At 50.2% G+C, this 57,671-nt stretch carries 54 protein-coding genes and 1 riboswitch (1 of these 55 running past the window's edge); of the genes, 42 read left to right on the top strand and 12 right to left on the bottom strand.

From position 1 onward, the window contains the following. The 16 genes from dapB to ACTRXF_RS09690 form a co-directional block, all read left to right on the top strand. Nucleotides 1-157: the end of a 4-hydroxy-tetrahydrodipicolinate reductase gene (dapB, locus tag ACTRXF_RS09765; RefSeq protein ID WP_474278941.1), read on the top strand. It extends 647 nt beyond the left edge of the window; 157 of the gene's 804 nt are visible here — the last part of the coding sequence; its start codon lies beyond the left edge, outside the window; it ends in the stop codon at nt 155-157. A 12-nt stretch (nt 158-169) separates the two neighbouring features. Further along, nucleotides 170-577: a methylglyoxal synthase gene (gene mgsA / locus ACTRXF_RS09760; protein WP_322525126.1), complete on the top strand. Its 408-nt coding sequence runs from the start codon at nt 170-172 to the stop codon at nt 575-577. Between the two features lies 1 nt (nt 578). Then, complete coding sequence (gene bshB1 / locus ACTRXF_RS09755; RefSeq protein ID WP_474278938.1) at nt 579-1,289, top strand: bacillithiol biosynthesis deacetylase BshB1; 711 nt, start codon at nt 579-581, stop codon at nt 1,287-1,289. A gap of 2 nt (nt 1,290-1,291) precedes the next feature. Then, complete coding sequence (gene bshA / locus ACTRXF_RS09750) at nt 1,292-2,419, top strand: N-acetyl-alpha-D-glucosaminyl L-malate synthase BshA (protein WP_474278936.1); 1,128 nt, start codon at nt 1,292-1,294, stop codon at nt 2,417-2,419. After that, the gene (locus ACTRXF_RS09745) at nt 2,419-3,576 is read left to right on the top strand and encodes a tRNA nucleotidyltransferase/poly(A) polymerase-related protein (RefSeq protein WP_474278934.1); all 1,158 of its coding nucleotides are present in this window, start codon (nt 2,419-2,421) and stop codon (nt 3,574-3,576) included. Before bshA ends, ACTRXF_RS09745 begins: the two co-directional genes overlap by 1 nt. After that, nucleotides 3,569-4,552 carry a biotin--[acetyl-CoA-carboxylase] ligase gene (locus tag ACTRXF_RS09740; protein WP_474262121.1) on the top strand — a complete coding sequence of 328 codons (984 nt, stop codon included), beginning with the start codon at nt 3,569-3,571 and terminating at the stop codon, nt 4,550-4,552. Before ACTRXF_RS09745 ends, ACTRXF_RS09740 begins: the two co-directional genes overlap by 8 nt. Before the next feature lie 21 nt (nt 4,553-4,573). Next, nucleotides 4,574-7,378 carry an ATP-dependent DNA helicase DinG gene (gene dinG, locus ACTRXF_RS09735; RefSeq protein WP_474278932.1) on the top strand — a complete coding sequence of 935 codons (2,805 nt, stop codon included), beginning with the start codon at nt 4,574-4,576 and terminating at the stop codon, nt 7,376-7,378. 14 nt (nt 7,379-7,392) lie between these two features. After that, nucleotides 7,393-8,700: an amidohydrolase gene (locus tag ACTRXF_RS09730; protein WP_474278930.1), complete on the top strand. Its 1,308-nt coding sequence runs from the start codon at nt 7,393-7,395 to the stop codon at nt 8,698-8,700. A gap of 21 nt (nt 8,701-8,721) precedes the next feature. Then, nucleotides 8,722-8,895, top strand: coding sequence for a YpmA family protein (locus ACTRXF_RS09725; protein ID WP_474262118.1), 174 nt, complete (start codon nt 8,722-8,724; stop codon nt 8,893-8,895). Nucleotides 8,896-8,906: 11 nt separating this feature from the next. Further along, nucleotides 8,907-9,383, top strand: a complete 477-nt coding sequence (locus ACTRXF_RS09720) for a PepSY domain-containing protein (protein WP_474278928.1) — start codon at nt 8,907-8,909, stop codon at nt 9,381-9,383. A 90-nt stretch (nt 9,384-9,473) separates the two neighbouring features. Continuing rightward, nucleotides 9,474-10,643, top strand: a complete 1,170-nt coding sequence (locus ACTRXF_RS09715; RefSeq protein ID WP_474278926.1) for a pyridoxal phosphate-dependent aminotransferase — start codon at nt 9,474-9,476, stop codon at nt 10,641-10,643. Nucleotides 10,644-10,681: 38 nt separating this feature from the next. Next, nucleotides 10,682-11,971: an asparagine--tRNA ligase gene (gene asnS, locus ACTRXF_RS09710; protein WP_474278924.1), complete on the top strand. Its 1,290-nt coding sequence runs from the start codon at nt 10,682-10,684 to the stop codon at nt 11,969-11,971. Between the two features lie 78 nt (nt 11,972-12,049). Beyond that, the gene (locus ACTRXF_RS09705) at nt 12,050-12,742 is read left to right on the top strand and encodes a DnaD domain-containing protein (RefSeq protein WP_474278922.1); all 693 of its coding nucleotides are present in this window, start codon (nt 12,050-12,052) and stop codon (nt 12,740-12,742) included. Nucleotides 12,743-12,753: 11 nt separating this feature from the next. Then, entirely contained in the window at nt 12,754-13,416 is a 663-nt protein-coding gene (nth, locus tag ACTRXF_RS09700; protein WP_474278920.1) for an endonuclease III, read from the top strand. Further along, the gene (locus tag ACTRXF_RS09695) at nt 13,410-13,934 is read left to right on the top strand and encodes a YpoC family protein (protein WP_474262112.1); all 525 of its coding nucleotides are present in this window, start codon (nt 13,410-13,412) and stop codon (nt 13,932-13,934) included. Before nth ends, ACTRXF_RS09695 begins: the two co-directional genes overlap by 7 nt. A 14-nt stretch (nt 13,935-13,948) precedes the next feature. Then, the gene (locus ACTRXF_RS09690; protein ID WP_474278918.1) at nt 13,949-17,491 is read left to right on the top strand and encodes a dynamin family protein; all 3,543 of its coding nucleotides are present in this window, start codon (nt 13,949-13,951) and stop codon (nt 17,489-17,491) included. 36 nt (nt 17,492-17,527) lie between these two features. Here ACTRXF_RS09690 and ACTRXF_RS09685 read toward each other — a convergent pair whose 3' ends face one another. Together ACTRXF_RS09685 and recU are read right to left on the bottom strand one after the other, a co-directional pair. Further along, nucleotides 17,528-20,068, bottom strand: coding sequence for a transglycosylase domain-containing protein (locus ACTRXF_RS09685; RefSeq protein WP_474278916.1), 2,541 nt, complete (start codon nt 20,066-20,068; stop codon nt 17,528-17,530). Between the two features lie 87 nt (nt 20,069-20,155). Continuing rightward, nucleotides 20,156-20,758 (bottom strand): Holliday junction resolvase RecU, encoded by a 603-nt coding sequence (recU, locus tag ACTRXF_RS09680; protein ID WP_474278914.1) that lies wholly within the window; start codon nt 20,756-20,758, stop codon nt 20,156-20,158. Between the two features lie 146 nt (nt 20,759-20,904). Here recU and ACTRXF_RS09675 point away from each other — a divergent pair, with 146 nt between their 5' ends. The 3 genes from ACTRXF_RS09675 to ACTRXF_RS09665 are packed head-to-tail and all read left to right on the top strand — an operon-like array spanning nt 20,905 to nt 22,443. Next, entirely contained in the window at nt 20,905-21,171 is a 267-nt protein-coding gene (locus ACTRXF_RS09675; protein WP_022792233.1) for a DUF370 domain-containing protein, read from the top strand. A 54-nt stretch (nt 21,172-21,225) separates the two neighbouring features. Further along, on the top strand, nt 21,226-21,585 hold the full coding sequence (locus tag ACTRXF_RS09670) for a DUF1798 family protein (RefSeq protein ID WP_322525110.1): 360 nt from the start codon (nt 21,226-21,228) through the stop codon (nt 21,583-21,585). Nucleotides 21,586-21,600: 15 nt separating this feature from the next. Beyond that, nucleotides 21,601-22,443: a sulfurtransferase gene (locus tag ACTRXF_RS09665; protein ID WP_474262107.1), complete on the top strand. Its 843-nt coding sequence runs from the start codon at nt 21,601-21,603 to the stop codon at nt 22,441-22,443. Between the two features lie 54 nt (nt 22,444-22,497). Here ACTRXF_RS09665 and ACTRXF_RS09660 read toward each other — a convergent pair whose 3' ends face one another. Then, nucleotides 22,498-24,174, bottom strand: a complete 1,677-nt coding sequence (locus ACTRXF_RS09660) for an ABC1 kinase family protein (RefSeq protein WP_474262106.1) — start codon at nt 24,172-24,174, stop codon at nt 22,498-22,500. A gap of 32 nt (nt 24,175-24,206) precedes the next feature. Further along, the gene (locus ACTRXF_RS09655; protein WP_474262105.1) at nt 24,207-24,515 is read right to left on the bottom strand and encodes a phasin family protein; all 309 of its coding nucleotides are present in this window, start codon (nt 24,513-24,515) and stop codon (nt 24,207-24,209) included. Between the two features lie 287 nt (nt 24,516-24,802). Here ACTRXF_RS09655 and ilvA point away from each other — a divergent pair, with 287 nt between their 5' ends. The 5 genes from ilvA to ACTRXF_RS09630 all read left to right on the top strand — a co-directional run bounded on the left by ilvA (nt 24,803) and on the right by ACTRXF_RS09630 (nt 28,240). After that, nucleotides 24,803-26,050, top strand: coding sequence for a threonine ammonia-lyase IlvA (gene ilvA, locus ACTRXF_RS09650; protein ID WP_474262104.1), 1,248 nt, complete (start codon nt 24,803-24,805; stop codon nt 26,048-26,050). Nucleotides 26,051-26,088: 38 nt separating this feature from the next. After that, nucleotides 26,089-26,835 (top strand): DUF3891 family protein, encoded by a 747-nt coding sequence (locus tag ACTRXF_RS09645; protein ID WP_474262102.1) that lies wholly within the window; start codon nt 26,089-26,091, stop codon nt 26,833-26,835. Between the two features lie 31 nt (nt 26,836-26,866). Next, nucleotides 26,867-27,391 (top strand): type 1 glutamine amidotransferase domain-containing protein, encoded by a 525-nt coding sequence (locus ACTRXF_RS09640; protein ID WP_474262101.1) that lies wholly within the window; start codon nt 26,867-26,869, stop codon nt 27,389-27,391. A gap of 80 nt (nt 27,392-27,471) precedes the next feature. Beyond that, a complete protein-coding gene (locus ACTRXF_RS09635) occupies nt 27,472-27,861 on the top strand; it encodes a thioredoxin family protein (protein WP_474262100.1) in 390 nt (129 codons plus the stop codon). After that, nucleotides 27,815-28,240, top strand: a complete 426-nt coding sequence (locus ACTRXF_RS09630; RefSeq protein WP_474262099.1) for a TlpA family protein disulfide reductase — start codon at nt 27,815-27,817, stop codon at nt 28,238-28,240. Before ACTRXF_RS09635 ends, ACTRXF_RS09630 begins: the two co-directional genes overlap by 47 nt. A 47-nt stretch (nt 28,241-28,287) precedes the next feature. Here ACTRXF_RS09630 and ACTRXF_RS09625 read toward each other — a convergent pair whose 3' ends face one another. Continuing rightward, a complete protein-coding gene (locus ACTRXF_RS09625; protein WP_474262098.1) occupies nt 28,288-29,013 on the bottom strand; it encodes a metallophosphoesterase family protein in 726 nt (241 codons plus the stop codon). A 165-nt stretch (nt 29,014-29,178) separates the two neighbouring features. On the opposite strand from ACTRXF_RS09625, the gene ACTRXF_RS09620 reads away from it, so the two are divergent. Genes ACTRXF_RS09620 through ACTRXF_RS09605 form a run of 4 tightly spaced genes read left to right on the top strand, consistent with a single transcriptional unit; the run spans nt 29,179 to nt 32,538 of the window. After that, nucleotides 29,179-30,318 (top strand): conserved virulence factor C family protein, encoded by a 1,140-nt coding sequence (locus tag ACTRXF_RS09620; RefSeq protein ID WP_474262097.1) that lies wholly within the window; start codon nt 29,179-29,181, stop codon nt 30,316-30,318. Nucleotides 30,319-30,342: 24 nt separating this feature from the next. Next, a complete protein-coding gene (locus tag ACTRXF_RS09615) occupies nt 30,343-30,552 on the top strand; it encodes a hypothetical protein (RefSeq protein WP_322525099.1) in 210 nt (69 codons plus the stop codon). After that, nucleotides 30,549-31,070 carry a PH domain-containing protein gene (locus tag ACTRXF_RS09610; protein WP_474262096.1) on the top strand — a complete coding sequence of 174 codons (522 nt, stop codon included), beginning with the start codon at nt 30,549-30,551 and terminating at the stop codon, nt 31,068-31,070. The genes ACTRXF_RS09615 and ACTRXF_RS09610 overlap by 4 nt, the downstream gene beginning before the upstream one ends. Further along, nucleotides 31,063-32,538, top strand: coding sequence for a PH domain-containing protein (locus tag ACTRXF_RS09605; protein ID WP_474278912.1), 1,476 nt, complete (start codon nt 31,063-31,065; stop codon nt 32,536-32,538). The genes ACTRXF_RS09610 and ACTRXF_RS09605 overlap by 8 nt, the downstream gene beginning before the upstream one ends. 35 nt (nt 32,539-32,573) lie before the next feature. Here ACTRXF_RS09605 and ACTRXF_RS09600 read toward each other — a convergent pair whose 3' ends face one another. The 3 genes from ACTRXF_RS09600 to ACTRXF_RS09590 are packed head-to-tail and all read right to left on the bottom strand — an operon-like array spanning nt 32,574 to nt 35,555. After that, on the bottom strand, nt 32,574-33,536 hold the full coding sequence (locus ACTRXF_RS09600; protein ID WP_474262094.1) for a DUF2777 family protein: 963 nt from the start codon (nt 33,534-33,536) through the stop codon (nt 32,574-32,576). Nucleotides 33,537-33,557: 21 nt separating this feature from the next. Then, the gene (locus ACTRXF_RS09595) at nt 33,558-34,469 is read right to left on the bottom strand and encodes a hypothetical protein (protein WP_474262093.1); all 912 of its coding nucleotides are present in this window, start codon (nt 34,467-34,469) and stop codon (nt 33,558-33,560) included. A gap of 30 nt (nt 34,470-34,499) precedes the next feature. After that, complete coding sequence (locus ACTRXF_RS09590) at nt 34,500-35,555, bottom strand: toxic anion resistance protein (protein ID WP_474262092.1); 1,056 nt, start codon at nt 35,553-35,555, stop codon at nt 34,500-34,502. A gap of 392 nt (nt 35,556-35,947) precedes the next feature. On the opposite strand from ACTRXF_RS09590, the gene ACTRXF_RS09585 reads away from it, so the two are divergent. From ACTRXF_RS09585 to kapB, 5 genes are all read left to right on the top strand, one after another. After that, a complete protein-coding gene (locus ACTRXF_RS09585) occupies nt 35,948-36,700 on the top strand; it encodes an NRDE family protein (RefSeq protein ID WP_474262091.1) in 753 nt (250 codons plus the stop codon). A 191-nt stretch (nt 36,701-36,891) separates the two neighbouring features. Further along, the gene (gene gltB / locus ACTRXF_RS09580; RefSeq protein WP_474262090.1) at nt 36,892-41,499 is read left to right on the top strand and encodes a glutamate synthase large subunit; all 4,608 of its coding nucleotides are present in this window, start codon (nt 36,892-36,894) and stop codon (nt 41,497-41,499) included. Nucleotides 41,500-41,592: 93 nt separating this feature from the next. After that, nucleotides 41,593-43,077: a glutamate synthase subunit beta gene (locus ACTRXF_RS09575; protein WP_474262089.1), complete on the top strand. Its 1,485-nt coding sequence runs from the start codon at nt 41,593-41,595 to the stop codon at nt 43,075-43,077. Nucleotides 43,078-43,200: 123 nt separating this feature from the next. Further along, nucleotides 43,201-43,425: a hypothetical protein gene (locus ACTRXF_RS09570; protein ID WP_474262088.1), complete on the top strand. Its 225-nt coding sequence runs from the start codon at nt 43,201-43,203 to the stop codon at nt 43,423-43,425. Nucleotides 43,426-43,444: 19 nt separating this feature from the next. Then, nucleotides 43,445-43,822 (top strand): sporulation phosphorelay system protein KapB, encoded by a 378-nt coding sequence (gene kapB, locus ACTRXF_RS09565; protein WP_474262087.1) that lies wholly within the window; start codon nt 43,445-43,447, stop codon nt 43,820-43,822. A 39-nt stretch (nt 43,823-43,861) separates the two neighbouring features. Here kapB and ACTRXF_RS09560 read toward each other — a convergent pair whose 3' ends face one another. Continuing rightward, on the bottom strand, nt 43,862-45,571 hold the full coding sequence (locus tag ACTRXF_RS09560; RefSeq protein WP_474262086.1) for a PucR family transcriptional regulator: 1,710 nt from the start codon (nt 45,569-45,571) through the stop codon (nt 43,862-43,864). A 203-nt stretch (nt 45,572-45,774) separates the two neighbouring features. Between ACTRXF_RS09560 and ACTRXF_RS09555 the strand changes: the two genes are divergently transcribed. The 7 genes from ACTRXF_RS09555 (at nt 45,775) to ACTRXF_RS09525 (ending at nt 54,447) form a co-directional block, all read left to right on the top strand. Beyond that, nucleotides 45,775-46,980: a cystathionine gamma-synthase family protein gene (locus ACTRXF_RS09555; protein ID WP_474262085.1), complete on the top strand. Its 1,206-nt coding sequence runs from the start codon at nt 45,775-45,777 to the stop codon at nt 46,978-46,980. A 15-nt stretch (nt 46,981-46,995) separates the two neighbouring features. After that, on the top strand, nt 46,996-48,210 hold the full coding sequence (locus tag ACTRXF_RS09550) for a M20 metallopeptidase family protein (RefSeq protein WP_474262084.1): 1,215 nt from the start codon (nt 46,996-46,998) through the stop codon (nt 48,208-48,210). A gap of 16 nt (nt 48,211-48,226) precedes the next feature. Continuing rightward, a complete protein-coding gene (locus ACTRXF_RS09545) occupies nt 48,227-49,267 on the top strand; it encodes a homoserine dehydrogenase (protein ID WP_474278910.1) in 1,041 nt (346 codons plus the stop codon). A gap of 12 nt (nt 49,268-49,279) precedes the next feature. Then, nucleotides 49,280-50,719, top strand: a complete 1,440-nt coding sequence (locus ACTRXF_RS09540) for an aldehyde dehydrogenase family protein (protein WP_474262082.1) — start codon at nt 49,280-49,282, stop codon at nt 50,717-50,719. A gap of 35 nt (nt 50,720-50,754) precedes the next feature. After that, entirely contained in the window at nt 50,755-51,978 is a 1,224-nt protein-coding gene (locus ACTRXF_RS09535; RefSeq protein ID WP_474262081.1) for a M24 family metallopeptidase, read from the top strand. Between the two features lie 132 nt (nt 51,979-52,110). After that, nucleotides 52,111-53,484, top strand: coding sequence for a hypothetical protein (locus ACTRXF_RS09530; protein ID WP_474262080.1), 1,374 nt, complete (start codon nt 52,111-52,113; stop codon nt 53,482-53,484). Nucleotides 53,485-53,505: 21 nt separating this feature from the next. Then, a complete protein-coding gene (locus ACTRXF_RS09525; RefSeq protein ID WP_474262079.1) occupies nt 53,506-54,447 on the top strand; it encodes a DMT family transporter in 942 nt (313 codons plus the stop codon). Here ACTRXF_RS09525 and yidD read toward each other — a convergent pair. Then, the gene (gene yidD / locus ACTRXF_RS09520) at nt 54,431-54,673 is read right to left on the bottom strand and encodes a membrane protein insertion efficiency factor YidD (protein ID WP_322525080.1); all 243 of its coding nucleotides are present in this window, start codon (nt 54,671-54,673) and stop codon (nt 54,431-54,433) included. The two genes, ACTRXF_RS09525 and yidD, sit on opposite strands and share 17 nt — an antisense overlap. 105 nt (nt 54,674-54,778) lie before the next feature. After that, on the bottom strand, nt 54,779-55,666 hold the full coding sequence (gene dapA / locus ACTRXF_RS09515) for a 4-hydroxy-tetrahydrodipicolinate synthase (RefSeq protein WP_298785836.1): 888 nt from the start codon (nt 55,664-55,666) through the stop codon (nt 54,779-54,781). A gap of 149 nt (nt 55,667-55,815) precedes the next feature. After that, nucleotides 55,816-55,995, bottom strand: a riboswitch (Lysine riboswitch). Nucleotides 55,996-56,275: 280 nt separating this feature from the next. Between dapA and ACTRXF_RS09510 the strand changes: the two genes are divergently transcribed. Both ACTRXF_RS09510 and ACTRXF_RS09505 read left to right on the top strand, forming a co-directional pair. Then, on the top strand, nt 56,276-56,542 hold the full coding sequence (locus tag ACTRXF_RS09510; protein ID WP_322525078.1) for a hypothetical protein: 267 nt from the start codon (nt 56,276-56,278) through the stop codon (nt 56,540-56,542). Between the two features lie 58 nt (nt 56,543-56,600). Beyond that, nucleotides 56,601-56,990 carry a type II toxin-antitoxin system PemK/MazF family toxin gene (locus ACTRXF_RS09505; RefSeq protein ID WP_022792199.1) on the top strand — a complete coding sequence of 130 codons (390 nt, stop codon included), beginning with the start codon at nt 56,601-56,603 and terminating at the stop codon, nt 56,988-56,990. Nucleotides 56,991-57,062: 72 nt separating this feature from the next. Here the strand turns inward: ACTRXF_RS09505 and ACTRXF_RS09500 are convergent. After that, a partial coding sequence (locus tag ACTRXF_RS09500) for a transposase (RefSeq protein WP_474278908.1) occupies nt 57,063-57,671 on the bottom strand: 609 nt, incomplete at its 5' end.

Here is a 57,671-nt window from a genome sequence, read left to right as displayed (position 1 = left end):
ACATCAGCAGGTAATGTTTGGCGGCGAAGGCCAGACGCTTACGATCCGGCACGATTCGATCAACCGGGCGTCATTTATGCCAGGGGTCAAATTTGCGATTGAGCAGGTAGTCACGATGAAGGAACTCGTGTACGGCCTCGAAAACATTCTGGAGTAAAGGGGAACTTTTATGAATATCGCACTGATTGCCCATGATAAGAAAAAAGACGATCTGATCCGGTTTGCCGAAGCGTATAGGCATATCCTCGAGCGTCACACCCTTTCAGCAACAGGAACGACCGGGGGGAGACTGAATGAAGAGGTCGGCCTGAACGTCAAACAGTACCAGTCCGGGCCGCTGGGCGGCGATCAGCAGATTGGGGCAAAGATTGCAGAACAGCAGGTGGATTTGGTGCTTTTTTTCCGGGACCCATTGACCGCGCAGCCGCATGAGCCTGATATCACTGCGCTTATGAGGCTCGCCGACGTGCACGGGGTGCCGCTTGCAACGAATATGGCCGCAGCTGAAGTGCTGATTAAAGGCCTTGAACACGGATTGTTTGCCTTCCGGGATATTTTAAAGGAGTCCACAGATTAATATGACACATAAACGAACGCTGTTAACCGTCGGGGCCCACCCTGATGATATCGAAATCGGAATGGGCGGGACGGTAGCGCTGCACAGTAAAACCGACAATGTCTATATGCTTTCCCTGACAGAGGGAGATCTTTCCTCCAACGGTACCGTGGAAACCAGACAGCAGGAAGCAGAGCAGGCAGCAGAGATCCTCGGTGCAGGACGGCTCCAGCTTACCTGGAGGGACCGTATGCTTACTGCAGTAACCCAGGAAGAGTACACCCAGCTTGTGCAGCTGATCCGCCGCATCCAGCCTGACACGATTTTTGCCCCGTACTACATCGACCGGCATCCGGATCACGGTGATGCCGGAAGTATTGTTAAGCGGGCCGTCTTTGATGCCGGGGTCAAGCTGTACCCTGGTGTGGACGAAAATGCCCACAAAGTGCCAAACATCTACTACTATATGATCAACGGCTACCACCGGCCTTCCTTTTATGTGGACATCACCCCGGCCGCCGGCGATAAAGAAGCGGCATTAAAGGCGTATAAAAGCCAGTTTAACCCAGGGGAAGAGGCCGTAAGCACACCGCTTACAGACGGGTACCTCGAAACAATAAAGGCAAGAGATCGACTATTCGGCAAAGAAACGGGAGTGACTTACGCGGAAGGGTTTATCGCCGAAACTCCGATGCTTTTTCAACAGGTGCCCAAAAGACAAGGAAGTGACTAAGCGTGAAAATTGGAATAACGTGCTACCCGACGGTGGGAGGATCAGGAGTGATCGCGACTGAGCTCGGCAAGCTGCTTGCTGAGCGGGGCCATGAAATTCATTTCATCACCTCGGCGATCCCTTATCGTTTAACCGAAACCTCACCGAATATTTATTACCATGAAGTCTCAGTAAACCAATACGAAGTATTCCAGTACCCGCCGTACTCATTAACACTTGCAAGCAAAATGGCGGAAGTTGTCAACCGGGAGGAACTCGATGTCCTGCACGTGCATTACGCCGTGCCTCACGCTGTCTGTGCGATTTTAGCGAGGGACATGACCGATCATCCTGTAAAAGTAGTAACAACGCTTCACGGCACAGATATCACTGTGCTTGGCCATGACTCCTCGCTTCGTGATATTATCCGCTACGCCATTCAGCGCTCGGATGAAGTGACAGCAGTATCAGACGCTCTGGTGGAGCAGACCAGGCAGATGCTTGAAGTCGACCGCGATATTCATACGATTTACAATTTCGTGGACGAACGGGTGTATGGGCCGAAAGTCGACAAAAAGGATTTAAAAAAAGCATACAACATCGACGAAGACGAAAAGGTGCTTCTGCACGTCTCCAATTTCCGGCCGGTGAAACGGGTCGTAGACGTCGTGCGGACATTTGCTGCAGTGCAGGCAGAGGTTTCCTGTAAGCTGGTCATGCTTGGGGATGGACCGGACCGGGAAAAGGCTTGGGCGGAGGCGAAAAGGCTCGGCGTCGATCAGGATGTGCTGTTTTTAGGCAACCAGCGGGAGGTAGCCGACTATTTGCACGTTGCCGATCTGATGCTGCTGCTTTCGGAAAAAGAAAGCTTCGGCCTGGCTGCGCTTGAAGCGATGGCCTGCGGTGTGCCGGTCATTGGTACAGATGTCGGAGGTATTCCTGAGGTGGTCTTTCATAATGAAACCGGCTATGTTGTCCCGCTTGGAGCAGTGGAACTGGCTGCCCAGCAGGCGGTCGGGCTACTGACGGATCCGGATAGAATGAAAAGGTTTAAACAGCGCTCGCTCGACGTGGTGGAAGAATATTTCTCCTCCGCCCGCATCGTAGCCCAGTACGAAGAAGTATACCGACGGACCGTGGAGGGCAAGTAATGAACGAGCAGCAGACGTGGCAAGAGGCGCTGCTTGTTATTAAGAGGTTACAGCAAAACGGCATTACTGCCTATATTGTAGGCGGAGCTGTACGCGACCGCCTGATGAAACGGGCGCCGAGCGATATAGATATAGCAGCGGCTGCGACCGTTGAAGAGCTTTCGTTTGTTTTTCCGAACGCTGTGAAGCCGTCGGAAAAATTCGGGACGCTTCTTGTGAAGAGCGGAAATAGTATCGTGGAAGTGACTCCGTTCCGGGAAGGGGCGGAAACAATCGAAGAGGATCTGCAGCAGCGGGATTTCACATGCAACGCGATGGCAGCAGATACAGACGGCAAGGTGATCGACCCGTTTAACGGGAAGAAGGATATCCAGAGGCAGGTGCTTCGCACCCCGGCCTCAGCTGAACGCGCCTTTTCCGACGACCCGCTCCGGGTGATACGGGCGTTCCGTTTTAGGGCGGTTCTCGGTTTTTCACTGGATCTGGAAGCTGAGCGGGCAGCGGAGGCAGCTGCAGCAGGGCTTGCGTATACCGCCGTGGAACGAATACGCGATGAAATAACCAAGCTGCTTGAAGGGCAGAAACGGCTGAGCGCCCTCGAAGGCATGCGAGAGCTGCGTTTGTTTTCACATTTTCCGGAACCGGTTCGGACGGCCTCTCCATTTTTTCACCACTCCACGCTTGTACAGTTTCCAGCGGGCACGAAAGCTTCATGGGCGGCTCTGCTGTATGCCCTGTACGGTCAAAAAAGTCTGGATATGCTGAATGGATGGCGGTTTTCCAATCAGGTACGGAAGCAGTGCCGCTGGCTGCTGGAACGAGTCGATGTCCGGGCTTCTCCCGATACGTGGCTGCAGTGGCTGTATTATTTTGGTCCAACGCAGGTGGCAGATCTGGAGAAGCTCAAAAAATGGAAAAATTTTACTTACCAGGGGCTTTCCTGCACAGAATGGAGAAAGAAATGGGAAGCTCTTCCGATTCATTCCAGGCAGGATCTGGCCCTTCCGCCGAAGTCAATCGCCTCGATGCCGGGTTATAAGGACACGGCGAGAATCGGAAAGACGATCGCCTTTTTAGAGCAGGCAGTCGTGAATGAAAAGGTAGAAAATAGTGAACAAAAGCTGTTAGCCTATTTGGAGGAAATGAACGATGAATAAAAATCGATTGCTGCAGCTGTTGATGGCCCACCGGGACCGTCCGGTATCCGGTCAGGAAATCAGCGATGAACTGCAGGTGTCCCGTACCGCTGTGTGGAAGCAGATCGAAGAGCTGCGGAAAAATGGATATGAAATTGAAGCGGCATCCCGGCGCGGTTACCGGCTGGTGCGTTTTCCCGACCGGGTTGGTACAGAAGAAATTATGCTTCATCTTACAACTGAACGTCTCGGCCGTACGATTATTTATAACGATACTGTCACCTCCACCCAGGAAATTGTGAGGGAGCAGGCTGAAAAAGGAGCCGGGGAAGGACTTATTGCCGTCGCGAATGAACAGGTGCAGGGACGGGGGAGGCTTGGACGCACGTGGCAGAGTAGTCCGGAACAGGGCATCTGGATGAGTCTTCTGCTCCGCCCGCAGGTGCCTCCCCGCTACGCTCCGCAGCTCACGCTGCTGTCGGCGGTAGCTCTTGCCGAGGCGCTTGATAGCTATCTTCCGGCTCCGACTGCGATTAAATGGCCGAACGATATCCGCATTCATAAAAAGAAGCTGGCAGGTATACTGACGGAGATGCAGGCAGACATGGATGAGGTACAGACAGTAATTGTCGGCATGGGTATTAATATAAACCAGGCGGACGGGGATTTTACCGGAGAGCTTGCGGATAAAGCCGCTTCCATCCGGCAGTATGCAGGAGTCCGGCAGAGTCGTCCGCAGATTATTGCATCTATCTTAAAAAGCTATGAGTCCTGGTATAATGAATACTTAACGAATGGATTCGGTGCAGTCAAAGCTGCCTGGTCCCAAAAAACAGATACGCTGGGGAGCTTTATTCAGGTGGAAACGTCCCGCCAGACAGTGGAGGGCACAGCTCTTCGTATAACCGAAGAGGGGGCCCTGGAGGTGCAAAAAACAGATGGAAGCATACAGACGGTGCACAGCGGCGAAATTCTGGACGTTCCCCCGCCGGAATAGCGGAAGAAAGGAGGCAGGCAGATGGGACAAAAATATGTAGTCATAGATGTAGAAACAACCGGCACTTCTCCAAGAAAAGGAGCAAAAATTATTGAAATCGGCGCAGTGCTTATGGAGGACGAAGAAGTGCTCGACACTCTTTCCACCTTTATTCAGCCGCATATGCCGATCCCTCCTTTTATCCAGCAGTTTACCGGTATCCGGGACCGGGACGTAAAGCATGCCCCGGAGTTTTTTGAGGTGGCTCCCACGTTAACCGCCTGGCTTGAGAACGCTGCCTTTGTCGGGCATAATGTGCAGTTTGATCTGGCGTTTATCAATGCAGGCATGCAGGAAGCCGGGTTTCCGCTGTTTCAGGGACCTGTGGTGGATACAGTAGAGTGTGCGAGACTCGCTTATCCGGAAGCGCCGGGTTTTCGGCTGTCGCAGATCACGTCGTGGCTGGACCTCGACCATGAGCGTCCGCACCGGGCGGACAGCGATGCCCTCGTCACCGCAGAGCTGTGGATATCCATCCGTAAAAAATTAGCTGTGCTCCCAAAGGTCGTGCTTCACCGTCTGGACCGGCTGGCTGCCTTTTTGCACAGTGATCTTCACCAGTATGTCGAGCGCTGCATTGCAAAAGCGCCGCAGCAGCTTCCCTATAATTTAGAGGAAAACCACGGCATTGTGTTCCGCAAAGAGCTTCCGGCAGAAAAACCGGAGCAGAGGAATGTATCGCTGCAGGAGACCCTAAGCGGAGGTCATGCTAAAAGCCGGGGCTGGGACCGTTTTGAAGAACGTCCGGGCCAGCTGGAGATGGCAGAAATGGTCTATGCCTCGTTTGAGGAACGCTCTCACGCCGTTATAGAAGCGGGCACCGGCCTGGGGAAAACGCTCGCCTATCTGCTTCCGGCTGTGAAATATCATCGTACATACAATCAAAAGATATTAATTTCCACCCAGACGCTCACCTTGCAGGAGCAGCTGATGAATGAAGATCTGCCGCTGCTTGAGCGATTGATTGACGACCGGGTGTCTGTGGCTGTTTTAAAAGGCCGCGGCAACTACATCTCTTTGCAGCGGTTTGAAAAATGGCTGCAGCACCGCCAGTTTTCGCTCGAAGAAGCACTCGGCCTCGGCCAGGTGTTGATCTGGCTGACGGAAACCCGGCACGGAGATCTTGATGAAATTAATATGGCCGGAGGCCGCAGGAATGCTCTCTGGGAAAGTCTTCGCCAGAATCATTATCAGGATGAGCACGCGCAAAGAGGGTGGGAGGCGTATTGTTTTTATGCACGCGCCCGCCGCAAAGCCGAATATGCTGATATAGTGGTCACCAATCATGCGATGCTTCTGAGCGATATGTACCAGGGGAAAAATTTATTTTCCGCCTATCCGAACGTAATCATTGATGAAGCGCATCACCTGCCGGAAACAGCGGGAAAATATGCAGGCAGGTCCGTTCACTATACAAAAGCAAACCGGCTGCTCCGCAGGTTCGGCCTGGATGCAAAGCAGAGCGTCGTACGCCCGCTCATCTGGTTTGGGGAAGAAGCCGGCATTGTGTTTGAGCCCGGCTGGTACCAGGAACGCGAGGATAACCATGCGGTGCTGATGTATGAATGCGACGAGCTCTTTCGCCTGCTCACGCGGTGGTGCCGCACGGCTTCCGGCCGGAGGCGCTCGGAAGTGGGCCGGTACAGCCAGCGCTTCACACCCGGCGGGGAATCCGGCCCCGTGTGGGAGCAGGTGGAAGAAGCCGGACGCCGTTTCCTTACGCTTCTGGAACAGGAATTTAAGGCGTGGGAAACGTTCGAACAAGCATGGGAAACGCAGCCTTCTTCCAAAAACTTTGTAAATGAACTTGCCGAATTAAACTCTTACCTGGGGCAGCTGGACAGCCTGGGGGACAATCTGTTCCACCTGCTGTTTGAACGGGAACCCGAACATGTTTACTGGGTGGAAGCAGAGCAGAGCGGCGCCAAAAATGCTGCGTACATTTACGCCCGGCCGGTGGAGGTAGCCTCGGAGCTGAGTGAACAGCTGTTCATGAAAAAAGCAAGCGTCGTGCTTACCTCCGGCTCTCTCGCAGTCAACGGCTCATTTGAATACATGAAATCAAAAATGGGGCTGGACGATTTTCTGCCGCAGACAAGCCTGATTGCTTCTCCCTATCATTATGCTTCGCAGACGCAGCTTCTCGTTCCAAAGGACATTTCCGGCGTGAATGATAAACACGCTGACTTTGCGCAGGAAGCGGCCGAATATATTTTTCATGCTGTCAACATTACCGAAGGAAAAACGATGGTGCTGTTTACTTCCTTTAACATGCTCAAGCAGGTGTACCATCAGCTGAAGGAGTGGACCGAAGAATCAATGCTGAGCGTCATTGGGCAGGGGATTACGAGCGGCACCCATGCCAAGCTGACCAAGCTGTTCCAACAGCAGGACAATGCGCTTTTGCTTGGAACCAATGCGTTCTGGGAGGGCGTCGATATCCCCGGGGAAAAGCTGCAGCACGTGATAATTGTGCGTCTGCCTTTCTCCCCGCCCACAGACCCGGTTTACGAAGCTGTGTCGGATAAAATGCAGCGTGAGGGGAAAAGGTCGTTTTACGCAGAAGCCTTGCCGCACGCCGTCCTTCGGTTCAAGCAGGGCTTCGGCCGGCTGATTCGTCATTCCGAGGACCGGGGTGTGGTTACAGTACTTGATAAGCGGATTATGGAGGCTTCCTATGGCTCGTCGTTTATTGACTCGATTCCCCGGACGAATACGTATTATGAACCGATGGATGCGGTACTGGACCGTATCGCTGACTTTTTTAAAGAAGCAAAAAAACGTTAAAAAGGAGTGTGGGAATGAAACACTTTGCAATCGAACACGTTTACCCAATCCCAAATGCACGGGGCGTGCAGGCAGTCAAAAGCTATATTGAAGTCAAGGACGGTAAAATTGTTCAAGTAGAGCCTGGAGACTATCCGGGAAGAGAGAACGGCGTCGATATTCTGGACGGACAGGGCAAATGGCTCAGCCCGGGTCTGTATAACACGCACGGTCATACGCCGATGACGATGATGCGGGGCGTTTCGGACGATGTAGTGCTCCAGGAATGGCTGAACAACCATGTATGGCCGCGCGAGCGCCTGTTTAGCAACGAAACAGCGAAGGCCGGTACGGGTCTTGCTCTTGCGGAAATGATCCGCACCGGAACGACCGGGTTTCTTGATATGTACCACATGGGCATGCAGAACACGTACGAGCTCGTGAAAAGCTCCGGCATCAAATCCATGATTTCCAAGGGGATGATGAGTATTGGAACGCCGGAGGAGCAGAGCGAAAAGCTGGGAGCAGCGGCAAAGGATTTGAACGAATGGGAAAAGGATACAAGCGGCCGGATAACGGGCATGCTTTTCCCGCACGCACCGTATACGTGCACGCCGGAATTTTTGGAAAAGGTCGTTGATGCAGGACACCAATACGACCTGCCGCTTGGCATTCATCTTGAGGAAACGGCTAAAGAAGTGGCTGATTATCGGCGCGACTACGGGATGACCCCGGCCAAAAAGCTAAAAGAGATCGGGTTTTATACGCGTCCAGCGATGCTTACGCATGTTGTGCATGCGACAGATGAAGACCTGGACGACATGAGCGTGCCGGAAGTGACGATCTCCTACAATCCGATGAGCAATGCCAAACTCGGATCGGGTATCGCGCGCATTCCCGAAATGCAAAAGCGCGGGCTCCGGATTACGATCGGAACAGACAGCGCTGTGTCAAACAACAACCTCGATATGTTTGAGGAGCTCCGACTGGGCGCTTTGATGCAGAAGGTCGCCTTTCAGGACCCGAGTTCGATTGAAACGGAAGCAGTCTGGAAAATGGCCACGGAAAATGGGGCCGCCTCGATGGGATTTGGCGACAGCGGCAGGCTGGAACCAGGAGCCGCGGCGGACTTTATTCTGCTCGACAGCGAATCATTTGCGCTTCAGCCATACGATAATATTTTATCGCATCTGGTGTACGCAGCTTCCGGGCGGGACGTGACGGACAGCTTTGTGAACGGCAGACAGCTGATGAAAGACGGCGAACTTCTGACGCTCGATGAAGAAAAAATTAACGCCGAAGCCAACCGCCATTACCGCAAATTAAATGAAGCGTACTTATAGTACGCCGGGTGAGGTGAAACGATGGGAAACGAACAGCTTGAAGTCGTCGCGTCGGTTAAAATCGAAGCGTCGTCAGATCTGTATAAAATTGTTGATACACTGAATCGCACGTTAAAGCAGGATGAATTAATGTTCGGCCTTTCTCTTGATAAGGAAAACGAGGAGCAGATGGTGTTTACCATTTACCGCACATAGGGGGATACGTCGTGAAAAACTGGATCACGCTTGCGGCTTTTTTAATTGTCTTTCTGGTTGTTCTGGGGCTTTTGACCGGTTACTTTCAGGCCCGTGCGCCTCTTGCTGACGACAGGGAACGGGCAGAAGCACTGGCGCTTGAAGAAAACAACGTCGCCGAAGTACAGAATACGTTTATATATAACGGCAAACAGCCGGTGAAAACAGCGCGCGTCGAAACCAACGACGGCAGCAGGGACTGGCTGTTTTACCACGACGGGGAACTGCTCGAACGCCTGGCGGCGGCTGATACGCTGAGTATTCAGGAGGCTGAGGAGCGTATAGCGGAACAAGAGGGAATTGACGCCGTGCGAACAGTGACCCCCGGCTACGAAGACAACCGTCCAATATATGAAGGCAAATACCGGACAGAAAACCAGCAGCATTATGTGTACATTGATATGGAAACAGGAGAATTTGTGAAAAGCTTCAGCCTGGACCGCCCTTAAGAGGCGGAAACCACGCTTGAACTCCTTTTCGCTTTTCTTTACACTAACTATGGATAGATTGAGCACGGAAACTATTGAGGAGGAAAGAGTATGGAATTGTCCCAACGAGTGAAAGAAATTACCCCTTCGTCAACCCTGGCGATTACCGCCAAAGCCAACGAACTAAAGGCAGCCGGCCAGGATGTTATCGGCCTCGGCGCCGGTGAGCCGGATTTTAATACTCCGCAGTACGTAATCGATGCGGCTGTTCGCTCCATGCAGGAAGGAAAAACAAAATACACTCCTTCCGGCGGCCTGCCGGAACTGAAGGATGCGGTCATTCAAAAGTTTAAGCAGGACCAGGGGTTGGAGTATACCCGCGAGGAAATCATTGTCGGTACTGGCGCCAAGCACATTTTGTTCACGTTGTTTCAAACCATTCTCGATCCGGAGGATGAAGTAATTATTCCAACGCCCTACTGGGTCAGCTATCCGGAGCAGGTCAAGCTTGCCGGCGGACGCCCGGTATTTGTGGATGGCAGGGAGGAAAACCAGTTTAAGATTCTTCCGGAGCAGCTGCGCGGGGCGGTAACGAATAAAACGAAGGCCGTCATTATTAACTCCCCGAGCAACCCGACCGGTACCATGTACAGCCGGGAGGAGCTGCATGCGCTCGGTGAAGCCGCCAGAGCAGAGGGTCTGCTGATTGTTTCCGACGAAATTTATGAGAAGCTGATTTACGGGGACAAGCAGCACACATCCATCGCAGAACTTTCCCCGGAATTAAAAGAGCAGACCATTGTCGTCAACGGCGTCTCCAAATCCCATTCGATGACCGGATGGAGAATCGGCTATGCAGCCGGTAATCGTGCTATTGTGAAGGCAATGACGAGCCTTGCGAGCCATTCAACGTCCAACCCGACAACGAACGCCCAGTACGGAGCTATCGCTGCCTATACGAAGGATGACGGTGCTGTAGAGACAATGCGCCAGGCATTCAGCGAACGGCTGAATACTATTTATGACAAGCTCGTTTCGATTCCGGGAATCACCTGCGTGAAACCGGAAGGGGCCTTTTATCTGTTCCCGAACGTCAAAGAGGCAGCTGCTTCGTATAAGGATGTGGATGAATGGGTAAAGGCTCTGCTTGAGGAGGAAAACGTGGCGGTCGTTCCGGGCAGCGGATTTGGTTCTCCGCAAAACGTCCGGCTCTCCTACGCTACTTCTCTGGATCAGCTTGAAGAAGCGGTGGCGAGAATCCGCCGTTTCACAGAAAAATAATTCGATCAGCATAAACAGGACGAACCGGAGGGACTAACGTGAAAGTAACCATTGAACGTTTGAATCAATATATCGGCCAGGAAGTAAGATTTGGCGCCTGGCTGGCCAATAAGCGGTCGAGTGGCAAAATTGCCTTTTTACAGCTGCGGGACGGCACCGGCTTCGTGCAGGGAGTCATTGTAAAAAATGATGTCGGCGAAGCGCTGTTCACCGAGGCCAAGAATCTTCCGCAGGAAAGCTCGCTTTATGTGGACGGCACAGTGAAGGAGGATGATCGTTCGCCGACTGGGGTGGAGCTTCAGGTAACCGGATTTGAGGTTATCCAGGAGGCGGAGCCTTACCCGATCACGCCGAAAGAGCACGGAACAGAATTTTTAATGGACCACCGGCATCTGTGGATGCGCTCGCGTAAGCAGCACGCGCTTTTGCGTATACGCGATGAAATCATTCAGGCGACCTACGCTTTTTTCCGGGAGAATCAGTTTATTAAGGTGGATCCGCCGATTCTGACCGGCAGCTCGGCGGAGGGGACGACATCGCTTTTTCATACGAAATACTTTGATGAAGATGCATACCTCTCCCAGTCCGGTCAGCTTTATATGGAAGCGGCGGCTCTCGCTTTTCAGCGCGTGTTTTCATTTGGCCCGACATTTCGGGCAGAAAAATCAAAAACCCGCCGGCACTTGATTGAATTCTGGATGATTGAGCCGGAAATGGCTTTCTGCGACCATAGTGAAAGTCTCGAAATTCAGGAGCAGTATGTCTCCCATGTCGTGCAGGCGGTGCTTTCCAACTGCCGCCAGGAGCTTACTGTGCTTGAGCGTGACACCTCCAAACTCGAAGCTATCCAGGCACCGTTTCCGCGCATTACGTACGATAGAGCAGTCGAAATGTTGCAGGAAGCGGGCTATGAAGTAAGCTGGGGCGAAGATTTTGGTGCTCCGCATGAAACGTATATAGCGGAGCAGTTTCAAAAGCCGGTATTTATTACTAATTACCCGCTCGAAATCAAAGCTTTTTACATGAAGCCCGACCCGGACTATCCGGAAACCGCACTCTGTGCCGACCTGATTGCTCCGGAAGGCTACGGGGAGATTATCGGCGGCAGTCAGCGCATCGATGACCCGCAGCTTATGAAGCAGCGGTACGAAGAACACAACTTATCGGAAGAAGCCTACGGCTGGTATCTGGACTTAAGAAAATACGGCACCGTGCCGCACTCCGGATTCGGTCTCGGTCTGGAGCGGACGGTCGGCTGGATTGCCGGCACCGAACACGTCCGGGAAACGATACCGTTTCCGCGTTTGTTAAACAGGCTGTATCCATAAGAGAAAAAGCCCCCGTTCCGGGGGTTTTCCTTTATGCACTTTGCCGACAGCCGGCCGGGTGAAAGGGAGGACAAACAGATGAATAAAGATAAAGAAAAAGAAATAGAAGCACTCATGCACGGCCACCTTTCCATTCCAGTAATTATTCTGGACAAATACGAGCAGGTGGGGCTGAATGAAACAGAAGCAATGATGCTTTTGCATATATACCGTTTTGGCCAGAACAGCGTGCCGCTTCCAACGCCGAAGGAGCTGGCTGAAAAAATGAGCATGGATGAAAATGAATGCGCCGGCTGCCTGCGCTCGATGATAAAGCGGAATCTGCTGCAGATTGATGAATCTGAACGCGATGAAATCCGGCAGGAAGCGTACTCCCTCTATCCTTTTTTCCGTCAGGCCCTTACAGCGGAGGTACCGTCCGGGCAAGGGGATCAGATTGAAGAGCAGCATCTGTTTCAAAACATTGAGCAGGAATTTTCCCGCCCGCTTTCCCCCATGGAGTGGGAAACGATTAACGTCTGGCTCGATCAGGATCATTACTCGCCGGATATGATCCAGATCGCGCTGAAAGAAGCGGTCATGAATCAAAAATTCAGCCTTCGCTACATGGACCGGATGCTGCACGAATGGAAGCGCAAAGGCATTCAGACTAAAGAAGATGCTAAAGCGCAGACCGAACAGTTTAAACAAAAGGGTGGACGTCGCACACAGGCGGCCCAGTCGGAAAAGCTGCCGGAATATCCCAATATTAACTGGCTGGATGAAGAGTAGAGGAGAAAAAAATGGCATTAACGAATAAAGATTTACAGGTTGTGATTGAACGGATCGAGCACATGTTTCCGGAAGCAGAGTGTGAACTGAATCACCGCAATCCCTTTGAACTGCTGGTAGCAGTCGTGCTTTCCGCCCAGGCAACTGATGCCCTGGTGAATAAGGTAACTCCCGGGTTGTTTGAACAATACAGCTCCCCGGAAGACTTTGCTGAGGCACCGCTTGAGGATATTGAACAGGCTATTCGTTCGATTGGACTTTATCGCAATAAAGCGAAAAATTTAAAAAAGCTTTCGGCGTCTCTGCTCGAACGCCATGACGGGCGCGTGCCAGAAACGCAGGAAGAGCTGGTCGAGCTTGCCGGTGTCGGCAGAAAAACAGCGAATGTGGTAGCGTCAGTAGCATTCGGGGTGCCGGCTATTGCGGTGGATACGCATGTTGAGCGGGTGTCCAAGCGTTTAGGCATATGCAGATGGAAAGACAGCGTCACCCAGGTGGAGCAGACGCTGATGAAACGGCTGCCAAAAGAAAAATGGTCCCAGATGCACCATCAGCTTATTTTTTTCGGCCGCTACCACTGCAAGTCCCAGTCCCCCCAGTGTCCGTCCTGTCCGGTGCTTGACTACTGCAGGGAAGGACAGAAACGGATGCGGAAAGAAGGTGCAGCATGGTAAAAATACAAATTCCAGCGTCATTTCAGCATGAAATTTTTTATACTGTAACGCAGATCGAGGTAGATGAAAATACAGATCGAAAGACCGCGGCTCTGCACTACCCGTTCTGGTATGAGATTGCCTATGAAAACGGCATCGCCGGTACGCCTCCGTGGCAGGAAAACATTAACCAGCACATTAAAACATTTATGCAGTGGTGGGAAGAGCATCTGCCTTTTTTAGATGAATGCTGGGACGAAAGAGACAAGGAAAAGGCCGCTCCGTACATGAGACTCGGGCTCGCCCACTGGCTGTGTACGCTGTTTTGGATGAACGAACGGCCGGTGCCTTCTTCAGAGCCGGAAGAATTGATCGCAGAAAGCAGGAAGCTTGCCCATAAGCCGATCAACGTGGAGGAAAGGCTCGGCTTTCTGCTTGAGTATCCGAATTATTTTCATTCCTATCTGCAGCTGAAGGAGCTGTATACAGAAGTGAAGAAAAAAGAAGCGCTGGCAAAACGATCCCGAAATCACGAATGATAAAGGAGTAAAATATGGCTAATACAAGCGGTTGGGAACAACAATGGCTGCAGACAGACATGCATTTGGATCCGGCAGAAACCGCGATGCTTGAAGACGTGCAGGAAAAAATTGAGCATCCTTATTTTGAAGTTGCGTTTTGCGGGCATTTTTCGGCCGGCAAGTCGACTGTATTGAATGGCCTGCTTCAAAACGATCTGCTGCCCGCGAGTCCGATTCCAACAAGCGCCAATATTATATCGATTGAAAACGGGGAGCTTGGTCTCGAGGTTGTAACGAGTGAAGGCCAAACTAAAACCTGGGAAGCCGATATTCCGTGGGGACAGGTGCAAAAGTGGGGCAGGGACGGGGTGGACATTCGCTCGATCCGAATGCAGGCCCCGCTGCCGTTTTTAGGGTCTTACAGCCGGATGGTGGATACGCCGGGGGTGGACTCGACGGATCCGCTGCACCAGGCAGTGACAATGGAGAGACTGCTGTCAACCGATGCTGTTATTTACGTAACGGATTACAACCATGCCCAGTCGGAAACAAACATCCGTTTTTTACAGCAGCTGACAGCGGAAGGCAAGCCGATCATTTTTGTTGTCAATCAGATGGACAAACACCGGGAAGAAGAAATCACGCTGCGGTCCTACCGCAATCAGATTGCCGCCACGCTTGAGCGAAACCAGGTGCACGTGCTTGCCACGTATTATATTTCGATGCGCGATGAAAAGCACCCGGATAATGAGCTGCAGACATTCTCTTCTCATGTGCGCAGCCTTTTGTACCACGGCAGCGAACTGCTCGAAAGAAGTGAGGAACGGATGCGCCAGACCGTGCTGTCACGAATCCGTGACAGGCTTAGGGAGGAACAGCAGACAGCCCTCGAAGACTGGCAGGAGCGGGCGGAGCATGCCGGCGTGCCTGCACAGCTGATTGACGAAAGTGCTCAGCCGGACAGTGAAGAAAGATGGAGCAGCTGGTTCAGGGAATGGAAGCGAACGCTCGATCAGGCTCATTTGTTTCCAGCGTCCACCGTGGATAAAGCCAGGGACTGGCTTGAAAGCTGGCAGCCAGGCTTCAAAGCAGGATCTCTGTTTAATAAAAAACGAAAAACGGAAGAAGCCCGCAACGAACGAGCTGATGCGCTGCTTGCAGATATAAATGAAAATATTAAAGCGTCTTTGACGTTCCACGTGCGAGAACTGCTGCAGCCGGAAAAGCAGGATGCTTCTTCCCACAGTGCCGATTACATTGACCAGGTGCAAAACATTGACGTTCAGCTTGAACGCGCCGATCTCGAGGCCTTTATTCCGGAAGGTGAGACCGGCAGGCAGTATGTGTTTCAAGTGACCGACCAGCTGGCCGGCGTAATTACCCGGCGGTTCAAGGATCAGGCAGAGCCGCTGCTTGAAGAAAAAGAGCGCGTACTTACCTCAGCCGCTGGACCGGCTTTGACAGAAGCAGAGCAGACGAAATTAAATGAACTTCAGAATGACTGGAAAGAGGAAAAGGAACGTCTGGAGCAGGAAATTGCCCAGGTGGAGCGTCAAATGGAAAGCGTCTCTGCCCGGCGGGAATGGGAACAGGAAATCCGGCAAATGATGAGTGAAGAGGCACCGTCCGATGTCCCGGAGATTTCTATTTCCAGGGAGGATGAAGCGGTGGAAGAGCAGGAGAGTGCTTCTAGCGGGCAAAAGGAGCTTCCTTCGTACAGTGAAGAAATCCAGATGGTGGAAGCCTTCGCCGCCGAACCATCCGAATCCTCGTTAATCGAAGAAGAAAAGAAGCATCTAAAGCGTTTATGCGAAAATCTGCACAACCAGGAACTTCACGTTTCGGTTTTTGGCGCTTTCAGTGCCGGCAAGTCGAGCTTTATCAACGCGCTTCTCGGTGCTCCGGCACTTCCTGTGTCGCCGCATCCTACCACAGCAGCCGTAAATATTGTGCGTGCTCCGGAGAAGGATTACACACACGGTACGGTTATTCTGCAGCTGAAGGATGAAGCGTTTCTTGATGAGGAAATCCAGGCCGTGTCGAAAGAGCTCGGAGAAGTGTACACGCTTGCCTCCATTCAGAAATGGAGAAAGCCGAACCGTACCCGGGACGCACGGATGGAAACATACAGCCAGTATATGTTCACGCTTCAGGAAAGCATTAAAAAACACCATTCCTCGCTCGGGGAGACCCGCACGATTGGGATGGAGGACTGGGGCTCCTGGGTGGCAGATGAGCAGAAGGCGTGTCTTGTCAAACAGGTGACGCTTTATTACGAGAGCTACTGGACGAACCGGGGACTCGTCTTAACCGATACGCCGGGCGTGAATTCGATCCACGGACGCCACACCAATGTCGCATTTGACCACCTGCGCCAGTCGGACGCCATTTTTTATGTCACATACTTTAATCATGCGTTCTCGGATGCCGATGAACGTTTCATTCAGCAGCTTTCCCGGGCGAATGAAGAATTTGAACAAAATAAGCTGTACTTTCTGATCAATGCCGCTGATCTGGCAAAAGATGATAACGAGCGCCGTCAGGTTGTTAACCATGTGCGCGGCCAGCTCCGGCAGAATGGATTTGAAGAGCCGTTTCTGCTTCCTGTGTCAAGCCAGCGCGGTTTGCAGGAAAAGCAGCAGGGCGGAGAAGACGACATGTTTTCAGCCTTTGAAAATTATTTATCCGGACAAATTTGGCAGGAACTCCTTGTCGTGCAGCAGCAGTATGTTGTTGAACAGGCGCTGAATTTAAAAGAACAGCTTGGGCGGGCCCTGCAGGTGCAAAAGCATGATGCGACAAGCGTTGCTGCTGAAGCAGACAGGCTTAAACAAAAGCTCGGGCAGTATGAAGAAGTGCCGGAACGCTTTCATATGGAACGGTTGCGGAAAGAACTCGTTTCAGACACCGAAGAGCGGCTGATTCATGTGCGCAAGCGTCTGTATTTATTCTATCAGGACTACTTTAATAAAGTGGTGAATCCCGTCACTATAGATGGCTCCTCACGAAAAGAACAGCGCAGGCAGCTGACGGGACGGCTGACGGAAATTAAAGAAGAGATACTGGTGCAGGCAGGGCAGGAGAGAGAAACGGCGTTCATCCGTCTGGAGGAATTAATGAAACGGCAGCTGAAGCAGGAGACTGAAGAACAGTACAGAGAGGTTCAGGCGGACTTCCCGATGTTTCAGGTTCCTGACGCCGGCCGCTCCTTTATTCCAAAACCAGAAAAGACGCTTGACTTAGAGGTGGATGCTAAAGCATTTGAAACGTACTTCCGCTCGGCGAAGGACTTCTTTGTTCATCAGGAAATAAAAACTCTGAAAGAGGCATATGGGGAAAATGTCCAGAGCGCTGCTACGGAGATAACGAAAGAAGTAGCACAGGAGCTTGAAGAAAAAATAGAGAACGGTGTTAAAGCGGCGTCTGACTATATTTATGCCGAACACAGGAAGGCGCTCGACAAAGAATTCGATCGGCTGTCTACGTGGTACGACAAGAGCTATTATTCCGTATTGGAGACAGAATGGGAGAAACTTGCCCCGTTAACGAGAAAAGAGGACCATGTTCAGGTATAACAAAAACCGCACGGCCGAAAAGGCGTGCGGTTTTTGTTATTCGTTTGTTTCGGATTCCTGTTCCGGTGCAGAGGTGCTGTCTTCCGTATCAGCAGGCTCTTCTTCATCTGGGGTCTCTGTTTCCGGCTCTGTGTTCCCGGAGCCCTCATCTTCGGTATTTTCACCGCTGTCGCTTCCCCCGCCGTTGTCTGATTCGGATTCTGCAGGCTCGTCTCCGCTGGTATCTGTTTCTTCTTCGCGGCCTTCCCCGGAGGCGCCGGAATCTTCATCTGCCGGAGCTTCTTCGGTTTCATCATTTTCTTCCGTGTTTTGCTCTGTCTCCTCTCCCGGAGCTTCTTCAGTATTTTCTTCATTTTCATCCGTTTCTTCTGCTGGTTCCTCTGCTGGTTCAGACTCATTCTGATTGTCGTTTGTTTCCTCAGAGTCACTGTCGCCAGAAGGTTCTTCGCTGTCTGATGGCCCGCTGTCATCCGATCCGCTGTCAGAGGACGGTTCAGTGACCTGGGCGTCCACTTCGCCTTCTACAAACAGCTCGGTAATCGTGTCAGCGTCGGGAGTGTTAGACGTAGCTCGCTCCCCGGTCTCTTCATTTAACCGTACTGATACTACAGAGTCGGGCTGTTCAAAGTCGGGAGTGTCAATGCCGCTGCTGACCTGCTGCATTACCTCGCGGAAAACATCTTTGGCAGCATCAGTCTGTCCGTCGACAAGATAATTGTTTTCCGACCGGGTTTCAAAGCCGGCCCAGACAGAAGCTGTATAGTTCGTAGTGTAGCCGTTAAACCACACATCAGGGACGCCACCGTCAGGGATATTCAGGGTGCCCATTTCGTCCTCGGTGAAATTAGTGGTTCCGGTTTTACCGGCGAGCGGAAGCCCGTCAATCTGGGCACCCGTGCCAGTACCATCGGAAACGACATCTTTAAGCATATCTGTGATCATGTAGGCAGTATAATCCTCCATTGCCTGCTCCTGCTCCGGTTCAAAGTCAATCGTTCGTCCATCCGGAAACTCAATCCGCCGGATGGAATGGGGATCGTTATAAACTCCTTCGTTTCCGAAAGCTGCGTATGCGCCGGCCATCTGTTCAGAGGAAACCCCCTGCTCCAGGCCGCCGAGAGCTGAACCGTAGTAGACGTCCTCAAGGCCGAGCCCGAGCCCGTTTGCAAACGATTTGGCGTTATCAAGGCCGACTTCCTCAAGCGTCTTTACTGCAGGGACATTCAGGGAATCCGTCAGTGCTTCGCGCATGCTCACGCTGCCCCGGTAGTCCCGGGTATAGTTTCGCACGTCGGTGTCTGTGTCCGGATACTGGTATTCTTCATCTTCGATCTGATGGTACGTGGACCACTGCATGTTTTCAATGGCCGGCCCATAGTCCAGGACGGGCTTAATGGTCGACCCAGGCTGATTAGGGTCGGTAGCGAAATTATAGCTCATTGCAGTATCCGGATTCTGCCTGTTTCCAACAATGGCTTTTACCGCCCCGGTCTGAGTGTCAAGCAGCGTAAACCCAATTTGAAACTCTTCATTGTCTGGAAAGCTGTCAACGGCGTCCTGACCTTGAATGAGCTCTTCAGCCTGCTCCTGGGCTTCGGTGTCAAGCGTTGTGTATACTTTCAGCCCGGCGGTATATATATCTGACGGCTCAATACCGTCAAAGTCTTCGAGCTCATTTTGCACGTAGGACATAAACGAATCATAGGCAACTCCGTTCTCCGGCGGCTGGTAGTTAAGCTGCTCGTCCACCGGAGTGCTTGAAGCCTCTTCGGCTTCTTCGTCCGTAATGTAGCCCTGCTCATTCATCATGGAAATAATCTGATTTCTGCGGTCCTCGGCGTTTTCCGGGTTTTGAACCGGGTCGTAGTACGAAGGCCGGCGGGGGATGGCTGCAAGCAGCGCAGCGTCTGCGATAGTGAGCTCGCCTGGATCCTCTTTTCCAAAATAGGTCTGGCCGGCCTGGGTGATGCCGTAGGCTCCCTGGTTGAAATAGATCAGGTTGACGTACATTTCAAGAATTTCATCCTTACTGTACTGCTGTTCAAGCTTGATGGCTAAATACTGTTCCTGGACTTTACGTGATATGTTTTTATCTGGTGAAAGAAACGCATTTTTCACGACCTGCTGGGTGATCGTGCTTGCTCCCTGGGAGCCGAAGCCGTCAGTCACGTTTGCCCATAATGCGCCGAAAATCCGCTGGACGTCGATGCCAAAATGGCTGTAAAAACGCTCGTCCTCGACAGCGATAAATGCTTCCTTCGCGTAGTCGGGCATTTCTTCAATGTCGGCGAGTTCACGGTTACTGCTGTTTTGCAGCTGGGCAATTTCTTCATCGTTCTGGTCATATACAGTAGCCGCTTCTGATAATACCATCGCCTCCGCATCCAGTTCCGGGGCCTGATTGATCATGTAAGCGACAATGATGACGCCGGCAGTCATGAAGACAAGCATGAGGGAAAGCGCCCAGATGATGAATGTCTGCCAGAGCGGACGTTTGCGGTTTTTCTTCTGTTTCTTTTTAGGATTTTTCTGGTCGGCCGTCCGCTTTTCCTGGCGGGACCGGTAATTGTCGCTCATTGACGTTCGTCCTTTCGTTGTGCATAGCATCTAGTTCTGTGTGCCCAGGCATTAGACGTTCAATTTTTCGTTTTGTTACAAGTGCATTCAATGAAAATAAACGTCTTTCACGATCTTCAAGTAGTCCAGTCTTGGATGAAGACCGAGCGGAATGGGATGGCCGTGCGTCTGGATCTCCTGGTAGGGAATGGATTTCCGCTTCGTCTGGCCGTAATACCAGTGAAGAAAATGGGAAGCGTCATATAAATACGTCTCCCCATGTACGGCAAAACGAAGAAGAACAAATGCGATGCCGTCCTGCTTTTGAACTTTGTGCATATGATCCGCCTGGTGGTCATGAAAATTCTGCAGGGGAAAAGCTGTTTTGTTTCGTGTTTCTTTTGCTTCAAAATCGATGTAGCGTCCGGAAAAAACACCGTTATAGTCCGTGGTGGAGGCCTGCTTGAAATATGCTTCGGTGATGCGCGCGGCGCTTCGTTTCGGGTAATGAACATCGACAATCTGTACGGGCGTCGGTTTTTTATGTATGATGCCGATGTCGTGTGCGATATAATATTCGTTGGACTCATTAATGTCTTCCTCAAGCGTCATCCCGCGGTTGGCAAAGCTTTTTTCCGCAGGAGGGCCCTGGGGGGAGGAAGCATTTTTTTTCGGACGGTATACTTTTCCGTTTGGGTAGCGGTAAGCCATGATAATCTTCCTTTGCTGAAATTTACTGCCTGCTGCTATTTTACCATAATTTCAGCAGGATATTACGTATGCCGCGCTTAGAATGATAGACAAAGCCTCGGTTATTCGTGTTAGGATAGAAAAGAACGAGAAAGGAAGGGGATAGCATGAGCGATACACCGATCAATATCGGCTTTGGAAATATGGTGATGGCAGAACGGGTAATTTCAATTGTGAGCTCTGATTCTGCCCCGACAAAACGTTTGATCCAGGAGGCACGCGAAAGAAAGATGCTCATCGACGTGACGAACGGACGGAAAACCAGAAGCATTATCCTGTCGGACAGCGACCACGTGCTTCTGTCGGCCATTCAGCCGGAAACAGTAGCCCAGCGGGTGAGCAATCAGCAGGATCAGGAAGAAAGCACATCCTAAAATATTCGCTTTCCTGTAAAGGGAAGCGTTCTTTGTATCGAAGGGGGTTTTTCGATGCCCGGGCTTTTTGAAAGCTGTGACCAGATGAAACGGCGCATGGATGAAGCAGAGCAGATTTTTTACGAAGTACAGGAACGGGAGGACCGCCCCGATTTTTATGAGGAGGTAAAACCGTTTGTCGACAAGGTAAAAGGGGAAGCAGATATATGGAAAGAGGAAGCTTCTGCCTGGGTGCAGACGACAAGCTACCCGTACCTGCATGAATCCCAGATGGAAGACACATATGATAATATCATGAATGCCTCTCTCCAGGCTTACCAGCGGACAACGAAAGAAAAACAGTTCAAGGAAACGCTGCAGGCCGTAGAGTTTATTCTAAACAGCATTCAAACACAGTTAACACAGGAATCCTAGAAAGGGGAGAGTAAGTTGGGCTTTCTAATTTCTTCTGAATGGCTGGATGAAAACCGCCGCGATGAACATGTCCGGGTGGTGGACTGCCGGTTTGAACTGAAAGATGCAGCAGCGGGTCATGAAGCATACGTTAAACATCATATTCCGGGTGCTGTCTTTATTGATGTGGAAAAGCATTTGTCCGCCCAGGCAGGGACCCACGGGGGACGTCACCCGCTGCCGGATATGGACTTTTTCGCTCAGGTTCTCTCGGAACGGGGCATAGACATGCAGACGACCGTTGTAGCTTATGATGATCAGGGAGGCATGGGGGCAGCCAGGTTTTGGTGGCTGATGCAGTATGCGGGCCACACGAATACATATGTCCTCGATCGTTCTTATTCCCACTGGATGGAGGAAGGATTTCCGACAACAGAGGAAATCCCGACGCCGCTCATGAAGCAGATGAAAATCGACCGTGAGCCGAATCAGCTGGTTCACCTTGAAGAAGTAAAGCAGCAGCTGCGGAATGAACATGTAGCGCTGGTGGATGCGAGAAGCTATGAGCGCTACGCCGGGGAAAACGAAGAAGTGGACGCCGTTTCCGGCCACATTCCAGGTGCTTATCATTATTTCTGGAAGGATGTGCTTCGCGAAGACGGCACATGGAAGTCGCAGAGTGAGCTGCGTGACCATTTTCAGGGGCTCGAGGGATTTGATGAAATTATTTCTTACTGCGGCTCCGGTATTACGGCCTGTGTCAATGTGCTCGGCATGAGAGAAGCCGGACTCGAGCAGGTGCGTCTTTATAACGGGAGCTGGAGCGACTGGATTTCCTATCCGGACCTTCCGATCGAAAAAGAGCCGAACAAGTTATAAAGGAACACAAAAAAGCTGCCGGCAGAAGCCGGCAGCTTTGCTTTGTATCGGAGGTCAAAATCGGCCTGAGCGGAAAATTGCATACAGCAGCCAGATGAAGAGAAAGAACGACACGATAAAGCTGATCTCGATGACGGGGAGCTGAACGAGAATCGAATTGTTATCTCCAAACGTGGATCCGACGATAAGGCCCACCATCACGATACTGAAAGCGAGCAGTATAACGCTGAAGCTCAGACGGTTGCCGATACGGTCAAGCTTGTTCATTAAAATATTAATGCGGGGCATGCGTATATCGACACCGAGTTCATCATCATTGATTTTTTTCAGTGCGGAGCGAATCTCTTTTGGCAGCTCGCGGATATAGCCAAACTGCTCTTTGCCCTCTCGGAAAACATCCTCGATCCGGTCCCGCGGGTTCAGCCGTTCTTTAACGAGCATCCGGCCGTACGGTTCGGCAATTTCGACGATGCTTAAGTCCGGATCAAGCTCGGTGGCAATGGATTCAATGGTAATAATAGCTTTCGCAAGCATCGTAAATTCTTTATGGATGCTGATGCCATAGCGGTGCGAGGTGGAAAATACATCATTGATAGCTGCACCAATTTCTATTTCCTTAAATGGCGTTTCATAATATTTGGATAAAAGGTATTCCACATCTTCTTCAAAAATTTCCGTTTCCATATCTTCCGGAAAGTCGGCCATTTCATAAATTGCTGCCGCTACGTCCCGGGTATTCCGCCTCGTCATGGCAATAACATAGTTAATGAACTGCCTGCGCATGCTTTTACTTAAACGGCCGACCTGGCCGAAATCGATATAGGCGACAATGTTTCCTTCTTTAAAAAGCAGGTTCCCGGGGTGGGGGTCGCTGTGAAAAAAACCGGTGCGCAGCACCTGGTGCAGAAAGGAATCCACCAGATGATGAGCGAGCTTCTTTTTATCAAATTCGACGGTGGAGTAATTAAGCTCGGAAAGCTTATAGCCATCGATGTATTCGATAGTCAAGACCCTCCGGGAGGACCAGGCTTCGTATACTTCGGGGACCTGTACAGATTCAAAATGCTGAAGGGTCCGGGCCATTTTTTCCACATTGCGGGCTTCGGTAAAGTAGTCAAATTCATCCCGTATTGCAGATACGTATTCTTCGACAATATCCTGAAGCTGATAGAATTGGGCCCATTGAAACCGCTGGGTGAGGAGTCGTGCCAGATCCCGCAGAATATCGATATCCTGTTCGATAATCTCTTTGATGTGCGGCCGGCTGATTTTCACGACCACCTCCCGGCCGTCACGGAGGACTGCTTTATGTACCTGGCCGATGGAAGCTGCGGCTATGGGGGTTTCGTCAAAATAGGAATAAATATTGCCGAGAGGTTCATGCAGATCGTGCTCGATCACCGACTTGGCCGTCTCATATGGAAATGGAGGTACGTGATCCTGCAGTTTTGCAAGTTCATCAACGACGGACGGGGGGAAAATATCCTTCCGGGTGCTTACAAGCTGCCCGAGTTTGATGAACGCAGGACCGAGCTCCTCTACGACAAGCCGAAGACGGACCCCGATAGACTGCGTGTTCCAGTCATTGGGATCCGACATAATCCGCTTAGGAAGAGAAAGAATGTGAAAAAGTCCCACTTCTTGCAAAATATATCCGAAGCCGTGTTTCGCAAGCGTAGTAGCAATCTTTCTGTATCGATTTGCGTGCCGGATACTTTTTGTTATAGCCATGAAGCGTTCCTTCCTTTAATTAGAATTGGCGGTTATTCGTCGTCTGGTCTGTTCATCGCCTTTTCAATGGCATCGAGCTTTTGCTCGAGACGGTCAATATCACGTTTAGTGGCGATACCCATGCTTTCCGCCCGGTTTTCGAAGGAGTTTTTCGCCTGGCTGTTCCAGGAGTCGCTTTGAGCCGATCCCCGTTGAATCATTTCCTCTTTCCATTCGTCTGCTTCCCGGGGGGTTATTTTCCCCTTGGTGACGAGGTCATCGAGATATGTTTGAACTTTTTCCCGTCCGTATGAAGCCGCTCCGAGTCCTAGAAAAAATCCTTTTTTCAGCATGTCGTTCATGAAAAAATCCCCCTTTGTATTTTGTGAAAAAGTGTACTGCTAACATTATACCAAAGAATAGGGCGGGTAAAGAACTGCCGGGATTATCATTTATGTACCCTTCGCACAAAAGAGGAAAACGCACGGCTTTTCAGTATGCATATTCATGTTATAATAGTAAGGGTTTGAACGGGATCAAAAAGCGGCGGAGAGGTTCTCCGCCGCTTTCGAGCATTTACACTAATCATGTTAACCGGGCATTCACGCTTGAAGTGGACGCACGCTAAGTAGAAAGGAACGTTGCTTGTATGGGGAATATACACATTGAAGACATTATCATAGCAAATCAAACACTGAAAGACGTGGTCACGCATACCCCATTGCAGAAAAACCAGGTGCTTTCTGAACGTTACGGGGCCAATATTTATTTAAAGCGGGAGGACCTCCAGGTGGTGCGCTCATTTAAAATCCGCGGGGCGTATTATATGATGAGCAGTATTCCGAAGGAAAAGCTTGAAAACGGCGTCGTATGTGCAAGCGCAGGAAATCACGCTCAGGGCGTGGCCTATTCCTGCCAGGAGCTGAAAGTGAAAGGCCATATTTTTATGCCGAACACGACTCCGCGCCAGAAAATTTCGCAGGTGAAGTTATTTGGGAAGGACTACGTGGAAGTAGTACTTACAGGCGACACGTTTGACGATGCCTATTACGAAGCAAACGCTTACGGCGAAGCGCATGAGATGGAATTTGTGCATCCGTTTAATAACGAAAAAGTGATCGCTGGTCAGGGAACGGTCGGGATGGAAATTATGAACGATATTGAAGAGCCGATCGATTATTTATTTTCCTGCGTCGGCGGAGGCGGCCTCGTATCCGGCGTTGGCACATACGTGAACTCCATTTCTCCTTCAACGAAGATCATTGGCTGCGAGCCGGCCGGAGCTCCCAGCATGAAAGCATCCATTGAAAATCAGGGCGTTGTCTCGCTCGACTACATCGACAAGTTCGTTGACGGAGCTGCTGTGAAGCGGGTCGGGGAACTGACGTATGACGTCTGCAAGGATCTGCTTAACAGCATTACGCTCGTGCCTGAGGGCAAGATATGTACGACGATTCTGGAGCTGTACAATGAAAATGCCGTCGTAGCTGAACCGGCCGGAGCCTTATCAATTGCAGCTCTTGATTTTCACAAAGAAGAAATTAAAGGAAAAACGGTCGTCTGCATCGTGAGCGGAGGGAATAATGATATCGGCCGCATGGAAGAAATGAGGGAAAAATCATTGATTTATGAAGGACTGCAGCATTATTTTATTGTGAACTTTCCGCAGCGTGCCGGCGCTCTCCGGGAATTTTTACATGATGTGCTCGGCCCGGACGATGACATTACCCGCTTTGAATACAACAAGAAAAACAATAAATCCAACGGCCCGGCGCTTGTCGGCATTGAAGTGACCTATCCATCGGACTACGATAAGCTGCTTACGAGAATGAGAGACCGCGGCATCAAATATACTGAAATCAACAAAGAAGAAACGCTGTTTAATTTCCTTATCTAATTAAGACGGTACACATGGGCAGAAAGGGAGCGGATACTATGATCAGCGAGAATCGGAACGGCTGGGTGGAGGTTATGATGCAGCAGGAGCATGCGGCTCTTTCCGGAGACTGCATGAAGTACTGGCACCATACAACGTTTAAAGAACAGGCGTCCTGGTCTTCGGCGCTTCAGGCTACAGCCCGCCATGACGATGCCTGGAAAACGCTTGACGAAGAACCGGTACTTGATGAAAACGGGTGGCCGGTATCCTTTGTCAATTATCCGGTCCCGCCGAAGCTCGGCGCCTACCGGAACACCATCAATGCTCTTGAAGAAGAGGACCCGTACCAGGCGTATTTGATCAGCAGCCACTACGGCTCGTTTTTTAAAGACTCCGAGGTGCCGGAGGAAATTGCCTTTATGCAGGAGGAGATTGCCCGTCAGCAGCGCCTGATTGTCGGCTACCAGTGGAATTTCCTGATGGCAGCTGAACATTTTCATCTGCTTCAGTTTTTTGATGACCTGTCTCTTTATATTTGCATGAATACGCCGGGGGCGTCCAAAGAGGAGGAGGTCCCCTGGTTCCGGGACGGCTTCCGTCAGACCTTTGCCTCCCTTGATCATGAAACGATTCATGCCCGCTGGGAAGACGAAGAGACGATAGCTCTACAGCCATTCCCTTTCACGGAAGCCTTTGCCGTCGAAGTGGAGCGGCGCTGTGTAAAGCAGCCGCTTAAGGCACCGAAGGATCTGTGGAATGTAAAGCCGGACAGCCGGCGGGTTACATTAAAACCTGCTGAATAGCTGCTGAAAGCAAGATAAAGGAGGAATCATAATGTCACTGCAGGGAAAAAGAATTATTGCATTTGTCGAAGACGATTTTGAAGATTTAGAGTTGTGGGTGCCGGTTATGCGTCTGCGCGAAGAAGGCGCTGAAGTGCTGCTTACCGGCAAGGAAAATGGCAAATCGTATACAGGAAAACACGGGGTGCCGGCCATCTCAGAGGCAGCACTTGCCGATATCGACCCGGCAGACTATGACGGAGTCCTGGTTCCTGGAGGATGGGCACCGGATAAACTCCGCCGCTACAGCGAAGTGCTCTCCATCGTCCGGCATATGGACGAGCATAAAAAAATCATCGGTGAAATCTGCCATGCCGGCTGGGTGCTTTCCTCCGCAGGCATCCTGCAGGGAGTTCACGTAACGAGCACTCCTGGTATTAAAGACGATATGACCAACGCCGGGGCAGTATGGTCGGACGAGCCGGTCGTCGTAGACGGCCATATCGTTTCAAGTCAGCGTCCGCCGGATATTCCAGCGTATAATCAGGCGCTTGTCGAAGCTTTTCGTACGCAGTAAAAACAAGAGACCAAAACAGCCGGCTGTGTCTAAAAGGATGCAGCCGTTTGCGGTCCTGATACAAAGCGGGTGAAACAAAATTGGAACGAATAACGAACAAACAGCTTGAGCAGATGCTCGAAGCGGAGGAAGGGCGTCGGGTAGTTTTGTTTACTTCGCCGACGTGTGGTACATGCCAGCTGGCAAAACGTATGCTTGCCCCAATAGAAAAATTGTATGCCGGCGCTTCTTTTCTGGAAATGGATATCAATACTGCCCCTGTACAGGCCCGGCAGCTCGAAATTCAGAGTGTCCCGTGTTTAATTGTATTTGACACCGGGGAGGAAAAAGAGCGGATGTATAAAATGCAGTCGGGATCGTATTTGCTTGAGCAGCTCCACCCGTATTTGAAACAAGATTTAACAGAAAAAAAGGAGGATACCTATGCAGGCCCCTCAGTTTCAACTCAAAGAAATGTCGAGCGGCGTTGAATGGTCGCTTGAACAGCTGAAAGGAAAACCGGTGCTGTTGACGTTCTGGGCGTCCTGGTGCCCTGATTCTTCTGCGGACCTGGTGCAGAAGAACCGGTTTTATGAACAGATGAATGAAGACAGTCCGCTGCAGTTTGTTACGATTAATGTGACCGGCCGCGAACGGCGGGAAGAGGATCCTAAAACGTATGTGGAAAACAACAATTATCGTTTCCCGGTGCTTCAGGACGAAGGTGTGGATACGTACAGACGCTATAAATGCGAAGGCGTACCGAGTACGTTTATTATTGATGAACAGGGCGAGATTGTAGCGCAATACGGAGATAAAGCATCGTTTATTGATATTATGCAGAGCCTGCAGAAGGTTAACAGCATATAAAAAGGCCCGCCGAGGACGGCGGGTTTTTTGTATATATTGGACAAACGTTATTTTGGCGGACGTCCAGACGAAATAATGCGTTTTACCTGGTCACTGTTCGGATAATCGTTAGCGTCAAATTGTGCTAAAACTTCATCCGTATCATAAGGGACCCGGCGGATTTCCGGAATTATTTCCCCGTCTTCGATGGTCAGAAGAACATATGACGGTGTCGGGTCTCCGTCGAACGGAAGCCCGATACTTCCTGTATTGATTACCCATTTAGCCCCAATCTTTCGAATAGAGGGAGTGTGCACGTGCCCGTACACGTAAATATCTGCTTCCTGCTTCTGGAAAAATGATTCCTCGAAAACGGAAGCCTCACTATCGACCGGAACTGGGGGGAACAGGCTCCCGGGTACCGCGTGAAAGGCGAACAAACGGAAGCCGTCGTATTCATCGAGAAATGATTCCGGAAGCTCTTCTAAGTATTTAACGTCATTCGCAGAGAGCCGCTCGAGCGCCCAGTCCCGTTCCTGGTTCATGATCGAGCGTTTGGCCTCGGGGACTTCTCCTTCCCGGACGCCGCGGACAATCCATTCGTCTGCATTTCCCTTCAATACTTTTGCAGGAAGGGATTGAACGGTTTCAATCGAATTTTTTGGTTCCGGGCCGCGGAAAGCAAGGTCTCCGAGCATATACATATGGTCTACCGATAAGGCGTGCAGGTCGTTTAAAACAGCTTTTAATGCACGGGCGTTACCGTGTACATCTGAAAGAAGTGCAATTTGCAACGTAATAACCTCCTCATAACTTTTGAAAACAGTCTTTATTACAGTGTATCAGAACAGCGGACTGGTTTGGAATGCAAATGCACAGCCGGTTGGCAGGAGAGGCTTCTCCTGTGCTATAATCAGACGTGCAAATTGGGACGTTATTTTAAAGGAGAGAGATTAATCATGCATATTACATCCATTGAGCCAACACCGAGTCCTCATACGATGAAGCTGAATGTTAACGAATCGCTGCCCGCCGGAACGAGCAGCAATTATAAACCGGAAAATAAAGAAGAAGCACCGGCTCCGATCCAGCAGCTGCTGGAGATCGAAGGCATAAAAGGTGTCTACCACGTTGCCGACTTCATGGCCCTCGAGCGCCACCCTAAAGCCGACTGGGAGCAGCTGCTGCCCCAGGTGCGCCAGGCGTTCGGCGAAAAGGTGGAGCAGCCGGATGAAGAGCCGGAGGAGCCCCAGGAAGCATTCGGGGAAGTGCAGGCGCAGGTCCAGATGTTTAAAAACATCCCGATGCAGATAAAGCTGCTTTCCGGCGAGGAAGAAAAACGCCAGGGCCTGCCGGAACGTTTTCAGACCGCTGCTTTTGAAGCCCAGCTTGAAGATGACAACATTGTGATGCAGCGCAAATGGGAGGATTACGGGGTCCGTTACGGCCAGGACCTGGAACAGATCGGCAGCGATATGGCAGAGGAAATTGCTGCGGCCTACCCGGAGGAGCGGCTGAAACGGCTGGTACGGATTGCGAATACTCCGGAAGCAGAAAACACTGAGCCAAAGTTTAAAAAAGTAACGATGGATATGATGGAGGAGCCGGACTGGAAACAGCGCTATGCAGCCTTTGACCAGATGGATCCTTCCATGGAAGACCTCCCGGTTATACAAAAAGGGCTTGCAGATGAAAAACCGGCCATCCGCCGGCTGGCGGTCGTGTATTTAGGGATGCTTGAAGATCCCCAGGTGCTGCCGGATCTGCAGAAGGCGATGCAGGACCCATCTGTCACCGTTCGAAGAACAGCGGCAGATACGTATTCTGATCTGGGAGATCCTGCGGGTATCCCGGACATGATTGAAGCGCTGAAGGACAAAAACAAGCTGGTGCGCTGGCGTGCGGCAATGTTTTTATATGAAGTCGGTGACACTTCGGCTGTCGAAGCGTTAAAGGAAGCCAACGGGGACCCGGAGTTTGAAGTGGATCTGCAGATTAAGCTCGCGCTGAAACGAATTGAAGGCGGGAAAGAAGCAAAAGGCTCCATCTGGAAGCAGATGAGTGAGAAAATGGAGCAGGAGCGAAAGCCCAGGTCGTAAATGAAAAGGGAAGGAGCCTGAACGATGACGAAAGCAGAAGTACGACAGCAGCTTGAAGAACGAAACATGGAGGAAGTGCTCGAGCTGATTGAAGACGCAGAAAACGGTGATTTAAAAGAGCTTGAACTGGCCGCTTCTCTCGGCCTTCTTCGCGATGAAAAACTGAACGATGCAGTGCTGAAAGTGCTGCAGGATGAAGGAGTCACGATTATTTACGTGGAGGATGAGGAATGAATGACGGCATCCATGAGGAAGAAAATGTAACAAGACCGGCACCGTCGCAGCGCATATCTGAAGATGCGCTGACGGTCTGGCGCTTCAAGGGGATGATTGAAATGGCCGTTGTTTCTTTCATCCCTTTTGCTTTACTTGTGCTTGCCTTCTGGTTCGGGTGGTCCGAATGGGTCCGGTGGGCCCTTGGCGCGATTCTGGCATTTTTGGTTTTTTTTTCTGCCTGGTACGCATGGGTGCTGCCGAAATGGCAATGGCAGCGCTGGCGCTACGAGGTGTATGAAACAGAGGTGGAGCTTCAGTACGGTGTGATTATCTCTAAACACGTATTGATCCCAATGGTGCGTATTCAGCATGTGGATACAGCCCAGGGGCCGATATACAAGCGGTACGCGCTCTCCACCGTGACTATTTCCACCGCAGCCGGCATGCATGAGATTCCAGCGCTTAAAGAAGAGACGGCGCCGGAGCTGCGCAATCGGATCGCCTTTTTGGCGGGAACGGATGATGACGATGAATGAATGGAGACGGATGCACCCGGCGGCCATTGTCACCGTTTTTTTCCGGCAGCTGAAGGATTTTCTTTTTCCGCTTATTATTACGTTCTTTGCTGGAGGTACGGCTTCCGGACCGCTTCCAGTCAACTGGATCTTTTTGCTTTTAGTGCTGTTCATTGTCATCAGCAGCATCATGAAATGGATCTTTTTCCGCTACCGTTTGATTGAACGGGAGCTTCAGATCCATTACGGGGTTTTTGTGAAAAAAGAACGATTCATCCGCAGCCAGCGCGTTCAATCGGTAGATATCACCGCCGGCATCATTCAGCGGATGTTCGGTCTTGTGCGTCTTAATATTGAAACAGCAGGCGGAGGCGCAGAGGCGGAAGCTTCGATTCAGGCGATCCGCCGGGAAGAGGCAGCCATTATTCAGTCGGCTCTGATTCAAAAATCCTCTCATGCAGCTGAGGAAGAATCAGAAGATTTTTCGGGGACCGGCATAGCCGCGGAGCCGGCAGAACCTTCGTTTTCCTGGAAAGTACCGATGCGTACCATTTTCACGGCGGGACTCACCTCCGGCCGGGCAGGTATTATTTTTGCGGCTCTTGCCGGGCTGTATTCCCAGGTGGGGAACTTTCTTCCCGATGCGTGGGTTGAGCAGTCGATTGGCGTGTTGATCGAGCTCAGCTACTGGTTTATTATCGGGGGCCTGTTAGTGACAGCACTGCTCAGCTGGCTCGTTTCGTCGGCGTGGACGCTTGTACAGCATGGAAATTTCGAAGTGAACCGCACCGGAAATGATCTTGAGATTACCTGGGGACTTCTCGAACGAAAGCAGATTACACTTCAAATGCACCGGATAACGTGTATTCGTTTTATCAGTAACCCGGTCAGGCAGGCGCTCGGCATGTGGGCGGTTTATATAGACAGCGCCGGCGGGAGCACCGAACGGGGACAGAATTCGATCATGCTGCTGCCGCTGATCCACCAGAAGCAGCTACATACTTTTATGGAGCAGATTGATGATACGGCATTGATTCCGGAAAAGGTAAACAAACTGCCAAAACGGGCGGCAAGAAGATATATGTTCCGGGCGTCGGTATTTTGGTGGCTGTTGTTTATTCCGGCGGCCATCTGGGTGCCGTATGGCTGGGCAACCGCAGCAGTGCCGCTGTTTTTCACCTGGTGGGGCTGGATATGCTACAAAGGCTCCGGCATGAAAGTGGAAGATAAGCAGCTGATTGTCCGGGAAAGAGCCTGGAGTGCCATTTATAATTTTGTACCTAAACGACGGATTCAATATTTGGAAAACACGCAGTCCTTTTTCCAGCGGAGACGAAGACTGTATACGATCTCGGCTTCGGTTATCAGCAGCGTTACCGGGCGGACGGTTTACTTAAGGGACGTGGATGAAAAGGACGAAGCTGCTTATTTTTCCTGGTATCAGAAAACATGGGATCAGGATGCCAAATCACAAAAAAAAGGCTTTTGAACCGAGGTTCAAAAGCCTTTTTGTATACCATGCGGTTACTGTCCCCGGGCAAACGAATTTGTATAAATAAACAGGTTGCGGACGCCCTTATCGGTCGTAATTTCAAAACGATCGAATACATAGTCCTCGTCCTCTGCGTGCAGGTTCCTTTCATAATGGTGCTGCACAATAAGTACGGACTGCTGTTTTCGGAAATAGAGAAAATTCACTCCGGTAAAAGAAGTTTCTTCGGGCTCCTGCATTAATTGATACAGCAGATGGTTATGGCATTCAATCAGATCGTCCTTGCTGAACCCGTTGGAATGAATATTTTTAACCAGACTGTAGCGGGAAGGGTCTTCAAGCTCATTTAAAAAGATGGCAAACGGCCGGAATTGATCACTGTGAATGCGGACATGATCATGCTCCTGCAGCTCAAATATCTGACCATGATCGTTACGGAAATACATATCGTAGTAATGGACCGCCCGGCGCCAGGGGAGGCCAGCCGGAGAAATTTCGAGTTCAAATGGGCAGTCCTCGATGTCAAGGGCCTGGCCATCCGGTGCCTCCCGCAGGAATACGTTTCCACGCGAGCGGTGAATTTCATAATAAATATAAGACTCTTCCTGTGGCTCTTTTGGTTCTGGTGTAAACGTAACGGAAAGAGAATGCAGCAGGCGCTTCCATTCTTTTTTATCGCTGTAGGGTACGAGAGGGGAAGAAATCTCTTTTTCAAGCAGCTGAACGACAGAGTGCTCATAGGAAGCTGGAGTGCGGTCGTCAGCAGCCTGAATTTTCGTTCCCGGTACAGTAATGGTTTTAAGGTTAAATTCATGCACCGCTTCTTTTTTGTCTACATCCGGGAGACGGTGGGCCTGCTGAATCCGGACACGTCCTTCCCAAATTTTCCGGGGAGCGGCGGACGTCTGCTCTAAAATACCGTAATAGGCCCCGGTTCTGCCGTAATCGACAACCACGGGGCGGCCTTGATGCTCGAATGCTTCTTGTCGTTTCATAATGGACCTCACTTTATTCCTTTAAAATTTCTTTTCCTGACGGTATCTTTTTTCGTTTACCTTCAGCAGCTGGCGCATTTTCCGGGCGTGCACATCATTTTGTTCCATGCGCAGCGAGCTGAGGCGCCCGCGCATTGCTTCAAGCGCCTGCAGCAGAGCACCGTGCTGCTCGTCCCTGTGCTTTGGTTCAAGCAGCCTGTACGTTTCGATTAGATCCGGTATTTCACGGCCAAGCATTCGTTCGACCAGATATTCATCCTCCACATCAAACTGCAGGGAAGGCGAAGAACGCAGTTCCTCAAGCTCCCTGTCAATCTGCTGCAGCTCCTGTTGGATATCTGCCGGGAGGCTGCTGTTTTGCTTTACGTAGTGCTGATGAAACCGGTCGAGTGCTTTATGCCATTTTACTGGCTCGTCTTCCGGCACTTCCTCCGCGTGGGCCGGTTCGGCTGTGTGCAGCTGAATGTCCCGGGGGGCCCGGCCCTGCAGGGTGTAATCGAGCACTTCAAGCTTGCGGAAAATATGCTGAAAGTAGGACGACTTTTCAATGTTACGGGCATGCATTTTGCCGTTTTTCATGTAATGGACCAGCGCTTCCCGTAAAAAAGCCGGGGTGTGACCGTCAGTACTCCGCACATAGTCAATGGTCACCGTCTTTTGAATAGCTGCCTGGGAACGCTCTTTTTCGAAGCTTGTGATGCGGATGCGTCTGGCGGTCAGCTTCATACGGAACAAAAAAAGTTCGTTTTCACGTTTCAGGCGTTTGGACTGACGGAGTTCGTCCGCCCGGGCAATCACCCGGTCGATCGCTGCCTCCATTTCCTCCACGATAAACAGCCCGTGGCTATCGGAGAAGATATGATCATCCACCGGGCGCATATGGTCCGGCAGGAAGCGTTCAACCCAGGGATGTTCGAACCATCTGTTAGCCAAGTGATTCACCGTCCTATACGTTGATATCTATCAGTTTAACAATTTGTGCTTCATCTGGTTGTTTAATTCGTCCATTTCAGAAATGAACTGTTTACTGGAGGCGACAATACGTTCATTGGACTGCTCCGTCATCTGGATGGCTTCGTACACGTCCTGATAAGCCTGCTGGAACGTTTCAAGGGCGATCGCCGGCTCTTCGAGTGTCTTCAGGGTATCGGCCGTGTTTTCCTTAAGCATGCGTGCATTGTTGGTGAGCATACTTTCGGTAGATTCGTTAACGCTCTGCACCGCATTGATTACTTTCCGCTGGTTGCCAAGAGCAAGCTGGATGGAAGCGGTGACGGTAACGATATTTTTCGTCATGGTAATGGCGTTAAAAATCGCTTCTTCAAGCTTTCCATTGTTATCGACAATTAGGTCGATCGAAGCAATCGACTGCTGCAGCACCATAACCGCCTGTGTCATATTTTTCACCCGGGATATTACTTTTTGCTGCCCTTTTTGAATAGCGGCCGGGTTATCGCGCCACTGTTCTTCAAGCATTTCTTCCTCGAGCATGGCGTTCAGCTGTTTCCCGGTTTCAATCTGCATTTCAAGTTCCTCAATGCGCTTAATGGCAGTTTCCCGTAATTCTTCAAGCATGACGTTGTCTTCCTGCAGCTTGTCCCGGCCGGCAAGGAGACCGTGAATAATATTGTCCACCTGGGATTCCACTGTTTCGTATTTTTTCGCATACTGTTCGACCGGATCGCGGCGTAAAATTTTATTCATTGTTTTCTGCAGGCGGCCTTCTTTTAAATATTCCGGTTCAAGTTCGCCGACCACCGTTTTTAATTCATGAAGCTTATCGGGAAGCTCATTGTCCTTTTGATCCATCATTTCCCGGACGGGACGCTTTAATGCTTCAAGGGAGTCGCCGGCTTTACGCTGCTCCGCTTCCCCGAGGCCGCCGAGAGTACTTACGAGCTGGTCTGTATCTTTTTCATTTTTAAAACGTTCTATGAATTTTTCAGCTTCTTCCTTGCTTTTCCCTTCGTTATTGGAGGGAGTTAAATCTTCTTGATTTGTATTGGGTTCGTCAGTCATACGGATTCCTCCTCATGGTTAATTCGGCGGGGCCTTTACTTATATATCGTATGATCATTAACAATAGTTTATAAAAAGGAAGTATAATACTTACAGTTTAGCATTAGAGCGGGCAATAGTAAAAAAATGTCCATTAGAAAAGAAATCCCCGGGTGAACAGAATAAATCATTTTACTTTGCAATTTTGAAAATTTTTTGTAACATATTATAGAAGCAGTATATAATACAGGCGCCAGAAGCCAGAAGGCTTTTTTCAGGTAGAATTGCCAGGTACAGCAAATACTATTCAATAGAAAAAGCATTTGCTCCATTTATAAAACGAAAGCGGATAAACGACGAATCAGATCCAGCGTGCGGCAACCATCCGCAGGAAGAAGAAAGGAACGAATGGCATGTGTTTAATTGCTTTTGCGTATCAGATGCATCCATGGTTCCCACTTGTCGTGGTTTCCAACCGGGATGAATTTTTAGAACGGCCGACTGAGCGCCTTCATAAATGGGAAGGCGAAGGCATCGTGGCGGGAAAAGATTTGCAGCAGGGCGGCACATGGATGGGAGGCAGTCTTTCCGGACGGTTCGCAGCTGTGACAAATATCCGCAGGCCGGGCATGGAAAACGGGGAAAAATCACGCGGGCATCTGCCGCTGCGATTTTTGCGGAACGAATCGGGGCAGGCGCTTGAAGCAGTGAAAAAAGACCGCAACGAGTACAGAGGCTTCAATATGATCGCGGGCTCAGATAAGGAATTGTTTTATTTACATAATCACAAAGAAGGGCCGCATGCAGAGCGCCTTTCACCCGGTGTGCACGCGCTCAGCAATGCCTCTCTGAACACACCCTGGCCGAAGGTCGAAAAAGCAAAAAAGCATGTGGAAATGCTGCTTGCTTCTTCAGGGAATACGCTCGACCCTGACCCTTTTTTTAAAGCAATGCAAAATGCAGAGCCGGCCGACGACCAGGACCTTCCTGATACAGGGATAGACAAACAGCTTGAGAAACAGCTTTCATCGATGTTTATTGATCTCCCGGAATACAAAACGAGATGTCAGACCATGTTTATTGTGCGAAAAGACGGAAAAATTACAATGCTCGAGCGGATGACAGACGCCCGGACCGGTACAGGCCATTATGAATGGCATGTATAAAGGTGAATATTTATTCTTTAAATCGTATGAATATAAAGAAGCGCTAAAAGAATAAAATCGTGCAGTCCTGCTTATAAGCGTTTACATGACTAGTGAAACTCAAATCTTAATTTGTCGAATGTTTAGAAAAATGATATAATATGCAAACCAATTTAAATTTGGACACCATGGAGAGAGGTGGAGAGGGGTATATGTTATTGCCTAGAAAAAATTATAAAGAAGGCTTGTATGACTCCCAGTTTGAGAAGGATAACTGTGGGATCGGCTTTCTTGCGGATATTAAAGGGAAAAAATCACACGACATTGTTGAAAAAGGATTGCAAATTTTAAGAAACCTGGACCACCGCGGCGGTCAGGGAGATGAAGTAAATACCGGGGACGGCGCGGGAATGCTTCTGCAGATTCCGCACCGTTTCTTTAAAAATAAAGAAAATGAGCTCGGTTTTTCGCTGCCGGAGGAAGGCGATTACGGGGTTGGGATGCTGTTTCTGCCTGTAGATAACACCAGGCGTGCCCAGTGCGAACAGGCCATTGAAAAAATGGTTGAAGAAGAGGGGCTGCCGCTGCTCGGCTGGCGCGAAGTGCCTTCTGACGATTCGATGCTCGGAAACGCGGCACTCTCGGCTATGCCTGCCATCCGCCAGCTGTTTATTAAGCGCCCGGAAAATGTAAAAACGAGAGAAGATTTTGAGCGAAAATTGTATATTGTCAGAAAACGGTCTGAGCATGAGCACGGGGTTAAGCTTCATGACCAGGACAGCTTCTATTTTGCAAGTCTGTCCTCACGGACCATTGTGTATAAAGGGATGCTTACGACAGAGCAGCTGAACCAGTTTTATAAAGATTTAAATGACCGGCAGTTTGAAACGGCGCTCGCGCTTGTGCATTCCCGTTTCTCCACGAATACATTCCCAAGCTGGGAGCGGGCGCACCCGAACCGTTATCTCATCCATAACGGGGAGATCAACACGATTAAAGGGAATGTTAACTGGATGCATGCCAGGGAGCCGAAGTTTGAATCAGAATTGTTTGGCAGCGACATGGAGAAGGTTCATCCGGTTGTGGATGCTGAAGGCAGTGACTCATCGATGTTTGATAACGCGTTTGAATTTTTGACGCTGTCCGGACATAAAATGCCTCATGCTGCCATGATGATGATTCCTGAGCCGTGGCAGAACAACCCGCTTATGAATGAAAAGAGACGTGCGTTTTATCAGTACCACAGCTGCTTAATGGAGCCGTGGGACGGGCCTACAGCCATCGCATACACGGACGGAAGCCAGATCGGTGCCTGTCTCGACAGAAATGGCCTGCGTCCGGCCCGTTATTATGTTACTAAAGACGACCAGATTGTTATGTCTTCAGAGGTGGGAGTGCTTGATATCGCTCCCGAAGACGTCTTATATAAAGAGCGTCTGCATCCCGGCCATATGCTGCTTGTGGATCTTGAAGAAGGGCGTATCGTTCCTGACGGAGAGATTAAGGACAAAATTGCCGGCGAGCATCCATACCAGGAATGGACAGACGAATACCTGACGGATTTAGAGGATATGCTGGAAAGTCAGGACGTTTACAACACTAATTTCGAAAAATTGGAGCAGCGTCAGCTTGCTTTCGGCTACACATATGAGGAATTGGAAAAAGTGGTCAAGCCGCTTGCCACAGGTTCAGGAGATCCGGTCAGCTCGATGGGCTACGACTCTCCGCTTGCAGTGCTTTCCAAAAAGCCGCAGCTGTTATACAACTACTTCAAACAGCTGTTTGCACAGGTGACAAACCCGCCGATAGACGCTATCCGCGAGGAAATAGTTACTGCTGTCGGCACGACTATCGGAAAGCAGGGCAACCTGCTCGATCCAAAGCCATCGCACGCCCAGCAGCTGTATTTAAAAAAGCCAATTGTCAACAACGAAGATTTAGCCAAGCTCCGCTCCAATAAACTGGAAGGATTTGCAGCTTCTACGCTTTCCATCGTCTTTGAAGCAGCAAAGGGAGCCAATGAAATGGAACGTGCTCTTGAACGTATATTTGAGCAGGCGGACCAGGTTATTGAGGAAGGCTCGACTATTCTTATTTTAAGCGATCGTGACGTGAACGGGACTTACGCTCCGATCCCGGCGCTGCTTGCGGTCGGCGGGCTGCATCACCATCTCATCCGTACGGGCCGCCGTACAGATGTCAGTCTGGTGCTTGAAAGTGCCGAGCCGCGGGAAGTACACCATCTCGCGGTGCTGCTCGGTTACGGCGCAGAAGTAATCAATCCGTACCTTGTCTTTGATTCGGTTGACGACATGATCAAAGAAGGATTGATGGAAGGTTCGTATGTGGAAGCGGTAAGCACGTATATTAAAGGTGCTACAAAGGGTATCATGAAGGTCCTCTCAAAAATAGGCATTTCCACGGTGCAGAGCTACCGGGGCGCCCAGGTTTTTGAGGCTGTCGGTATTAATGACGAAGTAATCAACCGCTATTTTACATGGACGTCCTCAAGAATCGGCGGTGTAAGCACAGAAATTATTGCAGAAGACGTTCTTGAACGCCACTTCCGGGCCTACAATGACCGCGAAGGACTGGATATGACGCTTGACCCTGGGGATGACCTGCAGTGGAGACGGTACGGTGAACCTCATCAATACAATCCACATACGATCCATATGCTGCAGCACGCCGCGAAAACTAACGATTTCACGCTGTTTAAAAAGTATTCAGACGCTATTGATAAACAGGAACAGGAGCAGACAACGCTCCGCGGCCTGCTTGAATTTAATAAAGGAGTCCGCGAGCCGATCAGCATCGACGAAGTGGAGCCGGCAGAAAATATCTTTAAACGCTTCAAAACTGGAGCAATGTCATTCGGCTCTATCTCCGAGGAGGCTCATGAGGCACTTGCCATCGCCATGAACCGCATCGGCGGTAAATCAAATACGGGCGAAGGCGGGGAAAATCCAGAGCGGTTTACGCCGGATGAAAACGGTGACCTGCGCCGGAGTGCGATCAAGCAGGTAGCTTCGGGACGTTTTGGTGTTACAAGTCACTACCTGGTCAACGCCGACGAAATACAAATTAAAATTGCCCAGGGGGCAAAGCCTGGCGAAGGCGGACAGCTTCCCGGCAAAAAAGTATATCCGTGGATTGCGGAGGTGCGGGGTACGACGGCAGGTGTTGGCCTGATTTCGCCGCCGCCGCACCATGATATCTATTCGATTGAAGATTTGGCAGAGCTGATCCATGATTTGAAAAATGCGAATCCGAACGCCCGGGTCAGTGTGAAGCTCGTTTCAGGAACCGGTGTCGGTACGATTGCCGCCGGCGTCGCGAAAGGCCGGGCTGACCATGTAGTCATCAGCGGTTACGATGGCGGCACGGGTGCCGCTGCCCGTACAAGCATTAAGCATGCCGGCCTGCCATGGGAAATTGGGCTCGCTGAGACGCATCAGACGCTTGTCATGAACAATTTGCGGAACCGGATTTCTGTGGAAACAGACGGCAAGCTGATGACAGGCCGCGATGTAGCGGTGGCGGCTCTTCTCGGTGCGGAAGAATATGCATTTTCCACGGCACCGCTCGTGGTACTTGGCTGTGTCATTATGCGTGTGTGTCATCTCGATACATGCCCAGTAGGTGTGGCTACACAAAATCCTGAACTGCGTAAAAAGTTCATGGGCAAACCGGATAACGTCGTAAACTTCATGACCTTTGTGGCCGAAGAGCTTCGTGAAATTATGGCAGAACTCGGCTTCCGCAGCATTGATGATATGGTTGGCCATACCGAAGTGCTGAAGCAGGTAGACTCGGTAAACAATAAAAAAGCACAGACGGTGAATCTGTCGAATCTGCTTCACCGTCCGAAAGCGAAAAATCAATCCAAGCACGTGGCCCATATTAAGCAGGACCATGAGTTGAATATCTCTCTTGACGAAACGTTGTTAAAGCATGCGGCAAAGGATGCCCTTGAATCACAGACACCGGTGTTTGGAGAGTTTGATATCCAAAATACCAACCGTGTGGCCGGGACGATGCTCGGAAGCGAAATTACGCAGAAGTACGGTGCCGAAGGTCTGCCTGAGGACACTATCAGATTTACTTTCTACGGTTCGGCCGGCCAGAGCTTTGGGGCGTTTATTCCTAAAGGCATGACGATGAGCCTGATTGGCGATGCCAACGACTATATCGGCAAAGGACTGTCAGGCGGAAAATTGATTGTCACGCCGCCGGATACTTCTACATTTGATGCGGAAGACAATATTATTATTGGAAACACGACCTTTTACGGAGCCACTTCCGGGGAGGCTTACATCCGCGGAGTAGCCGGTGAGCGTTTCTGTGTCAGAAACAGCGGGGCAAAAGTCGTAGTCGAAGGCGTCGGGGACCATGGCTGTGAATATATGACCGGCGGTGTTGTCGTCAATCTCGGTGTTACCGGTAAAAACTTTGCAGCAGGGATGTCTGGCGGCGTAGCGTACGTGTATGACCCTGACCATACGCTTGAAAGTAAATACAACAGCGAAATGGTAGGTCTTGAAGTGATCGAATCTGCCAGAGACGAGCAGGAGATCCAGCAGATGATTGAAGCGCACGGAAAACAGACGGGCAGCGAAGCAGCAGAGCGTATCCTGGCTGCCTGGGAGACCGAGCGCAAACATTTCGTGAAGGTTATTCCGTACGACTACCAGGCAATGCTGCAGTCGATCCAGGAAAGAATAGACAACGGCTTGAGCGAAGCGGATGCTGTGCTTGAAGCTTTTCAGGAAGCAACGACGGAAGAAGACAAAGATAAAGAAAAAGTCACTGGAAATTAACAGTCCGGGAAGGCTTTCACAGCCTTCCTGGCTTTTCGAATAAAGGCGTTGAATGAACAGCATACAACGATTTCTAAAGTGGGAGTGAGGGAAATGGGGAAACCAACAGGTTTTCTGGAATATAAAAGAGAAGCTCCAAGTAAATTGGACCCGCTCGAACGGGTGAAAAACTGGCAGGAGTTCCAGATCATGATGCCGGAAGATAAGCTTCAGGAACAGGGCGCCCGCTGTATGGACTGTGCGATCCCGTTCTGCCAGGCTGGTACTTCCATGGTCGGTTCCGATGAAATTGGCTGTCCCGTATACAATTTGATTCCGGAATGGAATGATCTTGTCTATCGCGGAAAATGGCAGGAAGCATTGACACGTCTCCATAAAACGAACAATTTCCCGGAATTCACCGGGAGAGTGTGCCCGGCTCCGTGCGAAGGCTCGTGCACCGTAGCCATCAACGATGACCCGGTAACCATCAAATCCATTGAATACCACATTGTGGAAAAAGGATTTAAGGAAGGCTGGATTACAGCCGAGCCGCCAAGAACAAGAACTGGCAAAAAAGTAGCGGTAATCGGTTCCGGACCGGCAGGACTTGCAGCTGCCCAGCAGCTGAACCGGGCCGGCCATACGGTGACGGTATTCGAAAAAGACGACCGCATCGGCGGACTGCTTGCCTATGGAATTCCGGAAGTAAAGCTTGAAAATGAAACCATTACAAGAAGAACAGATATTATGGAAGAAGAGGGGATCGAGTTCCGGACGAGTGTCGATGTAGGAAAAGATATTACCTCCGAACAGCTCGATGAAGAATACGATTCAGTTATTCTCTGTACAGGCGCGCAGAATCATCGCGATGTTCCGGCAGAAGGACGCGGTTTGAAAGGAATTCACTATGCGATGGACTTTCTGCGTGGCAATACAAAATCCCTATTGGATTCGAACCTTGAAGACGGCAGATATATCAGTGCAAAGGATAAGCATGTGATCGTCATCGGCGGCGGGGACACCGGGGTGGACTGTATTACGACCTCACTCCGTCACAACTGCGCTTCTCTGACCCAGTTTGATATCAATAAAGAAAAAGATAATGAACGTCCGGAAGACAACCCGTGGCCGCTGTATCCACTTGTTTATAAGCAGGAAGACGGGCATAAAGAAGCAGCTGCTCTGCAGGGCGAGGACCCGCGTGCCTATAAAGTAATGACAAAGAAATTTGTCGGAAACGAAAAAGGGCAGGTAAAGGAAATTCATACGGTGGAAGTGGAAACGGTCTTTGAAGACGGCAAAAAAGTCCGTCACGAAGTGCCTGGAACCGAGCGTGTATGGAAAGCCGATCTCGTACTGCTCGCCGTTGGCTTTACAGGACCCGAGCAGGAGCTGCTTGAGCAGATGGAAATCGAACGTACAGAAAGAAGTACAGTGAACGCTGAATACGGAAGCTATGTTACAAATCATGAAAAAGTATTTGCAGCAGGCGACAACCGCCGCGGTCAAAGCCTTGTAGTTTGGGCTATCCATGAAGGACGTGAAGCGGCCCGCGAATGCGACCGTTTCCTGATGGGAACGACTAACCTGCAGTAGAATGAAAAAGTCCGGAGGGTCCGGGCTTTTTCAAGAAAAGATTATTAAATTTCACGTACTGCAATGAATTTTTATTAATAATCTGATACAATAGATTAAAACTTTGTTGGAGTAGGAGTCACATTGAAAAAAGTTGCAAAAGGGATTTTAACAGCAGTAATTATTTATGCAGTCATTATCGTCCTTATTCTAGCAACGACGTTATTGTTTGTAATGGTTTCATTTTCCGGGGAGATGGCCCAGGTGCTTTTTGGATGGAACGAATACAATGAATGGACAAACACGCATCTGGTCCCCTGGGCAGAAAAGCTGTGGGAATGGTTTGTCGCTATAACGCCGGGAGGCTGACAGGAAAGGTGGAAAAAAGATGGAACAATATCGATTTCCTTATAAATCAGGAGTTTACGTTGGAATCCCTGTAAAAGAAAATCCCGAACAGTGGCTGATGGAAGTACAAGTGGTGCTCGAACACCCGCGGCAGGGAGACCTGCACCAGCCGAAGAAGACAAATGTGCCGGTTTTCCATGAACGCCGGGCACTAGCGGAAAAAGAAAAAATCTGGGTGCAGAAAAAAGCGGTGAAGCCGCTTGAAACAGTACCGGACATGACGTATAAAGAGTCTCTTCGACAGGCGTTTGATGCTTACGAGCGGGAGCTCGAAAGCAAAGAGGACGAATTTTCCCAGAAATCGCTGAAAACGCTCCATGCGGTAAAAGCTGATTATGAACGGCAAAAACTACTATAACTCTGCCCGCGGGCAGAGTTATTTTTGTATTTATCCTTTTTATACATGAGGAGTGCGCTCATCGGTAACAAACAGGGCTCCGGCTGTATGGAGCCGAATAGACAGTTCAATTAAAAACAGGTCATCGGAATTATTCAAATCACAGCTCGTAAGGGATTCGATTTTTTTCAAACGGTATAGCAGGGACTGGCGGTGGAGATTTAATTCCCGGGAGGTCTGACTGACATTGCCCTTGCATTCATTGTAGGTGCGGACCGTTTTCATTAAATCAATGCCCCGTTCGACGGAATAATGATGGAGGGGGGCAACTGTAGCTTCAGCGATCTGGCGGATTTCTTCATTTTTAGACAGAGACATCAGAGCCCGGTCAAAACGAGTGTCTTCATACGTATGAATGTAGCCGAATCCCCGCTGCCTGCGTCCGGCATCAAGAGCAGAGGAAGCCTCCGAAAAGCTTGTAACAAATTCCCAGGGTGCAGCTGTCTTGCTTACCCCCCAGGAAATGATGAGGTGGGGGATTTTTTGTTCGAGGCGGTACTGCACCGTTTCTGCAAAATAATATACCGTGTCATACATCATGGTTGGGTGCATTTCCAGATACACAATCAGCTCGGATTTTTGGAACGTGCTCATCACGCGTGCTTTTAAATAACGGCTCGCGTGGGAAACTTCTTCCTCAAACATATAGCCAATCTGTTCAAGCCAGTGATCATAGGAAAGCGGCGGGGATTCTGCGTGAAACACCCGTTCGACATTTTCAGGTTTGGCTACAAAGCAGATATAAGGGAGCTCAAGGTTATAGCCTAATGATTTACCGCGCGAAAGCGCCTGGTCCCGGGATTCGTAATTATCCTTTGCCAGGCTCCAGACAAAATCATCCTTCAGGCGCATCTCGGTTTCAAGCGCTGTCTGGTCATGCAAAAAGCAGAGAGCGGAAGTGGTGACCGAATGTTCAAGCAGAAGCAGGGTGTATTCTTCAAATACATCGTGCTTTTCTTTATGGGTAGGCCACTGGAAGATCATATAACCCTGAATATCCTGGGTCGTCTGCACAGTTAGGCGCAGCAGGGTGCCGGTATCTGTATCCATCCATTCCATGTTGGCCGGCAGGCTTTTTTCGGGATCTGACTGCTGGAAAGGGGGGAAAAGTGGATTCCCTCCCTGGCTTAAATACTGGTTCCACCATTCGGCGAGGCCCGACGAACGGTCCGTCTGCGTCTTCAGGCGTCCGCGCTTATCGACTACAAGCATTGGTATATGCAGCTGTTCGTATACGTAAGAGGCAATTGCCTCCATGCCTTTGCCTTCAAGTATGATTTCGAGAAGGTCTGTGCGGATTTTATTTGAAACGTCGATGGAGCGGAGAGAGCTTTTATGAAGGGCTTCGGAAATCGCTTCTGTAATGTCCGAAAAACGGATCTCCCACGGAATTTCCACGAGCGGAAACGCTTTTGACTCGCAAAAGTCGATCACGTTGTCAGGAATGGAGGAGATGTAGTGGCCTACAGACAAAATCAAACCGCTCGCTCCTGCTTCCATCAGCTCTTCAATAAACTCAAGCAGATCCTTCTCGTTTTGACATCCGATCCCGGAGCTTAAAATTAATTCCCGTGGCCGGACGAAATCTTCCACAGGTGTTTCTATAACCGAGGCCCAGTAAACGGTAATAGAGCTTGAATCGGCATTCGATGTGAGTGGAAGGGCCGTGTTCATAATCGGAAGCTGTAATACTTGTTGCATAGAAATCATCGCCAGACACCCCTTTACAATACCAAAACGTAAATTCATCTTCTGATTATTATTTTACCATATTTGCATGGAAGATAATGTGTCATGCACATTGTGCAAAAGAAAGTGCGAAACTTCATACAATTGTGTGAATGGAATTTAAACAGATAATCTATACACTGAAGGTAGAGAAAAAATAGTAACAGGGAAGGTTGTGTTCAATCATGACAAACACACACATTAATCGTTCAACAAAAGCAGTATGGGCAGGAGAAAAAGAATACCGGGCATTTGGAGCGACCCAGGTTCCGGTAGTCCACAGTGTTGCCTATACGTATGACGATCTGGACCATTGGTATGAGGTAGCAACAGGAAAGAAAGAAGGGCATATCTATGGTCGGAATACGAACCCTACCCTGCAATCGTTCGAAGAAAAAATCAGAATTTTGGAAGATGCTGAGGCGGCTACGAGCTTTTCGACCGGCATGGCTGCGATCAGTAACTCTCTGGCTACGTTCCTCCGTCCGGGCGACCGGGTAGTATCCATGAAGGATACGTACGGTGGTACAAACAAAATCTTTACCGAATTTCTGCCGCACATGGATATTGATGTGTCGCTCTGTGAAACGGGCAACCATGAAGAGATTGAGGCAGAAGTCCGTAAAGGCTGCGATATTTTATACCTTGAAACACCAACCAATCCAACGGTGAAAATTACTGATATCGAACGAATGACCAGGGTGGCAAAGGAAGTGGGAGCGCTTGTGTTTGTTGATAACACATTTGCAACCCCAATCAACCAGAACCCGATCGAATTTGGTGTGGATCTTGTTATTCACAGCGCAACGAAGTTTCTGGGCGGGCACGCGGATGCCCTCGGCGGGGCAGTTTGCGGCCGTAAGGATCTGGTCGAAAAGATCTTCCATTACCGCGAAATCAACGGAGCGACGATGGATCCAATGGCTGCCTACCTGATGATCCGGGGCATGAAGACGCTTCATCTCCGGGTGCGCCAGCAGTGCGAATCCGCTATGAGGATCGCTGAACACCTGCAAAATCATGAGCAGGTGGATCAGGTATTCTATCCGGGGCTCAAAACTCATCCGGGTCATGATATTGCAGAGAAACAAATGAAACAGTTCGGCGGCATGTTCAGCTTCTCGTTAAAAGGCGGAATGGATGCTGTGCGCCAGTTCCTGCCAAAACTCGAGTACGCTAACCGTGCAGCAAATCTGGGGTCGGTGGAAACGACGGTAGGACCGGCAAGAACGACGAGCCACGTAGAGAATACACCGGAAGAACGCGCAGCTCTCGGTATTCCGGAAAGCCTCGTGCGCTACTCGGTCGGAATTGAAGACACAGATGATCTTATTAACGATTTGGAACAGGCACTGGCTTCGCTGCCAAAAGCCGAAAGCGTGCAAAAATAAAGGGCGGTTGGAGCGATGACTATAGTGACCAAAACGATTAAAGAAGAAGCAGAAGCGATCCGGGAGCAGCTGGTGGAGTGGAGGCGCGGCCTGCACCGCCGTCCCGAGCTGAGCTTTGAAGAGCATGAAACAGCATCATTTATTAAAGCGACGCTTGCCGGACTTCAGGATTTAAGAATTTACAGTGGCAGAGAAGAAACGGGTCTCGATACGGCCGTAATTGCAGAGCTTAGGGCCGGTGACGGCCCTCTCGTCATTTTGCGTGCAGATATTGACGCCCTCCCGATCCAGGAAGAGAACGACTGTGATTATGCTTCCACGTATGAAGGGAAAATGCATGCGTGCGGGCACGACGCCCATACCGCCATGCTGCTCGGTGCCTGCTTTGTGCTTCATAAGCAGCAGGAGCTTTTAAACGGCACCATCCGCTTCATTTTTCAGCCGGCAGAAGAAGATACAGATGAATACGGTAGCACCGGCAGTCCGTATCTGATCAGTCGCGGTTGGCTAGAAGGGGCCCGGGCAGCCTTTGCCCTTCATATGGACCCTGAGTTCACGCCTGGTCACGTAAGGCTGCAGGAAGGCCCGAGCATGGCAGGCATCGATACGTTTGAAGGGGTCATTCGTGCAAGCGGCGGCCACGGTGCTTATCCGCATCTTGCCACTGACCCGGTGTGGATCAGCACGTTTGTGATGCAGGCGATGCAGGGAATCGTTTCACGGCGGACGTCTCCGCTTGAGCCGGCAGTGGTGAGTATCGGCGAATTAAAGGCAGGAGCTTCTACGAACGTTATACCGGACGAAGTCCGTATCCGGGGCACAATGCGCAGCTATTCGGACGCCACCCGCAAGCGGCTGCGTGAGGAGCTGCAGCAGGCCTTCCGCATAGCCGAGACGATGAATGCCTCCCAGGAGGTAACGATCGCTGAAGGAGAGCCGGCGCTCGTCAACAGTCCCGAAGCAGTAAAGGCCTACCGGACCGTACTTGAAGAACTATACCCGGAAACGGTTATTCACGAAGAATCCTATGGCATGGGCGGAGAAGATTTCAGTTACATGGCCCGCGAGGTGCCGTCCTGCATGATGTTTCTCGGCGCAGGCTATCCTGATCGCGCAGACAGCGGGCTGCACATGCCCCAGTTTGATATTGAAGAAACCATTTTACCAATTGGAGCTTCCCTGCTTGCAGGAGCAGCTGTACACTATATGACAAAGCACAAGACAGATTAGACTGGGAGGAAAAAATATGCCGCATAAATTAGACTTTATAGGGTTTGGCGGAGTGGGCCGGGGCCTTGCAGAAATACTATTGGAACGGGGAAGCTGGCTGAAGGAAACGTTTGGTTCCGACTTTGTGGTAGTTTCTGTTTCCGATTTGTACAAAGGCTCCCTTCACCACCCGGACGGCCTTGACATGCAGAAGGTGCTCGACTGCCTGAAAAAAGACGGGACAGTCGAAAACTACCCTGATACCGAAGGGCTCGTTCGCGGGTGGGACAGCATCGAAACGATTACCCAGTCGAACGCTGATACCGTGATCGAAATTACGTTCACCAATGTGGAGACCGGCCAGCCGGCGATTGACCACTGTAAAACGGCGTTCAAGGCCGGCAAAAATGCTGTTCTTACGAATAAAGGCCCCGTAGCCCTTGCCTACAAAGAGCTTCAGGCACTGGCGGAAGAGAACGGGGTACGGTTTTTATTCGAAGGAACGGTCATGAGCGGAACACCGGCAATCCGGATGCCGCTTACAAGCCTTTCCGGAAACCGGATTACTTCCATTAAAGGAATCATGAACGGAACGACCAATTACATGCTCACCCAGATGGAGCAGGGCATGGAATACAGCGAAGCTTTAAAAGAGGCACAATCCCGCGGATACGCGGAAGCAGATCCCACGAGCGATGTTGAAGGCTATGATGTATTGTATAAAGTAGTCATTCTAGCCAACGTGGTTATGGGAGCAGATTTGAAAAAAGAGGATGTGGAACGCCAAGGAATTACATCTCTTTCTGCAGAAGATATGCAGCAGGCAAAAAATGAAAATAAGCATTGGAAGCTGATCGGGCGCGTTGAAAACGTCAACGGCACAATCAAGGGGTCTGTAAAACCAGAGCTGCTCTCTGAAGATGACGCCCTCGCTAACGTCGGAGGTGCGGTAAACGCGGTCACTTATGAATGCGACCTGAGCGGTCCGATTACGCTGATGGGCGCCGGGGCCGGCGTGCCGGAAACAGGATTTGCATTGTTGATCGATTTGATTAACATGGACCGAAATACTATATAAAGGCGGGATAATATGACAACAAAAATCACAGAGCAAAAGATGCTGCTCGGCGGAGAATGGGTCGGCCGGGAACAAACGCTGGACGTCGTCAATCCCGAGGATCAGTCCGTTATCAGCACAGTGCCGATGGCAAGCAGTGACGATGCGCGCGAAGCTGTGCGGATTGCTGTGGAAGGAAAGGAAATCGCCGAAGCGCTGAGCGTCCGGGAACGTATGGATATATTAAATAAAGTAGCGGATTATGTGCTTGATCATGCAGAGGAGTTTGCGGAAATCATTGCTCTTGAAGGAAGCAAAACGATAGCGGAAGCTTCCGGTGAGGCACGCAGGACCGCTGAGACGATACGTCTTGGAGCGGAAGAAGCACGCCGTCTTTCCGGGGAATCGATTAATTTCGACCAGATGGAAGGCAATACGAACCGGATGGGGTACTATTATCACTTCCCGGTAGGCGTTGTAGCAGCTATCACGCCGTTTAACGATCCATTGAATCTAGTGGCACACAAGGTAGCACCGGCGATTGCCGCCGGGAATGCTGTGATTGTGAAGCCGGCAACAGAAACACCGCTCAGTGCGTTAAAGCTGGCCGAAGCGTTTATTGCCGCCGGTCTGCCGAAAAAAGTACTCACAGTAATTACAGGAAGAGGCCGTGACATCGGCGACATTCTGGTTGAAGCAGAAGACGTTCAGATGATCAGCTTTACCGGTGGCTATGAAACAGGAAAAAGCATTGCCCATAAAGCAGGACTGAAAAAGCTGTCCATGGAGCTGGGCTCGAATTCCCCGTTTATTATCTGGAAGGACGCAGACATTGAAAAGGCGGCCCAGTCAGGCGTGGACGGAGCGTTTGGAGCTGCCGGCCAGAACTGCCTGAGTGTCCAGCGGGTGTATGCACACGAAGAAATTTACGAAGCGTTTGAAGCATCGTTTGTAGATAAAGCCAAACAGGTGCGTGCAGGCAGAAAGATGGATAAGGATTCGGATATCGGCCCGGTAATCAATGAAAAAGAAGCCAAACGGATTGAAAGCTGGATTGAAGAAGCAGTGGAGGCAGGAGCCAAAGTGCTTGCCGGCGGCAAACGGCACGGCGCCTTTATCGAGCCGACTGTTCTGTCGAACGTGCCGGAGGATATAACGATTGTAAAAGAAGAAGTGTTCGGCCCGGTAGTAATACTTGCTTCTGTGGCAACGTTTGATGAAGCAGTCACACGCTCGAACAGTGTGCCTTTCGGTCTGCAGGCCGGCATTTATACGAATGATATCAATTTAGCGCTGAAGGCTGTACGCAAGCTTCACGTCGGCGGTGTCATGGTAAACGACAGCAGCGATTTCCGGATCGATGCCATGCCATTTGGCGGCGTTAAGCATTCAGGCATCGGCCGCGAAGGCGTAGCATTTGCCATTGAAGAAATGTCGGAAAAACGGCTCGTATGCTTTACCATTGATGAATAATTAAATGTAAACGGGATAAAAGGGGGGATCAGCTCATGTTATTTGAAAAAGATGAGTACCTGACGAGAATGAACCAGACGAAAATGAAAATGATGGAATACGGTATTGAAGTGCTATTGGTCTCCAATCCATCGAACATGTACTATTTAACAGGATATAACGCATGGTCGTTTTATGTGCATCAAATGGTGATTGTGATGATTGACGAAGATCAGCCATTATGGATCGGGCGGGAAATGGATGCCCACAGCGCTACCGTCACTACATGGCTTGACGAAGACCATATCATTCCGTATCCTGATGAATTTGTGCAGTCGACGATCAAGCACCCTATGGATTTCGCAGCGAACATCCTGACCGAGATCGGCCAGGGCAACCGTAAAATTGGTTTGGAGATGGATGCATTTTATTTTACCGCCATGTGCTATGAACGAATCCAGGCTGGTCTCCCAAATGCCGAATTCCGTAATTTCAGCACGCTTGTCAACTGGGTCCGGCTGGTAAAATCAGAAGCGGAAATTGAGTGCATGTACCGCGCCGGACGTATACTCGAAAATGCCATGCAGGCTGGTTTTGATACGGTAGATGTCGGCGTTCGTGAAAATGAAGTAGCTGCGGCTATCACCAATGCTCAGATTCTTGGAACAAAGGAATTCGGTGGAGATTATACGTCGATTGTGCCGATGATTCCCGCGAACGAAAATACAGCTACCCCGCATTTGACATGGACGGACCGGAAATATAACTACGGGGACTTTTTAACGATTGAAATTGCCGGCGCGTATATGCGCTATCATACTCCAATGGCACGGACGATGGCAATCGGCCAGGCTCCTGAAAAAATGTATGATCTCTCGGAAACGGTCGTTGAAGGCATCGAAACTACGATGGATTCAATTAAGCCGGGGATGACGGCAGAAGAAGTGGAAAGCGTGTGGAGCCGGACGATCGCAAGACGCGGGTATTTTAAGGAATCCCGCCTCGGCTACTCCATCGGGCTCAGCTATCCGCCGGACTGGGGCGAGCATACGGTCAGCTTCCGGAAGGGTGATCACACTATTTTGCAGCCGAACATGACGTTTCACCTGATGCCTGGCATCTGGCTTGATGACCACGGGGTAGAGATTACAGAATCGATCCGCATTACGGAAAATGGCTGTGAACTGCTCAGTCACGTGCCGCGGGATATGTATGTAAAAGAACCCGGGGTACTCGGTGACGGTTTTGCGGAAAACCGATTGAACGCCCACTATAGATAAGAAACAGGCAGCGGACTTCCAAAAAAGGAGTCCGCTTTTTTATGAATGATATGCGGGTGTTGGCTATTTTTTCCGGATAGTGGTAGCATAAAGGTGTTTGCAATGAAGATTTGACTAAAACGGGGAATGATCATGAACCGGCAGGCCTACATAAAACCAACACTGGGAGCTGCAGCTTTTGCAGCTGTATTTTGCTATTTTTTAGAAGTGCTTTTAAACGTTCCGTTTGTCGACTACGGATACAGTTTTATTGCCGGGGTGCTGCTAGTGGCATCCCTGCCTGTGATGCCGCCCCTGAACCGGCGTGTGGTTTACGTGCTGATTGCTGTCGGCATTGCTTTGTTCTGGACGTACGGTGTTTCCTGGCAAACGGTGTGGACAAGCTTCGGAGAAAACCTGCCGCTGCTTGCCCTCTTTTTAACGGTGCCGCTGATTGGGACGTACATGTCGGAAGCGGGGCATCTGCATGCTTTTCAACAATATCTCGAACAACAGAACAAAAAAAGAGGAGTGCCGCCGCACCGGCTTGGCTACGGCGTGACAGCAAGCATTGGTGCCATTCTGAACCTCGGCTCCATGCCGCTTGTGTACGGCATTGCTAAAGAAAGCTTTCCATCTTTTGAGAAAAAAAGAATGGCATTAACGGTACTCAGGGGATTTGGCTCGTGTATGCTCTGGTCGCCGTATTTTGTAAATATGGCCCTGATTTTAAGCATCTATGATTTGAGCTGGGGAGAAGTCGGACCCTACGGGATCGTGATGGCTGCTGTGTTGACAGCTCTGGTCGTTGTATTTTTCCGCTCGTCAGCATTCGCCGATGATGCCTGGACGGTTCCAGAGAAAGAAAAAGAAGTCAATCCGCCGGTGTCTTCGATGCGCACGTTTTTACTATTTTTAGGCATTCTGCTTGCTGCTTCTTTTTTGCTTGAAGCACTGTTGCCATACAGCATGCTGACAATTGTTTCGGTGCTCGCCCTTTTGTATCCGTGGGTGTGGGCCCTGGCGCGAAAACAGGCTGTCTCGTTTGCACAGTCAACGTGGAAACACGTAAGCGGTTCGTTTGAACGCCTGTACAACGAAATTGGTATTTTTGTGACGGCTGGATTTTTCAGTGTGGCGCTTCGAAGCAGCGATGCCGGAAGATGGCTTTCTGAAGCCATCAGCTTTTTGTCCCAGGGCTATATGATTCTGCTGATTGCCTGGGTGGTCGCTATCGTAATGGGGCTCTCTGCGGTAGGTATTCACCCCGTAATAATTGTCACTGGTCTCGGCGGGGCTCTTTCGCCGGAAATCTTTGGGGTTGGGGCTCCGTTTATGGCCGTGCTGCTGCTCATGTCGTGGATGCTCGGCGTTCAGGTGTCTCCGTTTACAGGAGCGATACTTATGACATCTCATTTAATGGGGGCGACTACCATTCAGGTAATCAGGAAAAATACAGCATTTATTCTAAGCGCTGCCGTCGTGTTGAGCCTTGTATTATTTGTACTGGGAGAAACGTTAATGTAAAAATGAAGGAGAGAATGCAGCATGCGTCCACTCGAAGCTGGAAAATTATACGGGTCCGTCATGCTTGTTATGCTGATGTGGGGACTTAATGTCGTGGCGCTGAAGGTGCTGGTGGCTGAAATAAATCCGGTTTATATGCAGGCGGCCCGCATTTTGCTCGCCGGCCTGTCTGTCGCCTTGTTTGTTTTTCTGCGCAAAGAGCATGAGCGGGTGCCGAGGGCTGCTTTTATGTATATTCTGCTGGCTGCAGTGTTTGGCATGACCGGTCACCATACGTTTTTAGCTATAGGGCTGAGTGAAACAACTGCTGTAAAAAGCTCGCTCATACTGGCTCTTCTTCCTATTACAACAGCTCTTTTGTCCATGCTGTTTTTGGGAGATGCCTTTACGAAGCTTCGCTGGCTCGGGGTGTTTGCCGGGTTTGCCGGGGCAGTACTTATTAATCTCACCGGAGAAGGCGGGGAGGCTGTTCAGGGAGCAGCGAGGGGAGATGCGTTTATTTTTGCAGCAATGACTGCCCAGGCTGTGAGCTTTTTATTCATTAAAAAAGCGTCTGAACTGGTGGCGCCGAGAGTATTAACGATCTACACGCTGATGCTCGGCTCTGTTGGTTTGTTCGCAGTCAGTTTTGTGCTGTCCCCGTCCGGGTGGGAGTCGTATATTACAGCTCCTGGCTGGGTGTGGCTCGTGTTTTTACTTTCCGGAGTATTTGCTACCGGCCTCGGCCAGATTTTATATAATGCGTCGATTTCGAAAATCGGCCCGGGGAAAACTGCCATATTTAATAACTTTGTGCCTTTTTTCGGCCTGTTAAGCTCGGCGCTTATCCTCGGAGAAAACGTATCACCGGCTCAGCTTGGAGGATTCATATTCATTGTGGCCGGAGTGCTGCTTGGCACCGGGTGGGTGGACCAGCTGCTGTTAAAAAAACGAAAACAGGCGCCTGCTAAGTATGATGCTTAGCGGACGCCTGCTTTTTTTTCGGAACTTCATCAAAACCCCCGGGGTGAAATGGATGGCATTTGACAATGCGCCGAACTGTCAAAAAGGCCCCTTTCCAGAATCCGAAGCGCTCAAAGGCAGTAATGCTGTACTGCGAACAGGTGGGATAAAAACGGCAGGAGGGGGGCGTGAACCGGGAAATATAACGTTGATACAGCCGGATCAGCGCCACTATCAATTTTTTCATACATACGCACTCCTATAGTCTTTTTTGCACTTAAAGCGTAGCATAAATAAAAGCAGAACTAAAAAACCCCGCCTGAACCGGCGGGGTTAAAACCTTACTTCTGTATTAACCGACATAAAAGGAGGCTGCTGGTTCAACAACCTGGCGAAGAAGTGCTTCTTCTTCCGCGTTTAAACGTACCATTGGAAGACGGACATCGCCGGAAATGATACCGCGCATCTCAAGAGCTGCTTTTACCGGAGTCGGACTAGGCGCTGCGAACATGGATTTCATCAGCGGCAGCAGATCGCGGTGCCGGGAAGCGGCATAGACCGGCTGTCCGTTAAAGAAGCTCTGGATCATGTCCTGCATGCTCTCTCCGGCCACGTGGGCAGAAACAGAAACGACGCCGGTAGCTCCAACAGACAGCAGTGGCAGCGTCAGACTGTCATCGCCGCTGTATAAGGTAAAGTCCTGCGGTGCATGCTGCAGAATATAGGCCGCAGCTTCGAGATCACCGCTCGCTTCTTTGATGGAGCAGATGTTTCTGACATGGGAAAGCCGTACAATAGTTTCCGGTGTCATACCGGCCGCGCTTCGCCCTGGAATGTTATAAAGCATAACCGGAGTGTTAATTCCTTCAGCAATTGTACGGAAATGCTGGTACATGCCTTCCTGGGAAGGCTTGTTATAATACGGAGTTACAAGCATGACGGCATCAATGCCGGTTTTTTCAGCTTCAAGGGACAAAGCGAGTGAAGCTCTTGTATCGTTGGAGCCTGTGCCTGCAATAACCGGCACCCGGCCGTTTACAGTCTGGACAGTATGACGGAACAACGAGATTTTTTCCTCATGGGAGAGCGTTGGGGATTCGCCGGTCGTACCTGCCACCACAATGCTTTCTGTTCCTGTGCTGATCAAATGATTAATCAGTCTGGTTAATGCTGTGTAATCTATATCTCCGTGTTCATCAAATGGAGTCACCATTGCTGTACTCAATCTGCCAAAATTCATGTTTACTCACCCTCTTAAAAGTATAGTCTTGCCTAAAAAGAGAGGGCTTGCGGTTTCACGTCTTCGTCTCCGTCCGGACACGAAAAAAGCAACCATGGAAAGAGCCCATCGTTGCAGGAACGCTTCAGCTGTTAAGCAGAACCGCACGTGCGTGAGATAGCCCTCCATACAGAAAATCTGTATGACAGTCCCGCATTTATTCAATACGAGACCAGCGTTGAACGATTGAGTCGTCCGCAGCTTCGGCAAAAACCCCTTTCCGCTTTAATCACCAGAGCTCATTCTCTTCCTAAAGCGTACTAATAGTTTTCGCAGCCTCTAACCTCACTTCTCAAATAAAGAAGCAGGATATGAAATTAATTAACTACACCATAGCAGATAACGCCCCGAAAGACAATAGTACGGCAGAAAATCAATTATCTTTTCTATATTGCCTGATTTTAGCGTGAGTAAACATAATTAAATATTGTCTGTTTATCCCTTCTCCGCAACTGTTTTAGCGGATTCCGCCCGCGGCGGGCAAAAAATTTTTAAAAACACGTTTCATTTTAGTGAATCTTTCTTATATAATGAGAGAGGGAAAACAGAACATTAGGGGGCCAATTACGTATGTCGCAGCTTCAGCAGATCGCTCTAGAACTTCCAAAAGAACTCTATACGGAAATCGAACATCTGTCCCAGTCAGAAAAGGATTCTTTTTTTCATCAGGTATTAAAAGATCAAATTGAAAAACAAAAATCCACAGACATGCAGGAACAATTGAAGAACGGATATGCAGAAATGGCTGCACTAAATGCTGAAATATGCGCTGAATTTGAATATGCCGAAACAGAATCTACACAGACGACAGAACGACGGCTGCATGAACAAGACTAGCTGTTCATCCTGTCCGGCAGCATGAGCGCGCAACCGGAAAAGGAGGTGAATGGGTGGTTTGAGTGATTCGAAACAAAACAATCAGCATCATAAAAAAGTAGTCAAACGGGGGGACGTATTTTTTGCGGATCTGTCTCCGGTAGTTGGATCAGAGCAGGGAGGCGTCCGCCCCGTACTTATCATTCAAAATAATATTGGTAACCGCTTCAGTCCTACGGTGATTGTAGCTGCTATTACGGCACAGATTAAAAAGGCAAAAATGCCGACACACGTAGAAATTGATGCAGCCAAGCATCGATTTGACCGTGACAGCGTTATCCTGCTCGAGCAGCTTCGTACTATTGATAAGCAGCGGTTAACTGATAAAATTACCCATCTCGATGATGAAACCATGGAGCAGGTACGTAAAGGTCTGGAAATAAGCCTTGGCCTGCATGAGTTCAATTAATCCATCATACATAACGACTACGGGCCCCCGCCTGCATTTCGATACGTAAAACCTTTCCGGACTGGAAAGGTTTTAGATTGTAGACAAAGGCCTCCGAAAATAGATTTCGGAGGCCTTTGTTGTGCCATCGAAAGAAAAAAGAAGCCCTAATAGACAAGCGCCTATTTGTCGCCACCGCCAGGTGGCGAGTTTTTTGAGATTCATCGCCGCATAAACAAGCATCGTCTGCGCGGTGTTTCGTGCCCCTCCGGCGAGGAGCGTCCAACGCAAGCCATGCTTTTGTTTGAGATCCGCAAAAATCCGTTCGATGGTTTCTTTTCGTTCCGCATAGGTTCTCCGGTTCCACGGAGTGTGTCGAAGGTGTTCGGCTTCGTCCAGATCGTCCTGCCAGACGTGGCGGAGAATCACCTTCCGGTGATCCCGGCTTTGGGTGCAGGTTTCAAGCAGCGGACAGGACTGACAAATGGCGGGATCTGAGACATACTCCTGATAGCCGTCCCGAGTCGTGGTGCGGTAGCGCAGGGCCTGGTGCTCGGGACAGAGATACGCGTCCAGATAGGCATCATACACAAAGTCCTGTTTGCGCAAGCGTCCCGGCGGGCCTTTGGGACGGGTATAAGGCATGACCGGGCGGATGCCCTGCTCGCGAAGCCAATGAGCAATCGCCGGGGTTTTATATCC

Source organism: Marinococcus sp. LNHM3E3-2.2 (genome assembly GCF_056034385.1).
The sequence above is the reverse complement of the archived record's forward strand: the minus strand, read 5'-3'. Positions and strand labels throughout refer to the sequence as shown.

Coding starts and splice junctions, on each gene's coding strand:
- ACTRXF_RS09560 (WP_474262086.1), bottom strand. CDS start 45,571: ATGATTTCTATGCAACAAGTATTACAGCTTCCGATTATGAACACGGCC.
- ACTRXF_RS09670 (WP_322525110.1), top strand. CDS start 21,226: ATGCCCGGGCTTTTTGAAAGCTGTGACCAGATGAAACGGCGCATGGAT.
- ACTRXF_RS09715 (WP_474278926.1), top strand. CDS start 9,474: ATGGAATTGTCCCAACGAGTGAAAGAAATTACCCCTTCGTCAACCCTG.
- dapA (WP_298785836.1), bottom strand. CDS start 55,666: ATGAATTTTGGCAGATTGAGTACAGCAATGGTGACTCCATTTGATGAA.
- ACTRXF_RS09530 (WP_474262080.1), top strand. CDS start 52,111: ATGAACCGGCAGGCCTACATAAAACCAACACTGGGAGCTGCAGCTTTT.
- ACTRXF_RS09510 (WP_322525078.1), top strand. CDS start 56,276: ATGTCGCAGCTTCAGCAGATCGCTCTAGAACTTCCAAAAGAACTCTAT.
- ACTRXF_RS09655 (WP_474262105.1), bottom strand. CDS start 24,515: ATGAACGACATGCTGAAAAAAGGATTTTTTCTAGGACTCGGAGCGGCT.
- gltB (WP_474262090.1), top strand. CDS start 36,892: ATGTTATTGCCTAGAAAAAATTATAAAGAAGGCTTGTATGACTCCCAG.
- ACTRXF_RS09730 (WP_474278930.1), top strand. CDS start 7,393: ATGAAACACTTTGCAATCGAACACGTTTACCCAATCCCAAATGCACGG.
- recU (WP_474278914.1), bottom strand. CDS start 20,758: ATGGCTTACCGCTACCCAAACGGAAAAGTATACCGTCCGAAAAAAAAT.
- ACTRXF_RS09675 (WP_022792233.1), top strand. CDS start 20,905: ATGAGCGATACACCGATCAATATCGGCTTTGGAAATATGGTGATGGCA.
- mgsA (WP_322525126.1), top strand. CDS start 170: ATGAATATCGCACTGATTGCCCATGATAAGAAAAAAGACGATCTGATC.
- ACTRXF_RS09600 (WP_474262094.1), bottom strand. CDS start 33,536: ATGAAACGACAAGAAGCATTCGAGCATCAAGGCCGCCCCGTGGTTGTC.
- ACTRXF_RS09620 (WP_474262097.1), top strand. CDS start 29,179: ATGCATATTACATCCATTGAGCCAACACCGAGTCCTCATACGATGAAG.
- ACTRXF_RS09725 (WP_474262118.1), top strand. CDS start 8,722: ATGGGAAACGAACAGCTTGAAGTCGTCGCGTCGGTTAAAATCGAAGCG.
- ACTRXF_RS09525 (WP_474262079.1), top strand. CDS start 53,506: ATGCGTCCACTCGAAGCTGGAAAATTATACGGGTCCGTCATGCTTGTT.
- yidD (WP_322525080.1), bottom strand. CDS start 54,673: ATGAAAAAATTGATAGTGGCGCTGATCCGGCTGTATCAACGTTATATT.
- ACTRXF_RS09685 (WP_474278916.1), bottom strand. CDS start 20,068: ATGAGCGACAATTACCGGTCCCGCCAGGAAAAGCGGACGGCCGACCAG.
- ACTRXF_RS09690 (WP_474278918.1), top strand. CDS start 13,949: ATGGCTAATACAAGCGGTTGGGAACAACAATGGCTGCAGACAGACATG.
- ACTRXF_RS09640 (WP_474262101.1), top strand. CDS start 26,867: ATGTCACTGCAGGGAAAAAGAATTATTGCATTTGTCGAAGACGATTTT.
- ACTRXF_RS09630 (WP_474262099.1), top strand. CDS start 27,815: ATGCAGGCCCCTCAGTTTCAACTCAAAGAAATGTCGAGCGGCGTTGAA.
- ACTRXF_RS09610 (WP_474262096.1), top strand. CDS start 30,549: ATGAATGACGGCATCCATGAGGAAGAAAATGTAACAAGACCGGCACCG.
- ACTRXF_RS09590 (WP_474262092.1), bottom strand. CDS start 35,555: ATGACTGACGAACCCAATACAAATCAAGAAGATTTAACTCCCTCCAAT.
- ACTRXF_RS09545 (WP_474278910.1), top strand. CDS start 48,227: ATGCCGCATAAATTAGACTTTATAGGGTTTGGCGGAGTGGGCCGGGGC.
- kapB (WP_474262087.1), top strand. CDS start 43,445: ATGGAACAATATCGATTTCCTTATAAATCAGGAGTTTACGTTGGAATC.
- ACTRXF_RS09695 (WP_474262112.1), top strand. CDS start 13,410: ATGGTAAAAATACAAATTCCAGCGTCATTTCAGCATGAAATTTTTTAT.
- ACTRXF_RS09540 (WP_474262082.1), top strand. CDS start 49,280: ATGACAACAAAAATCACAGAGCAAAAGATGCTGCTCGGCGGAGAATGG.
- bshB1 (WP_474278938.1), top strand. CDS start 579: ATGACACATAAACGAACGCTGTTAACCGTCGGGGCCCACCCTGATGAT.
- ilvA (WP_474262104.1), top strand. CDS start 24,803: ATGGGGAATATACACATTGAAGACATTATCATAGCAAATCAAACACTG.
- ACTRXF_RS09605 (WP_474278912.1), top strand. CDS start 31,063: ATGAATGAATGGAGACGGATGCACCCGGCGGCCATTGTCACCGTTTTT.
- ACTRXF_RS09660 (WP_474262106.1), bottom strand. CDS start 24,174: ATGGCTATAACAAAAAGTATCCGGCACGCAAATCGATACAGAAAGATT.
- dinG (WP_474278932.1), top strand. CDS start 4,574: ATGGGACAAAAATATGTAGTCATAGATGTAGAAACAACCGGCACTTCT.
- ACTRXF_RS09745 (WP_474278934.1), top strand. CDS start 2,419: ATGAACGAGCAGCAGACGTGGCAAGAGGCGCTGCTTGTTATTAAGAGG.
- ACTRXF_RS09740 (WP_474262121.1), top strand. CDS start 3,569: ATGAATAAAAATCGATTGCTGCAGCTGTTGATGGCCCACCGGGACCGT.
- ACTRXF_RS09575 (WP_474262089.1), top strand. CDS start 41,593: ATGGGGAAACCAACAGGTTTTCTGGAATATAAAAGAGAAGCTCCAAGT.
- ACTRXF_RS09705 (WP_474278922.1), top strand. CDS start 12,050: ATGAATAAAGATAAAGAAAAAGAAATAGAAGCACTCATGCACGGCCAC.
- ACTRXF_RS09535 (WP_474262081.1), top strand. CDS start 50,755: ATGTTATTTGAAAAAGATGAGTACCTGACGAGAATGAACCAGACGAAA.
- ACTRXF_RS09555 (WP_474262085.1), top strand. CDS start 45,775: ATGACAAACACACACATTAATCGTTCAACAAAAGCAGTATGGGCAGGA.
- ACTRXF_RS09645 (WP_474262102.1), top strand. CDS start 26,089: ATGATCAGCGAGAATCGGAACGGCTGGGTGGAGGTTATGATGCAGCAG.
- ACTRXF_RS09615 (WP_322525099.1), top strand. CDS start 30,343: ATGACGAAAGCAGAAGTACGACAGCAGCTTGAAGAACGAAACATGGAG.
- nth (WP_474278920.1), top strand. CDS start 12,754: ATGGCATTAACGAATAAAGATTTACAGGTTGTGATTGAACGGATCGAG.
- ACTRXF_RS09585 (WP_474262091.1), top strand. CDS start 35,948: ATGTGTTTAATTGCTTTTGCGTATCAGATGCATCCATGGTTCCCACTT.
- ACTRXF_RS09550 (WP_474262084.1), top strand. CDS start 46,996: ATGACTATAGTGACCAAAACGATTAAAGAAGAAGCAGAAGCGATCCGG.